Here is a 57,671-nt window from a genome sequence, read left to right on the forward strand (position 1 = left end):
TGCAAACCGGCGGGCCGGTGACCATGCCGTGGCTCAGTAAGGTGCCCGCCGTGCTTCAGGCGTGGTATTCGGGATCTCAGGGCGGTGAGGTCATCGCCGATATCCTGTTCGGCGAGGTCAATCCGTCCGGCCACCTGCCGATGACCTTCCCGGTCAGTCTGACCCAGACCCCACGTCCAGACCTGCCCGGCATCGACCTGGCAGAAAAGGTCCAGTTCGACGTCGTCTATCATGAAGGCGCGGATATCGGTTACCGCTGGTTCAAACGCACGCAACAAACACCGCTATTCCCGTTCGGCTTCGGCCTCAGCTATACGACGTTCGACTACAGCGACCTGAAACTCAGCGGTGGCGATCAATTGCGCTTCAGCTTCAAGGTGACCAATACGGGTCAGCGCCCCGGCAAGGCCGTGCCGCAGGTATATCTGACTCAGACGCCCGACGGGGACACCCAACGCCTGATCGGCTTCGACAAGGTCGATTTGAAACCGGGTGAGACGCGCACCGTAACCCTCAGCGCCGACCCGCGCCTGATCGGCCAATTCGATACGCAGACACCCGGCTGGGTGGTCAAAAGCGGCACCTATGGCGTGTCGCTGGGGGCCTCGGCCACCGACCTTATCGAGACCGGGACGGTCAAGCTAAAGGCCAAACGCCTCAAACCGTAGATTTTTTCTGGTCGCGATATCGTAGCCAAAAACCGCTTCACACTTTTTGGCATATCGCTCTGATCATCTGCCGACAAGTTTCAAAACGCGGTGAGACAAGACCCGATTGGCGGCTCCGGCTACATCGGAAGCCAAACCTTTTCAAACGGATATAAAATGCCCGATTCAGCGCAACCCCTTACCCCGGCGACCCAGCCGACCCTGTTCATCCCGCACGGTGGCGGGCCCTGCTTCTTCATGGACTGGTCGCTGATGGGCGAACCGGCCGATACCTGGGACAAGACCGCGGACTGGCTGAAAAACCTCGCCGCGACCCTGCCGGAACGCCCCAAGGCGATCATCGTCATTTCCGGTCACTGGGAAGAAGCCGTCTTCACCGCCGCCACCGCGCCGCAGCCGGAGATGATCTTCGACTATTACGGCTTCCCCAAACACACCTATGAACTGAGCTATCCGGCGCCGGGTTCGACCGAACTGGCCAACCGCATCGTACAGCTTCTGACCGAGGCCGGGATCGCCGCGAAGACCGATGCGAAACGTGGTTTCGACCACGGCGTCTTCATTCCCTTCCTGCTCGCCTTCCCCGATGCCGACATTCCCGTCGTGCCCTTGTCGCTCAAACGCAATCTCGATCCGGCGGAGCATATGGCGGCGGGCAAGGCCCTGAAAAGCCTGCGTGACGAAGGCGTCCTGATCATAGGTTCGGGCATGAGCTACCACAATATGCACGCTTTCCGCACGCCCTCGGCAACCGCGCCGTCCAAAGCCTTCGACGACTGGCTGACCGCCTCTTTGGCGCAGGACGACCCAACCGTGCGCAGCGACGCGCTCAACCGCTGGGCCGACGGTCCGGCAGCCCGCAACGCGCACCCGCGCGAAGAACACCTCCTGCCCCTGATGATCGCCGCCGGTGCCGGTGACGACGACAAGGGCGCGCGCATCTTCTCCGACGTGGTCATGCAGGCCACCGTCTCCGCTTTCCGTTTTGGATGAAATCAATGACCTACCCGAATACACTCATTTTCGTCGATCTGGCCTCCGATGATCCCGAAGCCACCGGTCAGTTCTATGCCGAGGTCTTCGGCTGGACCAACGAAGGCCGTCCGGCGGGCGTCTATCACCGCCTCGTGCCTGGCGAGAACTTCAAGAACAAGGACGGCAGCCAGAGCCAGATCGGCAATTTGCACATCGGCATCTTCAACACCAATAATGCCCGCCCCTTCCCGACCGCCGAAGGCGCGGGCGCCAAAGCCCTGAGCCGTGGCGACCACAAGGCGCGCCTGTGGGTCTTGGTCAGCGACGACGATACGCCGGAACGCATCATTGAGGCCGCCACGTCGCGCGGTGCTAGTCTGCTATGGAAAGACCACTACTGGAAGGAATTCAACGGCTACAACTACGCCTTTGAAGATCCGTGGGGCAACGAGATCATCCTGTGGGGCAAGGCGGGCGAAAACCCTGATATTCCAGAAACCTACACCAAAGAATAAATAGAAAAGGGGCCCGCTGGGGCCCCTTTTTTATCGCTCCCGTACCGATTTGACAACGGCCGCTATATCGTCTCCGCCCCGCCCTTCGGCCACAGCCGTATTGAAGGTGTCGAGTGCGGCACGGACGGTCGGAAGATCGACGCCCAGCGGCGCGGCGGCTTTCAACGCATAGGCCATGTCCTTGGCCTGCAAGGCGAGCTGAAAATTCGGGCGGTAATCCTCAGCCAGCACGCGTCCCGCGATCATCCTGACCATCGGGCTGCCGGGCGATCCGTCGAGCAGGGTGTCGATGGCCTGTTCGAGGTTCAGGCCCGACCGGTCGATCAGGGTAAAGGCCTCGGCCAGGGCCGCGACCTGCACACCGCCCATGAAATTGTTGATCAGCTTGAACATCGCGCCGCTGCCCGACGGTCCCATATGGACGACCTTGCGGCTCATGGCGGCGAGCGCCGGACGCACGGTGTCGAGCGGCGCGGTATCGCCCCCGGCGATGAAGACTAGTTGTCCGGTTTCGGCCTGAAGCTTCGAACCCGTCACGGGGGCATCGAGCGGCACGCCGCCCGCCCCGGTCACGTGCCCGGCCCATTCGCCGATCCAGTCCGGTGTCAGGGTCGATGCCTCCAGACACACCGTGCCGGGTTTGAGCCCCGCCAGCGCGCCGTCCGTCCCCAGCCACATCCCGCGCGACCCTCTATCGTCCGTAACCATGGAGATGATGAGGTCCGCGCCCTCCGCCGCATCGCGGGCGCTTACGGCAATCCGCGCCGCTTCGGAGAAGGGCGCGGATCGTTCCGGATTGCGGTTGAAAACGCTGAGGGCAAAGCCCGCGTCGATGAGACGGCGGGCCATGGCCGAACCCATCATGCCGAGGCCTAGAAAGGCGAGGGAACGTGTCATGGGCGCTTATTAACTCACTCAGCCGTGGTCGGCCAGCAGGCGCGGCACCGGGGCGTCCTTGATGCGGAAGAAACCGAGATTGTCTTCGCTCTGGCCCTCGCGCGGCTTGTGACGGACCTGAACGACGCCGTTCTTGCCGAAGCCGTCGATGACCGGGCGGTCGCCCTGACGGCTCAACCACAGGCGCAACAGGTGACGGCGGCGCTGGGGCTCCGGATAGTCGTGATAGAGGGTGCGTGCGTGAAGGGCCGCGTAGTTCGACAGCCACTGGATGTCGCCCGGGCGGAAGTCCATCTCGATGGCCATGCCGGGTTCGTAGGTGATTTTATCGAACAGCTCCAGTACCTCTATCTGCTCCGGCGAAAGCTTCGGCACGCCCTCATATTCCTGCGCGGTGAGGATATAAAGCGAACCGGCATACATCGAAAACACGCCGTCGGTCAGGTCGATGATCGGCGAGGTATAGGTGTCGGACGGCGCGTTCTTGTCCTGACGGCGCCAGTCCCAGTGATAGGGCTGAAACAGCAGCGGCGCGAGGTCCGGACGGCGACGCAGGATCTCGTTATAGATCTCCGCCCCGGACACGAGGCATGACGCCCCGCCTTCCTTCGCCGGCCGCAGGCACATCAGCGACACGACGTCCGACGAGTCCGAATGGAACACCAGATAGTCGCGCACCTTGGACGACTTCGCCGTCGGGTCGTCCATCATCTTGTCAGACGTCGCATAGACCGAGTCGATCAAATCGCCCTTTTCGTTCTGACGGATCGGATCGCCCATATAGAGGCCGAGAATGTAATAGATCGCCGCCGACAGCGCATCGGAATAGAGATGCGTGCGCAGACCGCGCACCAGCACGAAACCGCGCCCGGAATCGACGTCGCTCCCCCATTCCCTGATCGCCTCAAGGCATTCGACCAGCGGGTATTCTTCCTTCTGCACGAAGCGCAGGTCGGGATCTGCCTCGACGAAACGCGTCCCCAGCGTTTCCAGTTCGGCGATCTGGGCCTCGGACAGAATATAGACCCACGAGTCCGATTTCGATAGCACGTCGCCGCGCCAGGCGGCAGCGGTCGTGATTTCTTCCAGCTTAAGCGCCGGTGCGTCGACAATAGCAGTAGTCATGAGACGATCCTCTGGGTGATCCAAATGGTATGTCCGGACCCTAACAGAGGGGCTGTGTCGTCTCTTGTCCCCGCGGGCATGATTAATTGACCTGAGCCGTATGAATGCGCCTACAGGCAAGATGCAGGTTCTGATGATCAAGTTATTCACTCGATCACGCATTCAATGTCCGCTTATGCCCACTGGTAATGTCTGCTAAGGGCCAAAAGGCGGCCTGCCCGTGGCGGTGCCAAAAAATTGCGTGAGACTGCGCGCCGGAGCCGAATTTACTTCCGCTTTTGCCAGGACCGTAAATGGCCCTCGAGTCGGCTAAGGGCCAGGTCCGGCTATACGCTGTAGCGCCTAATCTCGATGCTCGGGAAATGATAAAGTCGGGCGCCGTTTGATAAAAAATTAGGGAGGCGGTATGAGCAAGCACCGTGGCAAAAGCATCGACCGCTGGGAAGGCCTCCGGAAGCCAAAATTTTCAAAAGAGCTGATAGAAGAGGTTCGCGATCTATTTCAAAAACAAACAGACAAACCTCTGACAAACGAAGATGCCAAGGAGATGTTGGAAAACCTAACCGGTTACTTCATGTGTCTGCATCTTCTCGATCGAGAACAAAAAGCTCAACAAATTGCCCGCAAGAAGATTGGTACAGAGATTGCGGAAAATCCAATCTCCGTTTGCCGCGAGCAAAGTTTATTACCGACCGCAGAAACAATTTCACCGAAGCGATTAATGCGCAGGCGTCGCCCTGTATCGCGAGCCAAAGGCTAAGCCGTCCAACAAAGCCTGTGCTGCACCGTTATAATTCTCGCAAATGAGAAACAGGAAAAATTTACCATTTTTCAATCCTTGCGGGAAAAACGGCTTGAGGGCAATTAGGACCAGAACAAATATTTCACAACAATTTCAATTAGATAATAAAATTCGGCAATATGCTACCGTAAAGGAGAGCCAACTATCGAACTTTTTAAGTTGTTGAAAAGGCTAGAAAACATAGGGCAAAATTGCCCAAAAATGAAAATTGGCTGGGGAACTAGGACTCGAACCTAGAATGACGGTACCAAAAACCGGAGTGTTACCATTACACCATTCCCCAGCAAATCGGCCAAAGCCTTGGCAGCTTTTGCTGGTCTCGCCTGTGTCCGCGAGAGAGGCGCTTCACTAACCCAAGCTTTTGTGACATGCAATCCCTCCGGTGAAATTTTCCCCAGCTTCTCGCGCTTTCCGTTTATGTCACAGCCTTTATTGATCCTTTTGCCCGGAACCGATGGCACGGCAGCCTTTTTCGAAGGGCTGAAAACCGCGCTTTCGCCGCATTATGAGGTGCGCGCCCTCGCTTATCCGCAGACGGGAGATCAATCCTACCCTCATCTGGGGCGGTTTCTATTGCCGGAGATACCCACGAACCGCGACTATATACTGATCGGTGAGTCTTTCGGCGGACCATTGGCCATCTGGCTAGCCACCCACGCGCCACGTAAACCACTGAAGCTGATCCTCGGCGCGACCTTTGCAGCGTCACCCTATGGCTGGCTGGGCAAGGTCGCAGCCCCATTGGTACCGCTGGGCTGTTTTCTGCCGCTGTGGACGTGGCAGATACGCCTGATGCTATTCAATGGCAGCCATCATGAAACCGCGCAAATGATCCACGACACCGTCAGACCCGTCGATCGCCGCACCCTTCTGGCGCGGGTACAAAGTGTCCTCTCCTGCGATATGCGATCGCAACTGGCGGCGCTGACCATGCCTGTCCTCAGCCTCAATGCCGGTAAGGACCGCTTGATTCCGCCTTTCCTGTCGCGGCATTTCGGCAAGGATATCCGTCAGGTACGGCTGGATCTGCCGCACATGATCTTTCAGTGCGATCCCGACGGGATCACTAGCCACCATATCCTGCCGTTCCTGTGCGAAGCGTGACGGGCTTTAACATGCCGGGCGTTTGTGATAGCGCGTGGCCCATGTCCGATAAGTCTTATGTCATCGTCGCCTTCTACCATTTCTTCGACTTCCCTGAGTTCGAAGAAATGCAGCCCCCCCTGCTCGACCGGCTGAAAGGCCTCGGCATCAAGGGTTCTCTGCTGATCACGCGCGAAGGCGTCAACTCGACCATGGCCGGCACGCGCGAGGCCGTCGACAGCTTCCTGACCTATCTGCAAACCGAACTGATCGGTGAACCCATCGTTTGGAAAGAGTCCTTCGCCGACACCCAGCCCTTCGGCAAGACGCGTGTGCGCCTCAAAAAGGAGACTATTTCGCTGGGTGAACCGGTCAGCCTGACCAAACGCGGCGAATATGTCGAGCCGAAGGACTGGAACGCCCTGATCCGCCGGGACGACGTGGTCATCCTCGACACGCGCAACGATTACGAGGTCAATCTCGGCACGTTCCGCGGCGCCATCGACCCGCAGATCCCGACCTTCAAGTTCCTGCCGCAATGGACGCGCGATCACGCCGAACAGCTGAAGGGCAAAAAGATCGCCACCTTCTGTACCGGCGGCATTCGCTGCGAAAAATTTACCGCCTGGATGCAGGATAATGGCTTCGACGAGGTTTATCACCTCAAGGGCGGCATCCTGCAATATTTCGAGGACGTTCCGGCCAGCGAGAGCCTGTGGGACGGCGAATGCTTCGTCTTCGACGAGCGCATTGCGGTGGATCATAATCTGACGCCGTCTACAACCGCTCTGCTGTGCCTCTATTGCGACCACGCCCTGACGCCCGAAGACCAGCAAAGCCCGCTTTATGAGCGCGGCGTCTCATGCCCGCATTGCCACGGCGATCCGAAGTACCAGCACGACCGCCCCTCGACGGCGCGGCCGGCGGCAGGACGTACCAAGTTTTAACCGTACTCTGTGGATTTATTACGGTCTCTTCATTTGACCTATTCTCGTCAGCCTATATGTTAGGAAGCAGTGCGCGTGCGTCTTTGCGGGGGGCATGGTGCAATTTTTGACCGCAGCGGGGATGACGATCATCTTATGAAACAGTTTCTTATTACGGTGGGCGCCGTTCTGACCGCCTTCATCCTGTTCTTCATCGGCGTACCTTTCCTGCTGATCACGATGGTCGCAGCGTCCTCTAAGCCCACGACGCCCTCATCCGTGACCCTCCTGGTCGACCTGCGTCAGGGCCTGACCGATCAGTCCAAGGCCGACCCGTTTGCCTTCATCACCGGACGCCCGCTGTCGACCATGGACATCGTGACGTCGCTCTATCACGCCGCCGACGACAGCAAGGTCAAGTCGGTCCTGATCCGTCTGCCCGAAGGCGGTATCGCGCCCGCCGCGGCCGAAGAAATTCGCACCGCCGTGCGCTATGTACGCAGCAAGAACAAGACCGTCATCGCGCACTCGCAGGGCCTCTATCCCGATACGATGGTCGTCGCTTCCTACATGATCGGCTCCGCCGCCACGGAATTCTGGATGCAGCCGCATTCGGCGTTTCAGGTGACCGGTATCGCGACGGAAAACACTTTCTTCAAGCGCGCCTTCGACAAGTATGGCGTCACGCCGCAGTTTGAACAGCGCTACGAATTCAAGAACGCCGTAAACCCCTATCTGCAAAGCGATTTCACCCCGGCGCACCGCGAGGCGACCCTGTCGTGGATGGGCTCGATCTACGACTCGCTGCTGTCATCGGTGGTCGTGGATCGCAAAGATCTGAAAATGGACCTGCCAAAGCTCAAGGCCGTTCTGGAAGCCGGTCCTTATGGCGCCGAACAGGCCAAGGAAATGGGCCTGATCACCAAGCTGGGTCAGGTGCACGAAGCTGAAGAGGCCGCCAAGGCCAAGGGCGGCGCCGACACCGAACTGATGGATGTCGAATCCTATGCCGCCACCGTCACCTCGACGGGGGCTCAGACCATCGCCGTCATCAATGGTGAAGGCGCGATCATGACCGGCAAGGGTGGTGGCGGCTTCGGTGGTGGTGAGCCCGAAATGCTGTCGGACGACATCGCTCAGGCCTTCTACGACGCCGTCGACAACGACAAGGTCAAGGCCATCGTCTTCCGCGTCTCCTCGCCCGGCGGGTCGGACACGGCGTCCGAGCAGATCGCTCAGGCCATCAAGTATGCTCAGGATTCGGGCAAGCCGGTGGTGATCTCGATGGGGAACTATGCCGCGTCGGGCGGTTACTGGATCTCGGCAGGTGCCAATGCCATCGTCGCCAATCCGACGACTCTCACCGGCTCGATCGGCGTCTATGGCGGCAAGCTTGCCATTGGCGACGCGGCGGCGCGCTTCGGCGTCGACTTCCGTCAGATCGGTGTGGGCGGCGAATATGCCGGGGCCTATGCGTCGGGTAAGCCGTTCACCGAAAAGCAGCATGCTGCCATTTCGACCTGGATCGACGGAATCTATAACGCCTTTGTCGAACGTGTGGCCAAGGGCCGCAAGCTGCCGGTCGAACGCGTCAAGGAAATCGCCAAGGGTCGCGTCTGGACCGGCGCTCAGGCCAAGGAACGTGGTCTGGTCGACGATCTGGGCGGCTTCTACGCGGCGGTGGACAAGGCCAAGGCTCTGGCCAAGATCGACAAGGACACCAAGGTAAAGCTGGTCAGCTATCCCAACAACAAGTCGCCCTTCGCCATGTTCGGCAAGGGCGTCGAGGCCAGCGTCAAGGGCTTCGAAGCCCTGTCGTTCCTCGGCTGGGCCTCGACCGACCCGCGCGCCGAAGCGATCATGAAAGAGGCCAAACAGGCCCGCCTTCGTGAACAGGGCGCCAGCGTCTTGGCCCCTGAGCCTTACCAGCCGTCGGCGCGTTAAACACTTCAACGCATAGAAATAAAAGCGCCGTCCGGTACTCCGGGCGGCGTTTTTATTATCTATCAACCAGTCGTCCGACCCTGAAAATCGAGGCTGCAAACCTGAAGGCGGCGCTTACAACAGCGCACCACCTCAGGCGAAGCGCCATCACCTAAAGACCTTCCAGAGAACTTTCCGGAGACCTTTTTGCTCCGTATTCGGTCAAATCTGCCAGTGGCCACATTCCGTTTCCTGGCGCTTTCAAAGGGTTTTGATAATTCCCTGACACAGCGCCGGGCAGGCATCGATGCCGTTGAAACCGCGATCGACGAATAGGGCTGCGACATTGCCCACTCACTCGCCGGGCAACAAAAGAAAACGGCGGCAGGTTGTCCTGCCGCCGTTTCCGTACGCTTTATGCTACTCTGAGGAATTAGAACTCGTACTTCAGGCCCAGACGGACATAGCGCGGGTTCTGGTAGCTCGACGGCGAACCGTAGTTCGGGTTCTTGGTGCCGACACCACCCAGTTCGCCGTTTTCGTCGAACTGATCGGCGCCCTGAGCGTTGAACAGGTTGAACACGTCTGCCGAGACCTTGATCGTGCCGATCGGGATCGGCTGCGACCAGGTCAGGTTGACGTCCAGCTTCTTGATCCAGTCGCCGGAGAAGGATTCACCGCGCGGTGTCAGTTTGCCACCGCAGTACCAAGCCGTCAGAGTCGTCGTGCTGGCGCGGCCGTCATTGAACGGATAGTAACCGATACAACCGTACTTGCGCGGCGAGAGGACGCTGGCGTTGAAACCACCCCGCAGGTTTTCGCTGAACTGGTACGAACCGTACATCTTTAGGTTATAACCGTGGTGGTTCGGCAGCAGGCCGGTCGAACCGTCGGTCCAGCCGGGTTCGTCGAAGTCCTGCGTCAGGCCGGTATCGTCCTGACCGTTGTCCGACTTAACGCCGCCTTCGATATTTCCGTAGGAACGCGACAGGGTCAGCGAGCCGCCGAGATACCAGGTGCCATCCCACATACGCTCACCCGTGAAGGTCAGGGCCTGATAGGAACGCTTGGCCGCCGGGAAGCCCAGTACGTCCGCCGGAACGGTGACAGTCTTGCCAGCCGAAGCACCGAAGCTGTCGCCGAGGGTGACCACGAGGTCCTTGCCCGGATTGATCAGGACGTAGCCCGAACCGCCGAACGAGCCGCTGGCGGCCTGCGCGCTGGTGATGATGCCCTTCGACGCCAGCCAGGCGGCTGCCGGGGTGTAGTCGATGTCGGCGTCTTCCATGACAGCCGACAGGTTGCGGTACGTGAAGTCCACGCCGAACTTCCAGCCGCTGTCGAGGCGTTTTTCGTAACCGACGATATATTCGTCCTGATACTGAGGCTCGATGTTTTGCGACACGACCGAGTTGGCGTTCGGGATCAGGCCGTCCGACAGGATGTTGGTGCGGTACAGGGTGCCGAGCGTCGGAACGTAGTTCGCGTTGCGCGCCGAGTAGGAGTAGAACTTCTCGGTGAAGGTTTCACCACCGGCCAGACGGATGTTGGTATTACCTGCGATCGGCAGATAGTAACGACCATAGAAGGCCGTCAGCTTGCTCGACTTGTCGCCTTCCGGATCGAAGGTGATGCCGATACGCGGCGAGATGAGGTTTTCCTTCTTGAGGAACGGCACACCATCGGCGTTCTTGTTGGTGAACGAGTCGCTGCGCAGACCGAGGTTCAGAGCGACGCGATCGTTGAGTTCCCAGCTGTCCTGAATGTACATGGCTTCGTTCTCGATATCGAACGAGCCGCCGGAGAAGAGTTCACGGACGCGAACGCAGTTGTTGATCACGTTGCCCGACGAACCGCAGTTCGTGCCGGCCGCGTAATAACGGTAGTAGATACCGCCCGAATAGGACGTAATCGCATCGGCGTTCAGCTGTTCCTTGTCGACACCGAGCTTAAGGTGGTGTTTGCCAGCCAGGTTGAAGTAGAAGTCGGCATCGACGCGATAGTTTTCGCGCAGATCCTTGCCTTGCTCGATCGTCAGAGCCGGGTTGCCGCGGATGATGTTGCCGCCTTCGTCGACGACCGAACCGATATTGTCCACCGAGGACGAAACGGTCTGGTTATAGGACGAACGACCGTACATGGCCGAAATCGTGAACCAGTCGGTCAGCTTACCGGTATATTTGACGATACGCGTCAGACCGCCGGTGGCGTTGTTCGAGTCTTCACCCTGCAAGGTGGTCAGCGAGGACTGGTTGTCGGTGAAGTAGGTGTATTCCAGGCGGTGCTGCGGGTTGAGCACGAAATCCAGCTTGCCACCCCAGAACGGGTCTTCGCGGGCGACCGTCTGCTCGAACGCGTAGGTACCGTTGTTGTTGTAGGTCACCGAACGGTCGTGCAGATCGCGCGGGTTATAGAAGGCGAAGAAGTAGATGTGATCCTTGAGCAACGGACCCGACAGCCAGAAGTTGGCTTCGGATTCGTTCGGATACTCGGTGCGGCGCTTCGTCGAATCGACCTTGTCGTAGGTGAATTCGCCGTCCGCAGCCAGGGCTTCCGGATGATAGTAGAACGAGGCGCCGCCCTTGAAGGTATTGGAGCCCGAACGCGTCGTGGCGACGAAGGCACCACCGGTCGAACGGCCGTATTCAGCGGAGTAGCCGCCCGTCTTGACTTCGATCTGGTCGTAGAAGTCGAACGGGATGGTCGTACCGCCGAGGAAGTTACGGAAGTTCGTAACGTTCATGCCGTTGACATAATAGATGTTCTCAGCCGAGGACGAACCGGCGATCGACGGCGGGCCGAAGACGTCGTTGATCGAGATGCCCGGCACCAGATCGGCGAGCGATTCGATCGAACGGCCGACCGGCAGGCGCTCGGACAGGGTTTGCACGTCGAGGACCGAACCACGGGTCGTGCGGTCGAAGTCGAGGTTACGGCGCGCCTTGCCGCGGACGACGACGGTTTCGATCGACGAGCCGCCGGCGGTAAACTCGTAGCTCGACACGGCGCCCAGAGTAACGAGGACGGTTTCCGACGCCTTGGCGCCCGAAGCGGTGGTGATGTCGACGGTATAACGGCCCAGCGGGATCTGCGAAATCTGGAACTTACCGTCCGCGTCCGTAGTGGTCGTGCCGTTGTAACCGGTCGATTCACCGGTGATCGTGACCTTGGCGCCGGCGGCAGGTTTGCCTTCTTCCGACTTCACGGTACCGCCCAGGGTACCCGAGGTTAAGTCCTGCGCCAGTGCCGTCGTCGGCACTGCCGTCGCTACAGCGGTCACAAGTGCGGGGACGGCCAGCGACAGCAGCGCGCCGCACAGCGTCGTCGAGACCATAAGGCCTGATCGCATCGTTTTCTTGATCACTCTAAGTTCTCCGGAATTTGGTCGGTACCCCAGAGGGCCCGACCTTTGTTGCCCAGCATTACAAGCTGTTAATGTCGATTAAGACCCCCGTGTCATATTTCCGTCAATCGCATGTCACGGGTTCTTAAATATCGATTGCAACCTGTTTCAATAAAGTCACATTGGCAACATTACGGTAGGTAAATGTTACGCCCAGACTGAAAAGCCGAACGTTCAGAAACACCTCTCACTTGTAAGTCTGGTTTATAATTAAATAAATTCAATTTATTATTTAAAATTCACGGTAGCATGTAACTTTCAAATTTGAATCAGATCAGACTGTAATTTGGCATTTCCAGCGCGGTGCTTGCTTTCCAAGAATTTGTAAAATTTTGAACCAAAAAAGCGAAAACCGTATAATTTACCTGTCAAATTGCGATTTCGACCCTTTGCAAGCCTTTAAACAGGTGAATTGCAACACATAGTTAATAATTCAACCTTATCCCCAGCCCCAACAACTTCTCATGTTGCAATGCAGCATAAATATGGCCTGGTAAAGGGGCCCGCAGGGCCATTGAGCCTGTATATCAGCAAAACGCTTGTTTTAACGGGATGTTACAGTCTCGGCATGAACGGGCTGCACCGCAACACGTACCGCATAGGAAGCGGTCGGTTCCGGTGTGCAACTGGCCAGAATAATCTGTGTCAGAAAAAGACACAGCCAGCCGGTTGCTACATATAGGGCGCGTTTTGAGACAAAATATCCGGCAGAAGCGAGCATAAACGGAACCCTTGGCGTTTTAACCAAGCGTTAAGCAAGACCCGCGCCGTCAGGGACAATCAGGTGCTTCTGATCCGCGACAACAGGGTCAGTACCCGACGGCAATTCCCACCCAGATCTGCGACCTCTTCGCGGCTGACCGAGCGGATGTCGGTTTTGTCGGGCTCGATGCGTACGACGACGTCGGATTTGAGGCCCCAGAAGGGATCTTCATAAGTGGCTTCAACGCGCCATTCCGAACGACCGAAAACGACATAGCCTTCGTCCTTCAGGATTTGCGCGACCGCCTCCGCATTTTTGGGCTTACCCTGTATCGATATGGCATTCGGGCAGGTCTGGGCGTTGACGGCCGATATGCTCTGTCCCCGCCATTCGTAGGATACGGTATTGGGGACGAAGGGATCATCCTCGATCGGGTTGGCGTCAGGGCCGCGCGCCTCGACCAACTTGGTCGAAAAGGTGACGGTGCGTTCCCAGTTGGTCGAGACGTCGTGGATCGGCGGATAGGCTTTCAGCCGGGTTTCATAGGCGTAGTACCCAGCCAGTAAACCGCCGGAAATGATGACCGACGACAAGGCCCACGGGCCATAGGTTCTGGGCGCCATGAAGATCGAGATCAGCAAGGACAGCGCACAGATGATCATCGCCGTAGTAGCAATTTTCGGTACGTAGTCGAGCGCGATCTGATTGAAGCCCAGATCGTAGCTCAGATAGCCGACGCTGGTCGACAGCATGGCCGCCAGCAATGTCAGTGGCGCAATCAGGCTGATGATCAGGGCCAGATGCGCAAAAGCAAAGCCCTTTTTCCGCGTCTTGGGGGCAGGATGGGTCTCGTACTGGATTTCATCTTCAGACAATTTGCCCGAACCCCTTGAAGTTGATTGCGAAAGTTACTTCGCTTTTGAACCGCGATGCACGCCGCGGACTAATATGACAATAAGCGTCGGCCATAAGCGGGCCTTCGTCACGGTCATACCTTCCAAAGAGGGAATTTAAACGCACAAGGTGTCAAAATTTCAACCCTGGCTTAAAGGCAGCATAATAAATAGGGCTTCAATCGCGCCACGGGTTAGGTGTCAAGGTCCACAAGGCGTCGTCCAGCACCGGATCGGTCTGCGATCCGGCGATGTCCGGTGTGGCGTCGGAGACATCATTGGTGCGTTGAAGCACCCGCCGCAGACGCTCATCCGCCGGCACGTCCATCCACAAAGCGCTGAATGCGACACCCGACGTCTCGGCCAAGGCCCTGGCTTCGCGTCCGCGCGCCTGATTGCGGAAGGTGGCGTCCAAAATCACCGACTGCCCACTCTGGATCGCCGTGCGCGCCAGAGCGAACATGTGGTTATAGACGCGCTCGTTCTCCGCTGGCGTATAGGCTTCCTTCGGCAGGGTCTCGAACTCCGGAAAGGCCCACAGGCGCTTGCGCATTTCGTCGGAACGCAAAATCAGCGCGCCCGGTGCCCGGCCGGTTTCCGGCGCAATGCGGCGCGAGTGACTGCTCTTGCCCGATCCCGACAGGCCGCCGACCGCAATCAGTTCCGCCGGTTTGATATCTAGGAAACGGTGCGCCGCCGCCAGATAGACCTTGGCCTTTTCCATGGCATAGTTCGGCGTGCCGCCATAATTGGCATTGACGTGGCAGCGCACGCCCGCGCGCACCGACATATAGAGCGGTAACAGTTTCAGTCCTGCGTAGACGCTGTGAATGTCGTCTTCCAACCGCGAGGCGCGCTCGACATAGATATTGAGCACCGTATTGGCGGCGTCCTCGTGCCCCCTCACCCACAGGTCCATCAGCAGGAAGCCGAGATCATACAGCACGTCGATCTGACTAAGGCGCTCGTTGAACTCGATGCAGTCGAACAGAACCGGCTTGCCGTTCTCTATCAGGATATTGCCGAGGTGCAGGTCGCCGTGGCAGTGGCGGACATAACCCTCACTGAACCGGCGCTTCACGTCGTCTTCCAATTCCGCATAGGCCGCCTGAATGGCGACGTCGTAGGCATCGACGGCCTCGGCGCCCAGTTCGTCGCGGAAGACGTCGATATTCTTCTTGTTCGAGTCGATGACGTACTTGATGTTGAATTCGTGCTCATCGTCGCGGCAGATTTCGGACCCCGCGTGGAACTTCGCCACCGTGCTGCCCAGATCGTGCATCAGTCCCAGATCCGGCGTCCAGTCGGCCTGGGTCTGGCTCTGTTCGGCCAGCACGCCCGCCGTGTCGAAGCGGCGCATGACCAGTACGCTTTCACCTTGAATTTCCTCGACGCCGAGATAGATGTCGGACGCCATGCGCTGATTGTAGCGCAGTTCGCGCAGCAGGGCCTTGCGACGCTTTTCGACCGACGTGAAGTCGAGGAAGCCGTAATCGACGCTCTTCTTGACCTTATAGGCGCGCTTGCCTTTCAGGATCACCACCGCGCACGAGGTGGTGATGATGTCGTCGGCCCCTTCCGACAGATGGGCGATAAGCGAATCGGGTAAGGTCAGGTCTGAATCTTGAGGATCGGGCATAGGAATCTTTATTCAGAAAAGGGGTTTGACCATCAGGCCCGTTACGGCCATAGAACGGCGCATGTCTGTACCCGCTGACCTCCTCCCGCCACCCGGCGTCAAGGCGCTGATCTTCGACTGCGACGGCACCTTAGCCGATACCTTCGCCGCGCACTACCGGGCTTTAAGCGTGGCCCTGGAGGTTTACAACATAAATCTTGAGCCGCAGTTTTACGCCGACCGGCTGGGTCTGTCGCGGTCGGTGTTTCTCGATGAATTCGCCGATCAGTCCCCCCTGCCCTTCGATGCCGACGACATCGCCAGCCGCAATGCACCGCTGTTCATGGACCATATCGACCGCGTGGCCGCTATTCCGGTCACCGAGGCACTGGTGCGTGAATATCATGGCCGGTTACGGCTGGGCGTAGCGTCGGGCGGGCAAAAGTCGATTGTCAAGGCGACGCTGAAAGCCATTGGCCTGATTGACTATTTCGAGACGGTGACGACCTTCGAGGACACCGGCATCGGCAAGCCAGCGCCGGACCTCTATCTCACCGCCTGCGCACGGCTCGGAGTCGCGCCGCAAGAGGCCCATGCCTATGAAGACACAGATGAAGGCATGGAAGCGGCGCACGCGGCAGGCCTGACCGTCAGCGACATTCGTCCGTTCTACACCACAAACCCAGCCCTTTGGTAGTCACGCGCGTTTACGCACAGGCACGGCGCTCGCCTCTTCTTCGTGGTCCTGCGCCTCGCCGACGATCTGCCGCACGGTGAGCCCGGCGGGTTTCGCGTGATCCTGGGTCAGAAAGCGCCATATCTCACGGAACCAGACGCGTTTACCCATGCGGTAGTACCAACGGATAGCATGATGTATCTTGCGATCCGGGTGATGGATCAGCCGCAGCAGCGCTTTCGGCCGCGCCTGCGCGACGATCTCCATGAACTTTACCCATAGCAACACCCGCCACGGCGGCATATGGCGCATGTCGAGCACCTGATGCTTGTAGTCCCACAGGGTCAAGTCGGTCTGAACCACTTCGCGATCCTCGGCCAGCCGGTAATAAGGCGTCCAGCGGTGCGGTGTGACGTAGAGTAACTGAATCTGGTCAGGATCGTAGGAAACGATCTGTTTCAGGCCGTGCCAGAAATCCCTGTCGGTCTGCTCGTCGAAGCCGGCCACCCAGGTCATCATCGACAATATGCCGTGCTGACGCATCAACTGGATCGCCTCACGGTCAACGCTTTCGGTCGCGCCCTTTTTGATCAGCTTAAGCGTAGCGGCATCCGTTGTTTCCATCCCCATCAGGAAGCGCTCGAACCCGGCCTTCTTATAAAGGTGCAGCACATCCTTATCGCGAACAATGTCGCCGGCCCGCGTCGAGCCCACCAGAGTCACCTCTATATTTTCGGCGATGAGGGCTTCCAGAAAGGCGATCCACGGCTTGCGCCCGGCGCTGGGATTTTCGTCGGCGAAATTGAACACCTCGACGCCCTCTTCGCGGTGCAGACGCGCGATTTCCGCCGCCAGTTTCTGCGGATCGCGGTGGCGCCAGCGCGTCCAGAACCCGCGCTGGCCGCAATAGTTGCACAGGTGCGGGCAGCCACGCGAAAACTGGATGACGACGGCACGCTTGCCGCCCCAATAGCCGTAGTTCTTGTGCTCGATCAGCTCCCAGCCGATGCGGTGGGCATCGAGATCGGGGATGACCGCTGCGGCCGGATTGCCGACGATCTGGCCCTCGCGCCGATAACTCAGACCGAGAATGGCATGAACCGGACGCTGTTCGCTCAGAGCTGTGATCAGTTCCAGGCAGATCGCCTCGCCTTCGCCGCGCACGATATAGTCGACGTGCGGCTCGTTATGCAGGATTTCGCGCCAGAAGTAGCTGGGGTGAACGCCACCATAGATAACGGTGACCGAGGGCATAAGGCGTTTCACCTCGGCCGCCATACCCGCGATGATCGGATGGCCCGACGACGAGCCCGAATGGCCGAACAGCACAGCGTCCGGCGCGAACCCGACCGCCTGACGTAACACCTCCGCGTCCGGCACAGGCCCACGTTCGGCATCGATCAGCTTGACCTCATGTCCGGCATCGATCAGCGGACCGCCGACCCACAGCAGACCGAGCGGCGGCAGTTGTTCCTTCGGTATCCGGCTGCCGATCGCCGGATGCGCGATATTGATAAGCAGGATGCGCACGCGCTCCCCCCATTTTAGTCGTGTGACTGTCCCTGTGGGTAGAGGACTGCCGTCGCATGACTTTTATAAGGCGGGTTTGCGGCATTAGGCTCGCGTTCCAAAAGTGTACAGCGGTTTTTGGAATCAAACCTGCGGCAAGACCTAAGGGTAGAGCTTAGAGGTCATCCAACCCTCACCCGCGCGTTCGAATTTCAGGCGGTCGTGCAGGCGGAAGGGCTTGTCGCGCCAGAACTCGATCTGTTGCGGTACGATGCGGAACCCCGTCCAGTGCGGCGGACGCGGCACCGCACCGAGGCCGAATTTCAGACCGTATTCCGCCACACGCTTTTCCAGTGCGAAACGGCTTTCCAGCGGTTGCGACTGCGCCGATGCCCAGGCCCCGATCTGCGAATTGCGGGCGCGCGAGGCGAAGTAGTCGTCGGCCTCGGCGTCCGTGACGATCTCGACCGTACCGCGGATACGGACCTGACGGCGCAGGGATTTCCAATGAAACAGCAGTGCGGCCTTGCGCGCCGACAGGAGCTGTTGCCCCTTATTGCTGTGGGTATTGGTATAGAAAACAAAGCCTTGCGCGTCGAAATCCTTTAGCAGGACCATACGCGCATCAGGCATACCGTCTTCGTCCACCGTCGCGACCGTCATGGCATTGGCGTCGTTCGGTTCTTTGGCGCGCGCGTCTATCAACCATTGACCAAACAGGGTGAACGGCTCGGCGCCGTCGATGTCGGCCTCATGCGCCGCATGGGCGTCGGCGTAATCGGGACTGGGGGGGATCAGGTCGGAACGGGACATGCAGGAACCTCTACAACGAACGATTTCACTCCCTCCTCCCTGTCGCATAGCGATGGGGTATAGCGCAGCGAAAGTATAGCTTTCGCCAGCGGTGGCCGAAACGCAAAGCGTTGAGGCGAAGGGGGATAACGCCGATCTGTTCAGCTTGCTGAGAATTTCGGTGTCATCCCCCTCCGTCACGCCTTAGGCGCGCCACCTCCCCAAGCCAATGGCTTAGGGAGGAGGGTGTTTATGAAAACAGGCCCGCCGTTTAGCAGAAACCGCCCTGAAACCCAACCTCAACCGCAGAATTAACGCCCTGTTGACCATGTTGACTCCATAGTTGCGTATCTTTCCCTTCAGCGGTTCTTTCAGAATGAACAGATCCTCGGCCCTGACCCTGCTCGACCTTGGCGACGACGCCAACCTCGACCACATTCAGACCGCGTTCCGCAAACGCGCCAAACAGGCCCATCCGGACCTCAGCGGCGGCACAGACGCGCATCTGCGTCGCCTTATTCTGGCGCGTGACTTGCTGCTTCGGCAGTTGAAGACCGGCATAGATATCACTGAAACTATTGATGAACTGGCCGATCCGGCTGAGGTCCTGCGCATCACGCCGGAACAAGCGATTACCGGCGGCATCCTCATGCAAAATGTCCCTCTGCCGCTGGAACTCATCCGCGACAATGGCCCCAACCGCAGCCTGATGCACACCAAATCCCTGCGTATCGCCCTGCCCAAGGGCCTGCGTCATGGCGACCGCCTGCGCCTGAAAGCCTCGCGAGCCGGAACCGCCGAGCACCTGTTCCGCATCGAAATTACCCGCTGCGAGCGGATGCACGTTGCGGGCAACGATCTGTGGATGACCGCCGAGGTCGACGCCCGGCGCGTGGCCTTCGGCGGGCCGGTGACACTCGACACACCGCATGGGCCGCAGGAGTTGTTTCTGGGCCGCACGTCCGACGGTGCCTGTCTGTGCCTCAAAGGACTGGGTTTGCCCGCCACGGCAAAACACGCCGCTGGCGATCTCTATATCCGATTGGCGGCACGCGCCCTGCCCGCGCGCCCGGCGTCCGACCTGCTGTCGGACTTTCATAAGCGCTGGGCCTAAAGCGCTGCTATAAGTGCATAAACCATCATGCTGGAAAATATCAGCAAAATTGCACCCGCTAGTTTATAGAAAAGGCAAGCGAGCCCACCATCCAGCGTCCATCTGAGCCAAGGCGGCAACTTGATACGTCCATTTATGCCGAAGCTCCGAACCACATAGTTCATGTAAGTTCGCGTATAGAAAAGAAAGACAACGCCCAGTCCTGCAAACAGGACTGAGGCCATTATCGTCACTATTACATCCATTTCGAACTCTCTGAATACCTGATTATTCAGGCAATTGCGCCGCGCGTCAAACTGGTCTATTCGGGCACGAATTATTCGAATATCAGGCCCGCTTTTCATGTCGCACAACAGCTTCGGTCACCTTTTCCGCATCACCACCTGGGGCGAAAGCCACGGTCCGGCGCTCGGCTGCGTGATCGACGGCTGCCCTCCGGGGATCGCCCTTACCGAAGCCGACCTGCAATGGGCGCTCGACCGACGCAAGCCCGGCGGTTCGCGTTTCGTGACCCAGCGCCGCGAAGCCGATGAAGCGAAAATCCTGTCGGGCGTCTTCGAAGGCGTCACCACCGGGACGCCGATCTCGATCATGATCGAAAACACCGATCAACGCTCGAAGGACTACGGTGAAATCGCCCATCAGTTCCGTCCCGGCCACGCCGACTATACCTATTTCGCCAAGTACGGCGTACGCGACCACCGCGGCGGTGGACGTTCCTCGGCGCGTGAAACCGCCGCCCGTGTGGCCGCCGGCGCGGTGGCGCTCAAGGTGCTGCAAACCCTGATCGGGCCTCAGATCAAGGTGCGCGGCGCGATGGTACAACTGGGCGTCCACCATATCGACCGGACGCAGTGGGACTGGGCGCAGGTCGATCAGAACCCGTTCTTCTCGCCCGATGCCACGCACTTGCCCCTCTTCGAGGAATATCTCGACAGCATCCGTAAAGCCGGCTCCTCCATCGGCGCGGTCGTCGAAGTGCAGGCCGAAGGCGTGCCCGCCGGTTGGGGCGCACCGATCTACGGCAAGCTCGACTCGGATCTGGCGGCCAATCTGATGTCGATCAACGCCGTCAAGGGCGTCGAAATCGGCGAAGGCTTCCATTCGGCGACGCTGTCGGGCGAGGAAAATGCTGACGAGATGCGCATGGGACCGGACGGCGTCGAGTTTCTGTCGAACCACGCGGGCGGCATCCTGGGCGGCATTTCGACGGGACAGACCATCGTCGCGCGCATCGCCCTGAAGCCCACCTCCTCGATCCTGACCGAGCGTCAGTCGGTCGATATAAAAGGGCAGGACGTCGATATCCGCACCAAGGGCCGTCATGACCCCTGCGTCGGCCTGCGCGCCGTGCCCGTGGCCGAAGCCATGCTGGCCTGCACCCTCCTCGACGCTTTCCTCCGCCATCGCGGTCAGACCGGCGGGATAGCCTTTACACCCGGCGTGCTTCAAGGTTAGGCTGCGGCCACAACTTCGAGGGGAAATGCCATGACTATCAAGACCGCGCTTCTGGCGGCACTCGCGCTTGTCTGCGCCACAAGCACCGCCGCGCAAACCGAAAAATCAGCACCGCAAAAGGTCGATATCGAGAAGCTTTGCGCCACGACGACCTGCCGCACCGGCGGTATCGACATCGTGTTACGCGTTGACGAGCAAAGCTTTACCGTCATTCCGGTCGGGCGTTCGCCCTATATCATGGAGGATGGCGCCATCCTCATCTATCCCGGCGAAACCATCGCTATTCAGTATACGGTGGCGGAAGGCAAGCTTACGGCCCCCAAGGTTCAGACCATATATGCTCCCCTCTATCCGATGAAGCTTACCAAGGATGACAAGGTCGTCGCCAATGGGGCGGACAAGACCTTGCCACCGGTGATCCGCGAAAAGGAAAAGGCAATACTGCCGCCAAATACCGTCCTATTTTCCTACGGCCAGGTGGACGGAAGCCGCGACATGATGCTGAAAATAGAATCCGGCCTGCCCGAAACGCTCAAGTTCGATCTGATCATGGCTACGGTCGCAAAGGGAGGCGGCTATCGGTTTCAACCGACCTCGTCCTGCCCGGTTCAAAAGGTTCCGCTGTATGAACACTGGCCGCATCCGATCGGGCCGATTATCCTGAAGAACGCGCGCCTGTTGGCCTCGAATGCCGACATGGTATGTAAGTAGTCTTGCGTTCCGGGTGCAGGGGCCGAGCCCCTGCCCGCCGGAGGCTTTTTTAACTACATCCCGAAGCGGAAATTGGCGACCAGACGTACCGAATGGGCATCCAGCTTGTCTTCGCTGCGGCGCATGTCGGTCCCCTGCGCGTTAGTGATCAGGAACGGATTGGTCGCCGGTGCCGTACCCGGTCCGACGCGGACGGTGTAGTCCTCGTCCTTGAAGCTGGTGTAGAGATATTCGACGCCCAGCGACCAGTTGTCATTGACCTTGCGCTCGATACCGGCCCCGGCCTGGTAACCCATGACGCGGTCGTCGGCTCCGCGCGGCGTAAAGCTGTTGGCGGTGTTGGTCGTATTATAGGCGTAGTCGAGTTCGGTCCACGCCACACCCGCCGTACCATAGGCCAGCCAGTTGTCCGTGCCGTAGCCCAGACGGCCGCGCAATGAGGTCACCAGATCGGGCGAACGCTCGAAATGATAGCTGGCCGGGGTCGTCGAAAAGCCGGTGACGCTGTCTTTCAGGTCGATCTTGTGCCAGTCGGCCAGAACGCCATAGACGATATTGCCCATCTGCCAGTCGTAACCGAGGCGCAGGCCGATGTCGTAGGCGCTGTCTTCGTCGGTCGTGCAGCCCGCGGCGGCATTATTGCCCTTGGGCGTACCGTCGCAGAAACCCGGCGAAAAGGCATTGGCCCCCGTCGTCGTACTGACGGTGTTGTTATAGTTACCATCGAGATTGGTATCGAAGATCAGGGTCTCATTATCGCCCTTGGCGGGCTTGGCACCGCCGATATGGACGCCGCCATAGGGCCCGTTCCAGGTTTGTGCTGCGGCCGGCAGGGCCAGGGTGCAGGCGGTGACGGCGAAAAGGCCGCACCGTAAGGGGTTCAGTTTCATGATGTGCTCCGTTCGTGTTGAGGTGGACCTTTGTCAGGTCTCTTACCCGGAACGCTTTTGACGCGGGAACAGTTCACTTCGCCGTATGGATTTTGGCTAAATAACTCAATAAGCTATACGGTGTTCTTAATCGGCCACGCATGGCTCGCTTACAATATCGTTTGCATAAAGCCTTCGTTGCAAAAATAGCAACGAGTAGTTTTTCATTCGACGACTTCTGGCAACACCGGATCGGGTTATATTCTCCTCAACATCCACTGTTTTGTCGCGATATTATTGCCAAAAACCGCTCAAACTTTTTGGCATATCGCTTAACACCGAGGAGATCGTCATGATCCAGCATCGCCCCTTTGAAAAGCTCTACAACGCCAAGCATGGCTGGCTTAACGCCCGTCATCACTTCTCCTTCGCCGACTATTACGATCCGAAAAATATGGGATGGGGCTCGATCCGCGTGTGGAACGACGACGAAATCGATTCGAAGTCAGGCTTTCCGCCGCACCCCCACGCCGATATGGAAATTATCACCTATGTCCGCGAAGGCGCTATCACCCACGAAGACAACCTCGGCAACAAAGGCCGCACCGAGGCCGGCGACGTTCAGGTCATGTCGGCCGGGACCGGCATTCGCCACGCCGAATATAATGTCGAGGACGTCCTGACCAAGATCTTCCAGATCTGGGTCATGCCGGACAAGCGCGGCCACGCCCCGCACTGGGGTGCCAAGCCCTTCCCCAAGACCGACCGTTCGGGCACTTTCGTCGCCCTGGCGTCCGGCTTCGAGGCCGACGCCGAGGCGCTGAAGATCAACAGCCCGGCCCGTCTTCTGGGCGCGACGCTGCTCAGCGGGCAAACGGAAACCTACGCGCCCGAAAAAGGCCGTCATGTTTACGTAGTTTTAGCCGCAGGACGTGTTAAGCTTAACGGTGTGGACCTTAAGGCGCGCGATGGGGCGGCGATCATCGACGAGGATATCCTGACCTTCGAAGCGACCGAAGACGCGGAAATCCTCCTGCTCGACGCCCAATAATGCACAGGATGTAAAGAGAGTTATTATGCGATTGAAGCCCCTGATCACCCTGACGGCCCTGCTGGGCCTGCCGCTCATGTTGCAAGGCTGTCTGGCTGCCGCCGTTACCGGCGCGGCGGTCGGCACCGCCGTAGGGGTGACGGGGGCCGTTATCGGCACGACCGGTAAGGTCATCGGCGCCGCCATCCCCGATGGCGACGACGAAAAAAAGGACAAGAAAGACAAGAAAAAGAAGTCGAAGGACGAGGACGACAACTGATGCGCGGCCTGCTGTGCCTAATGGCCGCGGCGCTCACGCTTTCGGCCTGTAGCCAAAAGACTGAAAAGCCGCCGGAGCCGGAACTTCCGCGCGTCGATAAACTGAACGGCGTCGATATCAATGCGCCCTTGTCGGTGATCGGCACGGAACCCTTCTGGTCTTTGATGCTCAAAGAGACCGACATGACGCTTGAACGTCCAGATCATCCGGATCAGGTCGTTCCCCGTCATCCGTTCGAAATCAACAAGGACAAGGACGGCGCAGCGCGGGCCGAACTGATTAGCGACGAAATCAGCCTGACCCTGATCGCGCAGAATTGCAGCGACGGGATGAGCGATCGCATCTATCCTCTGACCGCCGAAGCTACTGTCGGGGACGAAGTGTTCAAGGGCTGCGCTTTGCCGACGGACGCCCTGGACAAGACAAAGCCCTGACATAGAAAAGGCCTCCCTGCGGAGGCCTTTTCATAAACTTACGGCAGAACCTTTACCGGCACCGCAATGTCGCAACCGGTAATTTCGCCACGGCCCTCTTTCTTCTTGGCCTCGACGAGGGCCTTGAATTCGGAGGACCCTGTGTCCATCACCTCGATCTTGGGGCGTTCGGCAGCCGGAATATCGGCCATGACCTGCACCTTGACCATCGTGTCCGGATCGACCGGCGGTTCGCCCAGCTTCAGCTTGCGCACCACATCGAGCCCGACCAGCGTCATGCCGAAGGCCGTATATTTCTTTTCCAGTACGTTATTGTAGTTACGCATCAGGAAGAACTGGCTGTTGGCCGAGTTGACGTCGCCCGCGCGCGCCATGCCCAGCGCGCCAGAGCAATAAAGCCCCCAGGCGCCGACCTTGCTGTCCTTGGTGATCGCCGTCAGGGCGTTCGGCTGGGTCTGAACCGGCATGGCCTTGACATAGCCGGTGATGACGCCACGCGTTTCATCGATTACGTTGATCGGGAAGGCCGTATCGCGGCGGATGGTGAATTCGGCCGGCACATTGGCCAGATCGGAATTGCCTTCACCGGTACCTTTGGGGTCGCCGGTCTGAGCCATGAAGCCTTCGATGACGCGGTGGAACTTCAACCCGTTATAGAAACCCTTGCGCGTCAGCGTCTTCATGCGCTCGACGTGCTGAGGTGCCAGTTCCGGGTACATTTCAACGATGACACGGCCCTTGCTGGTGTCGATCACCAGCGTGTTTTCGGCATCGACGTCGCGATAGCCGGGCGATGCGGCGAACGCACTGCCAGCAAAAAAAGTTGCGGCGCAAGCGAGTCCGATGGCACCCATAGCCCCCATTTTAGACGTCATATTACTTTCCAACCTTAGACAAGAGCCGCTCGGCGACGCTTTGAGAGACGAACGGCGCGATATTGCCGCCCAATTGGGCTATTTCTTTGACCAGCCGTGACGCAATCGCCTGATGCCTGGGATCGGCCATCAGAAACACCGTTTCGATATCACGGTTCAACTGCTGATTCATCGCCGTCATCTGAAATTCGTATTCGAAGTCGGCAACGGCGCGGAGGCCCCGAATGATGACCGAGGCCTTAACCTCCTCGGCAAAGTGCATCAAAAGGCTGTCGAAAGGCAAGACCTCGATGCGATCGGCAAAGGGGGCGCAGCTTTCGCGCAACATCTCTACGCGCTCATCCAGCGTAAAGATCGGCGCCTTGCCGGTGTTGCGTGCCACCCCGATCACCAGATGATCGACCAGCTTGACGGCCCGACCGATGATGTCGGAATGACCGTTGGTGACCGGATCGAACGTCCCCGGATAAAGCCCGATACGCATGGTGTCTTTCCTCAGAGCACTTTTATTATAGAGCGCTATTATCCGGCATCCGGCGCGGTTTCAACCGTCGTATCGTTTGGATCCTCGTCGGCATCTTCGCCGCTTTCGGCCAGACGTTCGACCGAGACGACCTTTTCACCCGAAGTGCGGAAGATCGTCACGCCCTGCGTATTGCGGCTGGCGATGCGCACCTGCGCCACGCGCGTGCGGGTCAGTTGCCCACCGTCGGTGACCAGCAGCAACTGATCGGTGTCCTCGACCGGGAAGGAGGCGACCAGCTTGCCGCCGCGCTTCGACAAATCGATGGCAACGATGCCCTGCCCGCCCCGGCCTGTGCGCCGATAGTCGTAGGACGAGGTGCGCTTGCCGAAGCCCGTATCGGCGATGGTCAGGATGAACTCTTCGGCGGCCCCCAGTTCGGCGATACGCTCTACCGATAGAGCGGTTTCGCCCTCAACCTCTTCGGTTTCGTCCTCGACCACCGGAGTTTCGGCGGCATCTTCCCCCTCACCCGACACGGCGGCGCGCAGGGCGGCCGCGTGCTTGAGGTAGGCGGCGCGTTCGGCGGGGGTCGCCCCCACGCGGCGCAGAATGGCCATCGAAATTACGCTGTCGTCGCCATTGAGGCGCACGCCACGCACACCGGTCGAGTCACGGCCCTTGAACACACGGACCTCATCGACGGCGAAGCGGATCGAGCGGCCCGACGCGGTCGACAGCAGCACGTCCTGATCTTCGGTACAGACCGCTACGCCGACGATGGCGTCGCCGTCTTCCAGCTTCATGGCGATCTTGCCGGCGCGGTTGACGTTGACGAAATCGCTCAGCTTGTTACGGCGGACATCACCAGACCGCGTGGCGAAGATGATGTCCAGTTTGTCCCAGCCGGCTTCGTCTTCCGGCAGGGTCAGGATATTGGTGACGGTCTCGGCTTTTTCGAGCGGCAGGAGATTGACGAAGGCCTTGCCCTTGGACTGTGGATTGCCGAGCGGCAGACGCCATACCTTGAGCTTATAAACCTTGCCCACCGACGAGAAGAACAGCATCGGCTGGTGCGTCGAAGCGGCGTAGATGCCGGTGATGGCGTCCTCGTCCTTCATTGCCATGCCCGAACGACCCTTGCCGCCGCGATGCTGGGTGCGATAGGCCGACAAGGCCGTCCGCTTGACGTAGCCGGAATGGGTCACGGTGACAACCATGTCCTCGCGCGGGATGAGGTCTTCGTCTTCGATATCGCCTTCGCCATCGACGATCAGCGTCCGGCGCGGCACGGCGAACTGGTCCTTCACCTCGATCAGCTCGTCGCGGACGATGCCGATGATGCGGTCGCGCGACGACAGGATTTCGAGGAACCCGGCGATGGCGGCGGCCAGCGTGCGAGCTTCACCGAAGATTTCGTCCTGCCCCAGGCCAGTCAGGCGCGACAGGGTCAGGGCCAGAATGGCGCGGGCCTGCTCTTCGGTCAGGCGCACTTCGGCGCCTTCCAGCACGATCGAGCGCGGATCGGCGATCAGGTCGATCAGCGGCTTCATATCTCCGGCGGGCCAGTTGCGCGCCGTCAGGCGTTCGCGGGCTTCAGACGGATCGGCGGACGAACGGATGATGTGGATCACCTCGTCGATATTGGCCACCGCGATGGCCAGACCGACCAAGACATGGCCGCGATCGCGCGCCTTGTTCAGTTCGAACTTGGTGCGGCGGATGACGACTTCTTCGCGGAATTCGAGGAACAGTTCGAGCAGCTTGCGCAGGCCCATCTGCTGCGGACGACCATGGTTCAGCGCCAGCATATTGACGCCGAAGCTCGTTTGCAGGGCCGAATAGCGGTAAAGCTGGTTGAGGATCACGTCGCCAGACGCGTCGCGCTTCAACTCGACGACGACGCGCATGCCCTGACGGTCGGATTCGTCGCGGATGTCGGAAATGCCTTCGATACGCTTATCGCGGACCATTTCGGCGATGTGTTCGATCATGGTCGCCTTGTTCACCTGGAAAGGCAGTTCGGTGACGATGATGGCTTCGCGGTCTTTGCGGATCGTCTCGACCGAGGCCTTGCCGCGCATGATGACCGAGCCGCGCCCCGTCATCAGGGCCTGACGCGCGCCCGAACGACCGAGGATTTCGGCACCCGTTGGGAAGTCCGGACCCGGCACGATGTCGAGCAATTCTTCGAGCGAAATCTGAGGATTATCGAGAAGAGCTAAACAGGCGTCTATGACTTCGCCGAGATTGTGCGGCGGGATATTGGTCGCCATGCCGACCGCGATGCCACCCGCGCCATTGACCAGCAGGTTCGGGATACGGGCCGGCAGGACGGTCGGTTCTTCTTCCTTACCGTCATAGTTGGGCTGAAAATCGACCGTGTCGTTTTCGATATCGGCCAGCAGCGCCGTGGCGGCGGTCGACATCCGGCATTCGGTGTACCGCATCGAAGCGGGCATATCGCCGTCGACCGAACCGAAATTACCCTGACCGTCGACCAGCATCAACCCCATCGAAAAGGGCTGCGCCATACGCACCAGCGCGTGATAGACCGACAGGTCGCCGTGCGGGTGGAAACGGCCCAGCACGTCGCCGACGACGCGGGCGCACTTGAAATAGGATTTATTCGGCGTCATGCCCGCCTGATGCATCGAAAACAGAATGCGGCGATGCACGGGTTTCAGACCGTCGCGGGCGTCCGGCAGGGCGCGCGAGACGATGACGCTCATGGCGTAATCGAGATAGGACCGCTTGAGTTCATCCTCGATGGTAATGTGGGCAATACCTTGAGGCGTCAGGCCGGAAGCAGGCGTATCGGTCATGAATTCGGTTCTTTATCGTGGAATGTGCGGGCTGACGGGAATCAGCCCGCAAATGATCCCGTACCTTAGCATTTTTATGTTTAATCCCCAAACGCAGCGGGGCTTTTCGGGCCTTAAATGACCGCCTGTTAACAACTATTTTGTGTCAACGAACGCCTTGAACGCGTCGGCATAGTCGGTGTGCCAGCGCGACAGCGGCGGGCGGTTTTCGATCAGGTCGCCCATGGCCCACTGCATGCGCTTTTCGTCCAGTTCGCGCGTCACATCATTATCCGGACAGAGGATATAGAAGTCGCCGGAATTTATGCTTTCCAGCATGAAATCAATCAGTTGGTCTGAGGTCCATGCGCCGGAAGGTTTTTCCTCAGGTTTGGCACCGCCCTCGCCTGTCATGCCGGTAAAGACGAAACCGGGGATCAGCAGATGCGCCCTGATCTGACAGTCCGGTGTGTTACGAAGTTGATGTTCCAGCGACTCGCTAAAGGCCTTAACGGCGGCTTTCGAGACATTATAGGCCGGATTGCCCGGCGGCAGGGTAATGCCTTGTTTCGAGCCGGTATTGATGATCAGGCCAGGCGTGCCCTGAGCGATCATGTTTGGCGCAAAAACCTGCGTGCCGTGGATGACGCCCCACAGATTGACACCCAGCACGTTCTGCCAGTTGTCGAGCAGACCGAACGCATCGCTTTTGCCGCCGACCCCGGCATTGTTCATCAGGATGTCCACCTGCCCGAAGGTCGCGCGCGCCTCCTGTTCCAGACGTTCGACGGCGTCACGCTGGCTGACATCGGTAACGACAGCAAGAATGTCAGCCTCGGGCGTCTCGGTCCAGATCGCCGCCTTGGCGACTTCGAGCCGCGCCGTGCCGATATCGGCAATGACGACTTTCAGGCCCAGCGTCGCGAACCGTTGCGCGGCTGCCAGACCAATGCCCGACGCGCCGCCGGTGATAACGGCGACATTTCCTGATGCGATGGATGGATGCATCATCGGTACTCCTGAAATGCAAAAGGCCTGCGTTACCGCAGGCCCCTATTGATATATAAACCGAACTCTAGAAAGGGATTTCGTCGTCGAGATCGAAGTTCTGCTTCGGGCCGGAACCCTGCGCCTTCGGACCCGACGAGGCCGGTGCGCCGTAACCGTTGTCGTCGCCGTAACCGCCGCCCTGATCGTAACCGCCCGACGACTGACCGCCGCCGCTGTCGTTACGGCCGCCCAGAAGCGTCAGATTGCCGTTGAAGCGTTGCAGCACGATTTCGGTCGTGTACTTTTCAACGCCCTGCTGATCGGTCCACTTGCGCGTTTGCAGCGAGCCTTCGAGATAGACAGTCGAGCCCTTGCGCAGATACTGCTCGGCGATCTTGGCCAGGTTGTCGTTGAAGATGACTACGCGGTGCCATTCGGTCTTTTCCTTGCGCTCGCCCGACATCTTGTCGCGCCATTGCTCGGACGTGGCCACCGTCAGGTTGGCGACGCGTTCACCCGAATTGAGCGTACGGATTTCCGGGTCCTTGCCCAGATTGCCGATGATGATGACCTTGTTGACTGAACCCGCCATTGTGCTTCCTGTTCTGCCCGCTGCGTGCGGACACACTAAACCTTATTACAAAAGCATAGGTCGCAAAAACGAGTCCGGCAAGGCATGTTAACGCTTTGTTCACATCTTTTGACGCGAACGCAGCGACCCGATTTACTTCTTTTGCGGCAGGTTGTCCGGCAGGGTCTGCACGTCCGAGAAGTCCGGCTTTTCCTGCTCGAAGGCGCCCGGCACCAGCAGGCGCCCGTCCGGGGCCTTGGCCAGCAACTGGAAGCGCGGTCCCTCGAAGGTCTGGCCGATCTTTACGCCGCGGGCATCGACGAACAGGAACGTACCCTGAAACGAGCCCACCAGCTCCTTGCGCGGCGAGCCCAGTTTCATGAAGTCGATCCGCACCTTATCCAGATGTGCCGCGCAGTATTCGATCGACGGCAGATCCCGCTTGACGACATTGAACTTCGGCTTCTGATCCTTCGGAAAGGCGACCTGATAGCAGACGCCTCGGTCCTTCGGCGCGACCACACGATTCGAGTCACAGGCGGCCAGTGACAGGACGGCGAGACCCGTCACCGTAATGATCTTCGCGTTCATGAAGGGCTCCCTATTTTACCGAACAACCCTGGCCCTGTTCGATCAGGGTGCGGAAGCTCTTATTATCGTCCGAGATTTCGACCCTTTTGGGCACAAGACGCAGGGTCTGCGTCCCCCAGCGCGCATATTGCGCCTGACCCGGCGACACGCACCGCCCGTCATAGAGGAGCGTCACGCAGGCATTGAGCGAAATGGCGTCGGACAGGCGGTTCCATTCGTTCCCGGCGAAGCGCAGGCAGGCGGCCACCGGACCCGAAGAGGCCTTGGGTTCCGGCACGGTCTCGCTGGGCTCAATCTTGACGGGGGTAGCGGCCGGATCGACCTTGACCGGGGGCGGCGGGGCCAGAGACGCCGTCGGCGCGGCGGTCATTTCACCGCTTTCATCGACACCGACATCCAGCGCATTGGCGGCGACGCCGTTCTTTTTGGCGCATTCGGCGATGGTGAGCATGCCGACAAAGCTGCCGTCCACGAAGCAGCGCAGAGTCTTCTGATTGTCGAGGACCGGCGCGTCGTCGATATCCAGCACCAGACCGGGGCCTTCGGTATTCATGCGAGGGGTTTCTTTTTGCGACGATGAAATCGCCCAGGCCACCAGAATCGCCAGCAACAATGCTGCGCCGCCACCCGCCAGCCAGATGGTTTGCTTTCGACCCATAAATCTTCCCCTCGGAGGCGTAAGTCCAATCCCTCCTAAAGGCCTTTTTATGCGCCGCCTGTCAAGCGGGACAACGCCGCCGCATAGTTGGAAGATTGCGCCGTCCAGTAAGCCGTCGACGAGGCCGAAGAGGTTTTCTTGCTCGCTGCGTCGTCCGATGTATCCTCTTCGCCATAGCGCAGATAGCGGTAGGCGGCGCGAACGTTTTTCAGCGCGTCATCGAGCGTCTTGATCGCCGCGACGATGCTTTCTTCAGATGTCAGATTGATATCCGAGTTGAAATTCAGGCCGATCAGCTTCTCGTCGGTCGAGGTCTTTTTCTTGCTGCTCGAAGACGACGAGGTGTCCGCCGTCGTGGTGATCAGGCCTTCGCTGATCCCCAGCCCTTCCAACGCGTCCTTGCCCGCCGGTCCCTTGACGATTTCCATCGACGAATTCTTGTTGGCCGGTTCGATGACCAGTTGAGATTCCGCCTTGCCGGTCACCTTGGCGACCGTGACTTTCAAGGTATAGCCCGCCGCACGCTGGATTTTCTTGGCCAGGGTCTCCAGCGTGTCATTGGCCTCGATGGTGATCTTCTTGTCGCTGCCGCGCGAGTCGCGCAGGTAAAAGCTGTCCCCTGCCCGCGTCGAGGTTGCCGAGGTGATCAGGGTCGAGTCGGTATATTTGATCGTGCCCTGCGGCAGGCCCAGCTTGTCGAGCACGGACGCCCCGCCGGTCGAGACGGCCATGGCGTTTGGATTGACCTCGCCTTCCTTGCCCGTATAGCGCTGCGACCATTCCACCGTGCCGGAGGCCACATCCATGCGCGCGATATAGGCATCGGCTTCGCCGATCTTGGTCGTGCCGGCGATTTCGCCCTCGGTCTGGCCGCTGAAATAGACCTTGCCGCTGGAGAACTGAACCTTGACGTCATCCTCGACATCGGTGCCGCCGTAATAGACGACCTTATCGCCGCTGGTGTCGGCAAAATTAACATTGACGGTCGCCGCGAAGGCATCCTGACCGCCGTGGAAAGCCGTCGCCCCCGTGCCGCCGCCCAGAATATTGGCATTGCCGGATGAACCGCCGACATAGACCTGACCGTTATAGACGTCGATGGCCCCGATCTGACCGCCGCCCAGCCCGCCGAGATTACGCGTGCCGGTCAGGGTCGCCTTGCCCGCCACCGACAGATCGTAGGCCTTGAGGACCATGCTGCTGTCTTCGATGCCCGCCACATACATGGTGTTGCCGACGACCTTGATGGCGCTGGCCTGATCGGTCCCCGCCGTACCGGACTGCGTCGTAAAGGTCGACTTGCCCGTGGCGTCGAAACCCATAACGTAGGAGTCCCAGCCGCCGGCCGAACCGCCACCGCCCGCCATGACGCCCCGCGCCTTGCCTGCCACATAGACCGAACCGTCGGCACCGAAGGTCACGCCCAGCGCCATGTCTTCCTCGGTCGAGCCGCGGCGCTTGGTCCACTGCTCGACGCCATCGGCGTTGAACACGGTCACGAAGCTGTCGGCGACCGTGGCATTGGTGCCCGACGTACCGGTGTCTTCCTTGGTCTGGTTGATCGTGTAGGTCTGGCCTTCGACCGTATAGCTGGTCGAGGTCGTGGTTACGGTCGGCAGGCTGCCCGTCACCGAGCCCGCGATGGCCACCTTGCCGTCGTCGGACACGGCCAGCGCATAGCCGGTCGCGGTGTCTGCCGCACCGAGCGTCCGCGTATAGACGACCTTGCCCGCCGAATCGTACTTGATCAGAGCGACGTCCTGCGTGCCCTTGATCGTCTGACCGTCGATCGTGCCATTGACGTCGGCCAGCACATAGACCGAACCATCCGGGCCAGACACCGTCTGATGCACCTTGGTGATGGAGTCCGCCAGGTCTTCCTGCACGCTGCGCCCGGCGGTCCAGTAGGTATCGCCCGGAGTCGACGTCGTGCTGGTCGCCGTCGCATCGGCCTGAAACTTGACCAGTTCCATGGTCTGTTCCGGCGTCACTTCCTCGAATTTCTTGGTCGTCTTATTGTATTCGGTCGTCTTGTCGGTATTGCCGACGCTCTGAACCATAAAGATCGAATCGGAAGTTGTGGGGGCCGAAAACGTCAGGGCTTCGGTCGTGTCGCCCTTGATCTTGAGCGAGAAGGTGTCGGGATTGGTGCCGACCTTGGTCGTCTTGCCGCTGACCGTCACCGTCTTATCGGTCCCCGGTGTGCGCTGAACTTCGAACTTGGTCGTGGCACCGGCGTCTTTCAGCTTGCCGTTGATGTAGTTGACGACATTCGACATCGAGCGCGTGTCGTTGCCCATCTCGCCGAGATCGATACTGACGTTTTTGGGGGTCGCCGAGCCGGTCGTCTTGATCGAGATATTGAACTTCACATCGCCCTGGAAAGCTTCGACCGCCTCGGTCGCCGTTCCCTGATGGATGTCCTTGGCAAAATAGTTCGTGTCGGTCTTGGCGACTCCCACCGTCGATTTCAGCTTTTCGGTAATCTGGCCCTGAATGAGGTCGAGATACTCGTACTGGGCGTCCTTCACGTAGCCGCTGACCTCGGTCAGACCCTTGCTGAAATTGCGCCGCAAGGTGTTGAGCGTCGTCGTGTTGGTGATCGAATCGGCGTTCGACCCGGTCAGAATGCTTTGCGCCTTGGACGCCACGGCGCGCAAGGAACTGAGACCGGTGTAGAGGGTATAGAGCTTCTTGTAGTCCGCCGCCGAACCGGCCACGTCGATCTTGGTCGAGGATTCGCGGACGAAACTTTTACCGGCAAGGATGTTTTTGACCAGTTCGTCGTCGTTGGTGCCGCCGCGTTCCCACGGGGCAGTCGGCGCCTTGCTCGTCCCTGTCGGAGAGGTCGCCGTCGTGGCAGCCGCCTTCGCCGCCGCCGAACCGCTATTGGCGGTGGCGAGCTTCGAGTTGAAATAACTCGTCAGCAGGCTGGAGTCGAACGAGACGGTCATAAGCGCTTTCAGCACATGAGATTCGCACTCAGTTTGGCGCAACAAAGCTTAAGAGTCGTTAACCCGCCATTGCAAAGACGCAAAAAAGCCCGCCAGAACAATCCGGCGGGCTTTTTTGTATGGTAAATAGATGCCGAATTACCCTTGGAACAGCGACAGGATGGCTTGCGGCGCCTGGTTGGCGATCGACAGAGCCTGTGTACCGAGCTGTTGCTGGACCTGAAGGGCCTGCAAGCGGGCGCTTTCCTTAGCCAGATCGGCGTCAACAAGGTTGCCGATCCCCACTTCGATCACGTCCGACAGCTTGGAGACGAAGCCAAGGTGGCCTTCGATCTGCTTGGCCTGCGAGCCCAGCGCCGCGAGGTTGGCGTTGACCTTTTCTATCGACGAGTCGAGCTTGGCCAGCGCTGAACCGGCCAGGGTCAGGCTGAGGACGTTCGAAGTCGAGGCCAGCGAGATGATCGAACCGCCCAGCGAGAAGTTGCGCGACGACAGGGTGATGACCGATGACCCGTCAGCATTGTCGATGAAGGCGATGCCGTTGGTGATCGTATTGTTGAGCAGGTTGGTGCCGTCGAAGGTCGCGTTGTCGGTCGCGTGCTTGACCTGCTTGAGCAGTTCCTTGAAATCGCCGTTAAGCGCATTGCGCGATGCCGTCGAGATCGAGGGATCCATGGCCGAAACGACCTTGTCGCGCATCTGCACCAGAAGGTCCGACACCGATTCCCCGGCCGCCAGCGTCACATCCGCCACCGACGTCGCCCGGTTCAACGAGGTCTTCACCGCGTTCAATGAAGAAAGGTCCGCCCGTTGCCCCTGCGCGATGGAATAGAGCGACGCATTGTCCTTGGCGCTTGATACCTCAAGGCCCGTCGAGATCTTGGTTTGCGTGTGCTCTAGTTTCCGGGTCGTTGCATTCAGGTTCTGCAACGCCGTCATGGCTGTCTTGTTCGTGTTGACACTGACGGTAGGCATTGGGATTCTCCATGTACTTTCGACTCATAAGTCTTAACGAACATGGTAAGCAAAAGGTTAACAAACGCAAACGACTTTATCCGCACCCTTTGCAGGATACGGTTAGCGTGGCCTATATTACCTCTGAGTGCAAGCGCTCAAATGGATCAGATGTCGGTCTTGAGCAGCGTACCGGCTTGATAAGCCTTGGATTCCCGCATACCCATCAGTTCCTTTTGCGGAAACTGACGCACCACTTCGCCGGTATAGCGATCGATGGCGCGGTAGATGAATTCGCCGCTGTCCGGGTCCTGTTCGATCGTCAGCTTGAGCATATAGGCCGGCTGCGATTCGGATTTCGCCTTGTTGGACAGGTCGGATTCGGTTCCGGTCTTGTTGCCGGTGTCCGCGGGAGCGACTTCCTTGACAGGCTTTACCGATTCGATCGGAGCCACCTGAGACAGGTCGGTTGCCGGCGGAAAACTTACGACATTATTGATCATCTCCAAAAATACGCCCGCCACGGGGAGGTGGAACGGACGCCCCTCTGTTTAAGAACAGAGCCTCTAAGGTTCGGATAAAAGAAAAGAGGGACGGAAGGCGTGAGCCCCCGCCCCTCTCAATCCATTAACGGAACAGGCTCAGGACAGTCGAAGTCGACTGGTTGGCGATCGAGAGCGCCTGCACGCCGAGCTGTTGCTTCGTTTGCAACGCTTGCAGCTTGGCACTTTCCTTCGCCAGGTCGGCGTCGACGATGTTACCCACACCGGCTTCCAGCGAGTCCTGCAGCTTCCCGATGAAGGAAGAGTGGCTCGACAGAGACTTCGACGACGTGCCCAGCTTCGCAAGCGAGGCCGAAACGTTGGCGATCGAAGTGTTCAGGGTGGAGATTGCCGCGGTCGCTTTGGTGATCGTGTCAATCTCGCCCGCCGCCGACAGGGTGATGGCCGAACCCGTGCCACCGACCGTCAGCTTTTGAGCCGACACGGTCAGGCCGCCGCCCGAGGCGTTAGCCAGAGCCGCGATGGTCGTCTTAGAACCGTCCAGCAGGTTCACGCCGTTGAACGAAGCGTTATCAATGGTCTTCTTGATCTGATCGCGAATGGCCTTGAAGTCTTCGTTCAGCGCGTTACGGCTGGTGGTGTTCAGCGTGGTGTCCGAAGCGGCAAGGGCCTTTTCCTTCAGCTGCGAGAGCATGTCGGAAACGCCTTCGCCGGCCGAAACGGCCACGTCGACGACAGATTGGTTACGGGAGAGCGAGTCCTGAACCGCGTTCAGCGAGGAAATTTCCGAACGTTGCGATTGCGCGATGGCGTAAGCCGCACCGTTGTCCTTAGCGCTGGCGACCTTCAGACCGGTGTTGATGCGGTTCTGGGTCGTTTGCAGGTCAGAGTTGGTCTTGTTCAGGTTTTGCAGGGCAACCATAGCCCCGAAATTGGTATTCACGCTGTTGAGCGCCATGATTCTAGTCCTTCTTCTAGATGAACCGAAGACATTTTGTCGTTCGGCGGCATTTTGCCTGACCTCAAGGCTGCAAGGGGCGGGCCACAGCAGCCATTTTCAAATTTACATATAAATATTTGAAATTATTGCGTTATACATGCATTAAGCACGTCTTTGACTGGGCATTTTTTGCCCGCATGCGGCAATTTTTGCCCAGCCGGGTACAATTTGCCTAGTGCGCTTTGGGCAAAAAGAGACCGGAGGCCCAGTCCCGCAAAAATTGCAGGCGAGCACTCCGGTTTACGCTTACTGGAACAGGCTGGTGACGATGCCCGGCGCCTGATTGGCGATGGACAGGGCCTGCACCCCAAGTTGCTGCTTGGTCTGCAAGGCTTGCAGCTTGGCGCTTTCCTTCGCCAGGTCCGCATCCACCAGATTGCCGATACCGGCTTCCAGCGAGTCAGACAGTTTGCCTATGAAGACCGTATGGGCTTCCAGCGACTTCGCCGCCGTACCCAGACGCCCCAGAGCGGCGGAGACGTTCTCGATCGACGCCGCTACCGCGTCGGCAATCGTCTTGGCCTGCGTCGCCGACGTGAACACCGAACCTGCCGACAGCGTGATATTGCTGCCCGTCAGGCTAAGGTCCTGTGCCGCTACCGTCAGCTTCGAAGAAGCATCGGCGTTGGCCAGGGGCGCGATGTTCGCCGCGCCGCTCTTGATCAGGTTAACGCCGTTGAACGTCGCATTAGACACTGTTTTCGAGATCTGATCCCGCAGGGCCTTGAAGTCTTCGTTCAGCGCGTTGCGACTGATGGTCGAGAGCGTGGTATCGGAAGCCGCGAGGGCCTTCTCCTTCATCTGGATCAACATGTCCGAGACGCTCTCACCGGCCGAAAGGGCCACATCGACCGCCGATTTGGCGCGATCGAGCGAGTCGGTGACCGCCCCTAAGGACGCCACATCCGAGCGCTGCTTGGTGGCAATGGCATAGATGGCGCCATTGTCCTTCGCGCTCGCTACTCTGAGGCCCGTATTGATACGGTTTTGAGTCGTCTGCAGTTCCGTGTTGGTCTTGTTGAGGTTTTGCAGCGCCACCATGGCGCCGGCATTGGTGTTGATCGATACATTCGACATCGACGTAGCGTCCTTTCCATTCTGGTCGGGTTTCAAACGGCAGTTTTGCCGCATAGCCATTTTGGCTTGAACCTCAGCATTGCAACGGCAATGCCAGAACGAAAGACTTTGTTAAATATTTAAATTATTGATTTTATAGATAATTTTATAATTGAAAATGGCGAGAATCAGAGATCCTCGCCATCCAAAACCGGAGCAACCCGGCAAATATTGCTTAAGGGAAAAATTAACCTAACGTGCCGCGTACCGTGCCTGCAAAGGCCGCGTCCTGCGCCGGCGAGGCCGAGGCATCACGCGGCACAAGGCCTTGCATGATCAGGCGATTGACTTCGATCAGGGGCTGAATGTCTTCCTGAGAGCGCATCACCATCGAGGTATGGCGGTTGACCCAGATCGACAGCGAAATGATCTGCGCGCGCAGGCCTTCGGGCAGGCCGTTGCCCGCCAGAGCGCAGTCCGACCCCAGCACCGACCACAGGCGGCGATTCCAGTCCAGCGCGTCCATGCGCTTGGCGATTTCACTCTTGTCCAGACGATCGGCCTCCATCAGAGCCCGCGTCACCTGTCCGAAAAGGCGGTATTCCGTCTGACGCGGATCTTCAGACCGCAGCGTCGCCTTCTGGTAGGCTTGTAGAGACATTCGATAATCTTTCGTCTTCGTATTCGATAAGCTTACGGGCACCCATCAGGGCCTTGTAGTATTCGCGGCCCATGATGGCCTTGGACACCAGAACGCATTCGGCCAGGGTCGCCGGGTTGGCGATGACGCTCATGAATTCGGTCATGCGCGTCAAAAACTCGTCGTAATATTTCTCGGCACCCGCTTCATCCAGATACATCATCATGACCGGGAAGTAGATATGACGGGCGGGCGAGGTGACCTCCGCCGCCTGCATGATATCTTTTTCGCGGAGCACCGACGCCTTGTTTTGCAGCACCAGCGAGCAGCGGCGATCGCCGTTTTGCACGACCGCACCATTAAGGACGAATTTTTCACCCGGCTTGAGCGAGAGTTTAAGCGGCATAGATATCCCCTTGGCCACGGACCTGAAATAGTCGCTTCAGGACGCAGCCTGAGACGAACTTAACCCTTACACAGTTAACACCAGGTTTCGGGCGACGCGGTCGGCAGCAAGTTTATGGCCTGAGCTTTGGGGTCGCGTCCGTTACCGGAGTCTTATCGAATCAAGCCATAAGAATGACATGACTATCGCAATATGTCGCTTTTTTGATGTATCTGCCGCAAATTGCTTTTAATACAAGGGCTTGCCGCCATGCCTAAGAAAACCTGGTCTGTGAAGACCGGTCAAAAGCCCGCTTCTATCCCTTTCGACCTCCCCGAAGACATCGCACGGCACCTGTCACCACCGGCCTCGGATGCTCCAGCGGTAGTCTTCGATCCGGCAAAAATCAAGGCCGCGGGCGACGCTGCCCTGCCCGCGCCCATCGGCAATCCTGAGGACCAATCGATCATTCTCGGCGACTCCTTGTCGAACGAAGCCCTGCGCGTTTTGCTCGAAACCACAGCGCATATCAAACAACTGGAGTTGCTCAACCGGCTGAAGGACGCCCTCGTTTACCTTCAGGACAGCGAATTCAAGGCCGCCGGCGATGCGGCGCTCAAGGCGCTGGATGTCGACGAAAAATGCGCCACCGCGTGGCACATTCTGGCCATCAGCCGCGAAAAATCCGGCGACCTGAGCGGCGCCTTTTCTTGCTACGAAGCGGCGATGCGGCTTGAGCCGGAAAATATCGGCATCGCCAACGATATCGGGCGTCTGGCTTTCTTCATGGGCCTTCACGAAAACGCCGAGCAGTTTTACCGCTATGTGCTGAAGCGCGAACCGTTCCACCCGGAAGCGACCAATAACTACGCCTCAAGCTTGCGCGAAATGAGCCGCCTTGAAGAGGCGATCGATATCCTGCGTCCGGCGTTGGAACAAACGCCGGGCAATGCCGCCCTGTGGAATACGCTCGGTACTATCCTCAACGCGCAGGGCGATCTCGACACGGCTCTGATTTTCTTCGATGAAGCGCTCAAATACGACAAGGTTAACGGCAAGATCTGGCACAATCGCGGCCTGATCCTCGGCAATCTGGGCCGCGTCGACGAGGCGATCGAAAGCCTCGACGAGGCGTTGAAACTGTTCGAAGACCCCAATCACGTCGAAGCCGCCCAACTGGCGCAGGCCTTCAACTATTTCCTCAAGAGCGACCTTAAGCACGGCTGGACCTATTACGAGGCGCGCAAGCAGACCCACGGTCACGACGGGATGAAGTATCTGACCGACATCCCGCAACTGGATGTCATGGCCGATCTGCGCGGTCAGTCGGTGTTCATTTCGACCGAACAGGGGCTGGGCGACGAGATCCTGTTCTCCACCCTCCTGCCCGATCTGCTGGAAGAACTCGGCCCCGACGGCAAGCTGACACTTGCGGTCGAAAAGCGTCTTGTGTCGCTGTTCCAGCGGTCCTATCCGCAGGCGCATGTCACGCCGCACCTGACCGCCAAACACAGCACCTATCAGGTGAGGTTCTATCCGGAAATCACTGATCCTGCACCTTATTCCGGCTTTGCGGTTCTGGGCGATTTCCTGCCGAAATACCGCCCGACGGTGGCCGACTTCCCGAAGCTGGGGGCATTTCTCAGCCCCGATCCGGACCGCGTCGCCTACTGGAAGGGCGAACTCGACAAGCTGGGGCCGTTCCCGAAAATCGGCCTGTTGTGGAAGAGCCTCGTCAAACATTCCCGCCGCGACCGCTATTATTCGCCGTTCGAGTCGTGGAAGCCGATCCTGCGCACACCGGGCCTGATATTCATCAATCTGCAATATGGCGACGCCAGCGCCGAACTGGCCGAAGCCGCGCGCGAAGGCCTGACCATCTGGAACCCGCCGGGGATTGACCTCAAGCAGGACCTCGACGACCTCAGCGCGCTCTGTGCCGCCGTCGATCTGGTGCTCGGGCCATCGAACGCCACCAGCAATATCGCCGCCGCCGTCGGCACGCCGATCTGGCTGCTCACCCCGCCCAGTTCGTGGCCGATGCTGGGGACCGACTACTATCCGTGGTACGCCGTGGCGCGCATGTTCGTGAACCCGGATCTCAGCGACTGGACCCCGGCCCTGACCGCCATGCACGAGGCCTTGATTACTGAAATTGCCGCGCCGGTCGTGACGCCGCCCGCCGCCGATATCGCCCGCGCGTTTCAGCAGGTGCAACGCGCCCTGCTCATGCGCGACTGGGACGATGCCGAAGCACAGGCCCGTATCTTGACGCAGGTAGCCCCGACCCATTCGGGGGCGTGGCAGGCCTTGGCGACGGCGCTGGATCGTCTGAACCGCCTGCCCGAAGCGCTCGATGCCTATCAGCGCGCCCTGGGGCTTGAGCCGGATTCGCTCGATATCGCCGCCGATCTGGCGCAACTGGCCTTCCGCATCGGTCAGTACGATAAGGCCGAGCGCTTCTATGCCCACGTCATCGCGCGCGATCCGACGCACCTGACCGCCGTCAACTACTATGCGGCGGCCCTGCGCGAGCAGTCCAAATACGATGTGGCCATCGCGACCCTGCAAACCTATCTCGGCGAATATCCGAAACAGAGCGAGCTATGGGACACGCTGGGGACCATCCTGATGGCGCAGGGCGATCTCGATACGGCCCTGATCTTCTTCAATGAAGCGGTAAACCTCGACAACAGTCTGGCGGCGCGTTTCAACCGCGCCTGTGCGTGGATGGAACAGGGTCTGGCCGAACAGGCCCTGCCCGATATCGAGGTCTGCCTCGACCGGTTCAGCGAGCCGTCGAACCTGCGCTCTGCCGAACTGACCCTCGCCTATGCCTATCTGGCGCTGGGGCGCGTCGCCGAAGGCTGGAAGGCCTATGAGGCGCGGCATATGCAGGGCACGCCACAGGCGGTGGCGTACGATCTCGACCTGCCGCGGCACGAGACAAAATCAACGATTGATGAAAAATGTCTGCTGATCATCGCCGAACAGGGGCTGGGTGATGAGATTATGTTCGCCACGCTTCTGCCTGATGTGGTGCGCGATCTGGGTAAGGGCCATGTGACGCTTGCCGTAGAACCGCGTCTGGTACCGCTGTTCAAACGCGCGGCCCCGAAAGCGACGGTGTTGGCGCACCATACGCGCTTTGAAGACGGCCTGCGGCATCGTAGCGTGCCGGAACTCGATACATCAACGATTGATGAATGGGCTCTGCTAGGGGATTTCCTGCCGGTCTATCGCAATGATGTGGCGGCATTTGCCGCATCCGGCCCGATATTGAGCCCAGATCCGGCGCGAATCGCCTACTGGCGCGAAGAAGTAGCCAAGCTCGGCAATGGCCCGAAGGTCGGTCTGCTGTGGAAGAGCCTCAAGAACGACAGCCGCCGCGCGCGCTTCTATTCGGCACTTGATCAGTGGACGCCGATCCTGTCGCAATCCGGGCCGGTCTTCGTCAATCTGCAATACGGCGATGTCGAGACCGAGTTGGCCGAAGCCAAGGCGGCAGGTTACCACATCTATAATCCGCCGATCGACCTGATGAACGATCTCGACGAACTGAGCGCCCTTTGCGCCGCGCTCGACCTGATCATCGGACCGTCGAATGCGACGACGCAGATTGCAGCGGCGACGGGCGCGGCGGTGTGGATGCTGCTGCCGACCGGCACCTGGACGACCTTAGGGACGGAGCATTATCCGTGGTATCCTAAGGTCCGCCTGTTCCAGCCGCACAACAACGACTGGGCCGCTCTGCTCTCGCATGTGGCCATAAGCCTCAACGAGTTTAATGCGCCATATAGAGGTTGAGGTTGGTATTGTGCAGCAGGGCGCGCGTCGTGCCGCCGAAGGCGAATTCGCGCAGGCGTGAGCGCCCGAAGGCCCCGGCGACCATATATTGCGCGCCGTGGCGCTTGTTGGCTTCGACCAGAGTCCCGATCAGGTCGCTGGTTTTTGGCAATAGGTCGATTTCGACGGTCAGGCCATGCAGCATATAATAACGCGCTAGTTTACCCAGGTCGGCGGGGCTTTCACCCACCGGCGCACCGACGATGACGACCTTCGAAGCCTTTTTCAGCAAGGGAATGGCGCGGCGCGCGGCGCGCGATGACGGCTCCTTGCCATCCCACGCCACGACAGCCGGACCCGACAGGTCGAATGGCTGACGGGCGATGAACACCCCGGCGCGTTCTTCCATCAGCACTTGCTGAAAAGCTTCGGACAACAGACCGCGCCCGCGCGCGCTCTCGTCTCCGAACACGACCAGATCGGACAGGCGCGTCTCGACCGCCAGACACTGCCAGACGGGGGATTTCAGCGGCAGGAAGACCTTGCCGTCGTAGTCCAACCCGTCGAAGGTTTCGCGCGCAATGGCTTCGGCCTCTTCGGCGGCGGATTTCAGGCCGTCCATGGCGGCGACCTGCACCGTGCCCATGAAACCTTCGCCCAGCCAAGGGGCAAGCTCCGCCGGATCGGGCGGCGCGAACAGGAAGTTCAGTTGCGCCCCGAAACCCTCGGCGACGCTGGCGGCAATGCCGACGCTGACCTCTTCGGAGGCCGAACCCGACACCGGTATGGATATACGAGCCCAGCTTTGAGCGGATGCGGTTGCAGGGGTATCGGTCATGGCGGGCCTCCGGTTTTTGTGCATAGGTGCAATTGACGCATGGGCGGCGGCGATTGTGTTGCTATGATCGGGCCGCCGATACGCGTCAACATTGCCTGAATATAGACCCTGCCGCGCGTTTTCGGTACGCGGCATATGGCCCCAAGCCATAAGTTTTCCGTCAATCCTTCGTGAGTTCCGATGTCCCCGCGCCCTCGTCCCTCTAAATCCGTCATGCCACCGCGCGCGTGGCAGCGCATGTTGTCGGGTCGGCGTCTCGATCTACTCGATCCGTCGGCCATGGATATCGAGATCGACGATATTGCGCTGGGCCTGTCGCGCGTGGCGCGCTGGAACGGGCAGACGACCGGCGAGCACGGCTTTTCGGTCGCCCAACATAGCCTGATCGTTGAGGATATCTGCGTCCATATCGAGCCGGAGTTGAACACCCAATGGCGTCTGGTGGCGCTGCTGCACGACGCGCCGGAATACGTCATCGGCGACATGATCTCGCCGTTCAAGGCGGCGCTGGGCTTCGATTACCGCCGTTTCGAGGACCATCTGGAACAGGCGATCCATATCCGCTTCGGCCTGCCCGCCAAGATGCCCGCCGCGATCAAGACCCTGATCAAGCGCGCCGATCACGCCTGCGCCTATTTCGAAGCCACGCAGCTGGTCGGATTTACCGATGGCGAGGCGCGACAATTCTTCGGCGAACCACCGGAGGACTATCACCTCATCATCGATCCCCTGCCCGCGCGCGAGGCCTGCGTGCAATTCGTTGACAGGTTCACGGCTTTAAGCGAACGCTTAAGCGTATCCCAAAAAGTGTGAAACGGTTTTTGGAATCAGATGCGCGCCAAAGATGGCCGCCTCGACGTAAGGAGCCCGCGTGTCTGTCAGCCTGACCATCGAACTGTCCGCCGTCGTTGTCACCATCAAGGACAACGAAGCGATGGTCCTGTGCCTTAACCTGCCCGACCGGCGGGTGGCCCTGCCGTCGGGGCCGTTCATGCCCGAAGCGCACCGGACCTTCGACCTCGCCGTACGGGCGTTTGTGACGGAACAGACCGGATTTTCGCCCGGCTATGTCGAACAGCTCTACTCCTTCGGTGACGAAGGCCGCCAAGGCCTCAGTTCGCTGGCTCCGGAAGGTCCTGACGAACAGCAACGCGTCATTTCGCTCGGCTATCTGGCCCTGACCTCTGACAGCGCGTTTCAGTCGGCCCTGTCGGCATCGTGGCGGCCCTATTCAGCGTTTTTCCCTTGGGAAGACTGGCGCAAGGGCGAGCCCGCAACCCTGTCAGGCTTGCGTCAAGCCCTGCGTCAGTGGTGCGACGACGCGCCGGACCGGCCGTCAACCGCCGACCGTCGGGGCCGGATCGAAACGCTGTTTCCGGCCGATGCGGATCACTGGAACGAAGAGCGTGTACTGGACCGCTATGAACTGCTCTACAGCGCCGGGCTGATCGGCGAGTCCGCGCGACCGTCGCAACAAACCGTCGCCAGCGGCTGCGAGATGATGTCGGATCACCGTCGCATCCTCGCCACCGGTCTGTCGCGGTTACGAGGCAAGCTGAAATACCGCCCGGTGATTTTCGAGCTGATGCCCGAGCGCTTTACGCTGCTGGAATTGCAGAAATCGCTGGAAGCGGTGTCAGGCTTCGGCCTGCACAAGCAGAACTTTCGCCGCGCGCTGGAACGGACGGGGTTCGTTACCCCTACGGCTGCCTATCGCGACGATACCGGCGGACGTCCGGCGGAACTCTACGCCTATAATCGCGATCAGTTCCGCTTTAGTCCGTCGTTGGGTCTAAGCTTGCCGCGTGCATAATTAGGCAGCGCGGGCGGCCATTTTTGCCGCCTGAGCCATCCAGTTTTCACGCATGATGCGCTTGGCCGAATGGATGCGCGCCGACAGCCACGCCACGTGTTCTGGCGTCCAGCTCGCCACCTGCCAGTAATGGAAGATGCCGAGATCGTTCAGTTCTTTCTGATTCAGCGTCCCGATGCCCGAAATAAGCGTCAGGTCGTCGGCCTTGCCGTCCGCAGCGCGCAGACGATGCGGCTCAAGACCGGTGCCCGCCTGTTCGACGGCGGCTTCAACACTTTCGGGCGTCATGGCCGACAGCATCGACGCCTTGGGGCGCGAGGTGCGGTCGAGCGTTTCGAGAACAGGTTCCGCCACAACCGGCGTCTCAACCACAGGCGCTTCGATATGCGCCATGATGGCGGGTTCCAGTTCGGTCGAAACCCCCACCGGTGCAGCAACCGGGGCCGTCGGCGCGACCGGACGCAGCGGGATAATTTCGGCCGAGGTCATCTGACGCGCGGCGGCGACCATCGGATCAGGCTCGACCTGACGGACGGGTTCAGGATCGGCCAGAAACACCGGTGCGTCATCGAAGACCGAAACCCGGCGCGCCTTACGCTTCGGTTTGGGTGACAGAAGCCAACCGACCGAACCGCTGATCAAAAACACCCCCAGCAGCAGCGCCGCCGATTGCAGGATAAGCAATAACATAAATCCCCCTTAACCGGCGCGGCGCGCGAGGAAACCCGTCGCCAGCCCCAGCACCGCCACTCCCAGAAGCAACCAGCGCAATTCAAAGATCAGATAGAGCATGATCGACCTTTCCTACGGCAATGCTGACGGGCTTTTGCGTTGTATCGGTCACGACGTCGAGTACCGGACCGTAAAGATAGCCTTCGCCGCGCGGCGCATAGGCCTTGATATTATCCGGCAATTCCGGTTGCAGCGCCCGCACGGCGGCGGCGGCCTGCGCCAGACGCGCGGTGGCGTTCGGCGGCGTCGCCCCGGCCTTGAGGCTCAAATGCACATTGAGGCCGTCGATCCGGGCCGAAACATCGTCGATGCCTTCGGATTTGAGCGCCGTATCGACGCGCTGAGTCAGCGACGCTTCCAGCGGCGGCAGCATCTTGTACAGACTTACCGCACCACCGCCCGCCAGCAGCAATAATCCCAATCCCCATACCGTCTTCGACGACATGTCCTACCCCTCGAAAATACCGCCGATGAAAATCGTTAACGAGTTAACCCCAAATCCCGGCGACTGACAATAGCACGCGGGACACAGTTATTGCCTTGCACCCTATCGGCTCTGCATGACAGCGCCAAGACATACCCCTGACGGGGGAAATTGACGAAAAAGGATTGGCCACGGAAAACACGGAAAACACGGAAATTCATTGTGCCGGAAATAAGCGCGAAGCGTCGAACAATTAAGCCATGACATGCATAAAGGCCCTTCGGGCAGGAAGGAGCGAGTACCTTTCCGTGCTTTCCGTGCTTTCCGTGCTTTCCGTGCTTTCCGTGGTCAAATAAAAAACGTCCGATGCCAAGGACACCGGACGTTCATTTATATCCTCAAATCAAACGCTTATTTACCCGCGTTAATCGCCGCCTGAGCCGCCGCCAGACGCGCCACGGGGACGCGGTACGGCGAACAGGAGACGTAGTCGAGGCCGACCTTCTGGCAGAAGGCGATCGACGCCGGGTCGCCGCCGTGCTCGCCGCAGATGCCCAGCTTGATGTCCGGACGGGTCGCGCGGCCCTTGGTGCGGGCGATGTCGATCAGCGCGCCGACGCCATCGGGATCGAGCGTGACGAACGGGTCCTTCTCGAAAATCCCCTTTTCGATATAGGGGTTGAGGAAGCGGCCCGAGTCGTCGCGGCTGATGCCGTAGGTCGTCTGCGTCAGGTCGTTGGTGCCGAACGAGAAGAACTCCGCCGTCTCGGCCAGCTTGTCGGCCAGCAAAGCCGCGCGCGGCAATTCGATCATGGTGCCGACCTTGTAGTCGACCGACGCACCGCGCTTGGACAATACGCCATCGGCGATGCGACGGGTGAGCGCGACCAGATTGGCCATTTCTTCCTTGGTCGCGACCAGCGGGTGCATGATGTCGGGTTTCGGGTCGAAACCCTCGGCCTTGACGTCGGCGGCGGCCTCGAAGATCGCCTCGACCTGCATCTCGTAGATTTCCGGGAAGGTGATCCCCAGACGACAACCGCGCCAGCCCAGCATCGGGTTGGTTTCCGACAGTTCCTTGGTCCGCTTGAGCAGCTTTTCCTCAGACACTTCCGTGGCTTCGGCGACGGCCTTGATGTCCTCAGACGTGTGAGGCAGGAACTCGTGCAGCGGCGGATCGAGCAGACGGATGGTCACCGGCAGGCCGTTCATGATCTTGAACAGCTCGGCAAAGTCCGACTTCTGGTGCGGCAGCAGCTTGGCCAGAGCCTTGCGGCGACCGGCCTCGTCGTCGGCGAGGATCATTTCGCGGACGGCAGTGATGCGCTCTTCGTCGAAGAACATGTGCTCGGTGCGGCACAGACCGATGCCTTCGGCGCCGAAGCCGACGGCGGTTTTCGCATCGGTCGGGGTTTCGGCGTTGGTCAGCACCTTGAGCGTGCGGAACTCGTCAGCCCACGTCATGATCTGATGGAAGTCGTCGGAGAATTCCGGCTCGATCATGCGAACCGCGCCCTTGAGGATCTCACCGGTCGAACCGTCCAGCGTCACGATGTCGCCGAAGCGGAACACCTGACCGCGGGCCGAAAACTCGCCGCGCTCGGTCGAGATGACCAGCTCCCCGGCCCCCGACACACAGGGACGACCCATGCCGCGCGCCACGACGGCAGCGTGCGAGGTCATGCCGCCGCGCGCCGTGACGATGGCCTTGGCGGCGTGCATGCCGTGGATGTCTTCGGGCGAGGTTTCGTCGCGGACGAGGATGACGTCTTCGCCCGCTGCGGCCAGACGCACCGCGTCGTCAGCGGTGAAGACGATCTTGCCGCAGGCCGCGCCCGGCGAGGCCGGAAGCCCGCGCGCGATCAGGACGCGCTCGGCCTTGGGGTCCAGCATCGGGTGCAGCAACTGATCCAGCGCCGACGGATCGAGGCGCATCAGGGCTTCCTGCGGCGTGATCAGGCCTTCCCTGGCCATATCGACGGCGATTTTCAGCGCCGCGCGCGATGTGCGCTTGGCGTTGCGGGTTTGCAGCATGAACAGCTTGCCCTGCTCGACCGTGAACTCCACGTCCTGCACGTCGCGATAGTGGTTTTCGAGCTTTTCGACGGTCGATTTGAACTGCGCGAAGACGTCCGGCAGCGCCTCTTCCATCGAGGGATTGCGCTCGCCCATTTCTTCGCGCGCCTTCACCGTCAGGGTCTGCGGCGTGCGGATACCCGCCACCACGTCTTCGCCCTGAGCGTTCAGCAGGAACTCGCCGTACAGCGACGCATCGCCCGTCGACGGGTTGCGCGTGAACGCCACGCCGGTCGCCGAGGTGTCGCCCATATTGCCAAAAACCATCGACTGGATATTGACGGCGGTGCCCCAGTCTTCGGGGATGTCGTGCATCTTGCGGTAAAACTTGGCCCGGTCGTTCATCCACGAACCGAACACGGCCTTGACCGCACCCCACAACTGATCCTGCGGGTCCTGCGGGAAGTCGTGACCCAGTTCGCGCTTCACCAGCGCCTTGTAGTCGACGATGATGCGTTCCCAGTCCTTGGCCGTGATGTCGGTGTCGATCGACACGCCCAAACGATCCTTGTGATCGTCGAGCACGTCTTCAAAATTGTGGTGGCTGAGGTCCAGCACGACGTTGGAATACATGGTGATGAAGCGGCGGTAGCAGTCGAGCGCGAAGCGGCGGTCGCCGGTAAGGCTGGCCAGACCTTCGACGGTCGCGTCGTTCAGACCCAGATTGAGGACCGTGTCCATCATGCCCGGCATCGAGGCCCGCGCGCCCGAACGGACCGAGACCAGCAGCGGATTTTCGACCGAGCCGAAACCCTTGCCCGTCGAGGTTTCGAGGTTTTTCAGCGCGGTGGCGACCTGTTCGACCAGATCGTCCGGCAGGGATTTGTCGTTCTTATAATAATGGACACAGGCTTCGGTAGTGATGGTGAAGCCCGCCGGCACCGGCAACCCCAGAGATGACATCTCAGCCAGATTGGCGCCCTTGCCGCCCAGCAGGTTTTTCATCGTCGCATCGCCGTCCGCCGCGCCCGCCTTGAAGGCGTATACCCAGTGTTTCGACATCGAATATCCCTCTTTCATTTGTCTGATATATTATTGTTTTTACATGAAAATATTTCATGCGGCTTTTTATGAGCCATATAAGCACGCTGGCGATCACGCCTAAATAGATTATTGTAAAAATTCTTTACTGACACCCCAGTCAGGTTGCAGTGCAATATGTACACCATTGGGTGCCTGCCGCTCAAGGGGTGCCGCACGGGCAAGGTGATCACAACGCCTTTACTGTGACTGTAAAGGCCCGAATTCCCGTTACAAATGAAAAAGACGCGGAAGCTGTAAGCCGCCGCGCCTTTTTCATTATGCCCCCTGACCTAAGCCAGTTTCGACAGATCGGCCACGCTATCCATCAGACGGCGGAGCGCGTTCAGCAGGGCCAGACGGTTTTCGCGTTCGGCGGGCACCTCCGAATTGACCAGCACGCCGTCGAGGAAGGCGTCGATATCCGGACGCAGGGCCGCAAGCGCCGCCAAAGCCTCGGCAAAGCGTTCGTCATCGATCTGCTTGTCGATGGTGGGGGCCAGCGACAGGGCCTTGTGAACCAGAGTCACCTCGACCTCCGGCGCGCCCGGCAGAACCTTCGGCGCATGGTCGGGCACGGCGCCTTTTTTCGTTTCGGCGTTGAGGATATTGGCGATGCGCTTGAACCCGGCTTCCAAAGCCTCACCGTCTTTGCCGCTTAGAACTTCTTCCAGAGCCCGGATGCGGGCGATGGTGCGGACCAGATCGTCGTCTTTCGCCGCAAAAGCCGCTTCGATGACGTCGAAGCGCACGCCCTCGTCCTTCAGCATGACCTTGAGGCGGTCGGCGAAAAAGTCGGCGAATTCGGCGCTCACCGTGCGGTAGTCGCGGAAGCTCAGGCGGGCATTGTCCACCTTCGGCGCGTTGGTGACGTGCTCGAATTTGATATCGAGATCGTAATCGCGGTCGGTCGGGATGACCCAGACCGGGCTTTCGAGCAGACCGGCGCGGAAATCGCGCAGATAGTTCTCGTAGACCTCGGTCTCGCCTTCGGCCCAGCGCGGACCGGCCGACCCGCGCCAGTTCTCGGTATCGACATAGACCGCCTGATTTGGCCCCGCATAGATCAGCAGGGTCTGATACCAGAGCGCCACCAGATCGGCCAAGGAGGCGCGGACATTATGCTGACGCAGGATACGCAGCACGCCGAGCGCCGCACGACGCAGGGCGAACGGATCTTTCGAACCCGTCGGCTTTTCGTCGATGGCAAAGAAACCGACCAGCGTGTCGATCTTGTCGGCCAGAGCCACCGCCGCCGACACCGCGCCTTCGGGCACCGAATCGGACGGGCCCTGCGGCTTATAGTGTTCGCGGATGGCTTCGGAAACGTCCCCGGCCAGCTTGGCGGCTTCGGCGTAGTAGCCGCCCATGATCCCTTGCAGTTCGGGGAATTCGCCGACCATGTAAGACGCCAGATCGGCCTTGGCCAGACGCGCGGCCTCGCTGGCCATCCCCGCATCCGCACGCAGCAGCGGGGCCAGTTGTCCGGCCAGCGCCTCGATGCGCGCGACGCGCTGCGCCATCGTCCCCAATTTCGCATGGAAAGTGACGCCGTTCAGCTTGGCCAGCCACTGATCGAAATTGCCCTTACGGTTGTCTTCTGACCAGAAAAATACCCCGTCCGACAGACGCGCCGATAGCACCTTGGCATTGCCGCGCTTGATTTCCGCACCCTTGTCGGCGGCCTTCATGTTCGACACGATGAGGAACTTCGCGGCCATCTTCTGCGTCGACAGATCGCGGACGGCGAAATATTTCTGGTGCGTGCGCATCGAGGTCTTGATGACCTCCGGCGGCAGGGTCAGGAACTTAGGGTCCATGTCACCGAGCAGCGGCGTCGGCCATTCGTTGAGACCGGCGACCTCTTCGAGCAGGCCGTGGTCTTCCATCAGGGCGCAACCGGCCTCGGCGGTGACCTTGTAAGCCTTTTCGATAATGATCGACTGACGCTCGGCGTGGTCGAGGACGACGAAGGCGTCTTTCAGGCCCTGCTTGTACGACTTGAAATCGCTGACAGCGAAGGGCTCGCCCGACGACAGGAAGCGGTGGCCCTGAGTCAGGTTACCCGACGCGACGCCGCCGATTTCGAACGGGATCACCGCGCCATCGAACAGGAAGATGATGCGCTTCAGCGGACGCACCCAGCGGAAGCTCGACGTGCCCGAGCGCATCGACTTCGGCCACGGGAACACAAGAATGACCTCTTCGAGGATGCCCGGCAGGACTTCGGCGGTCTGTTTGGCGGGCTTTTCGATCCGCGCCAGCCAGACGCCGTTTTCCAGAACCAGTTGATCCTGAGTCAGGCCAACCTTGCGCAGGAACCCGGCCATGGCCTGTTCCGGCGCGCCCTCTTTCGGGCCCTTGACCTCTTCGGATACGGCAGCCTGTTCCAGCGGCAGGCCTTCGACGTGCAGGGCCAGACGGCGCGGCCCGACATAGGCCTTCAATGTCTCCCAGCTCAGGCCCTGCGCCTTGAGTTTGTCGCCGAACAGACGTTCGAAATCGCGCGCAGCCTGAAGCTGCATGCGCGCCGGGATTTCTTCGGAGAAAAGTTCGATAAGTAAGTGTGCCATCAGAATTAACGCGCCTCTTCCTGAGCCGCCCATTCGAGCGCGCAGGCCTTACACAGATCACGGATGCGGCCGATATAGGATTGCCGTTCGGCCACCGCGATAGCCCCGCGGGCGTCCATCAAATTGAACAGGTGCGAGGCCTTGAGCACGTGGTCATAGGCCGGCAGGACCAGCTTGTAGCCTAAGCTGTTCTCGGTGTTCAGGATCTTGGTGACCTGACGTTCCATGTCCTCGAACTGACGCTTCAGGGTCGGCACGTCCGAAGCTTCGAAGTTAAAGGCCGAAAACTGGCGCTCCTGCTCTTTGAACACGTCGCCGTATTTGACACCGTCATTGTTGAATTTCAGGTCGTAGACGTTATCCACGTTCTGCAAATACATGGCCAGACGCTCAAGCCCGTAGGTCAGTTCGCCCGACACCACATCGACCTCGATGCCGCCGACGCCCTGAAAATAGGTGTATTGCGTGACTTCCATGCCGTCGCACCACACTTCCCAGCCAAGGCCCCAGGCCCCGACCGTCGGGTTTTCCCAGTCGTCCTCGACGAAGCGGATATCGTGGACATCGGTATCGAGCCCGATGGCCTTAAGCGACCCCAGATACAGATCCTGAAGATTGTCCGGGTTCGGTTTCAGGATGACCTGATACTGATAATAGTGCTGGAGGCGGTTGGGGTTTTCGCCATAACGCCCGTCGACCGGACGGCGCGACGGCTGCACGTAGGCGGCTTTCCACGGCTTCTTGCCGAGTGCCCGCAGGACGGTGGCCGGATGCAGGGTGCCCGCGCCGACCTCGACGTCATAGGGTTGCAGCACGACGCAACCCTGCGCGCTCCAGTAATGGTGCAGGGTCAGGATCAGGTCCTGAAATGAAAGGGGCGCTTTGGTGTCTTTAGCCATATGTTTTAAAGCCATAACTTGATTTCGCGCGAACATAGAGAGGTGCGGCGGGACGGGCAAGCTTTGGCCGCAAAGAAAACCTGTTCAGATGGCGGAGAATCGCACAGATTTCCTTCGCCCCTGTGGGGAGAAGGTGGCGCGAAGCGCCGGATGAGGGGGAACCCCTAACTTCTACACGCCCCCTCACCCCTGCCCTCTCCCCACAGGGAGAGGGGGAGACGCACCGATGGCTTCAACCAAACACCATTTCCGCGACGTCCTTATCGCCCTCAGACAGCCCGCCTCGTGGCTGTTGCTGGCGCTCGGGTTTTCGGCAGGCCTGCCGTTCCTGCTGACCGGGGCGACGATGGGCTTCTGGATGCGCGAGGAAGGTCTGAGCCTGACCGCCATTAGCTACATGTCGTGGGTCAGCCTGCTTTACGGGATGAAGGTTCTGTGGGCGCCTTATATGGATAAGTGGCGTCTGCCCCTGCTCTACACATGGCTGGGTCAGCGCCGCTCGTTCATGCTGGTGTCGCAGGTCGCCATCGCGGCGGGCCTGATCGTCATGGCCTCCATCGGCCCCAGGGGCGACCTGTTCGCCTTCACCATGGCCGCGCTGTTCGTCGCGTTTGCCTCGGCGTCGCAGGAAATCGCCATCGACGCATGGCGCGTCGAGCAGACCGCGACGCGAGCGGACGAAGCGCTCAACCCGACCTTCTACGCCTTCGGTTTCCGCATCGCCGTGCTGGTCAGCGGGACGTGGATACTGATACCGGCGGAGCATATCGGCTGGCCGATGTCGTTCGCGATTCTGGCCGCGACCATGGCCGTCGGGGTCGTGGCGACATTGTTCGCCCATCGTTCAGAGGCCGAAATTGCGATCCAGCCCAAGCCTTACAGCTTCAAGACCCTGATCGCCGATCCGTTCAACAGTTTCTTTCAGCAGCACGGTAATTTGACGTGGCTAATCCTGCTGGCGCTGGCCTTTTACCGCCTGCCCGACTACCTGATCGGGCCCATCGCCGGACCGCTCTACGAAGACACCGGCCTCAGCAATTCGACCATCGTCTATGTCCGCACCACGGTCGGTCTGGCGGCGTCGTTCGCGGGCGTGGCGCTGGGCGGGGCCTGCGTCCTGTGGCTCGGGATCGAGCGCTCGTTCTGGATCGGTGCCCTCACCGGCCCGTTGTCGAATATCTGTTTCGCGCTGATGGCGGCCTATCCGGGCGACGTCGGCGTCTTCGGCGGCACCCTGATCGTCGACAATATCGCCAACGGCATCGCCGAAACGGCCTTCGTCGCCTTCATGACGCGGCTGGTGGTCAAGGAGTTTTCGCTGACCCACTACGCGCTGATGTATTCGGTCGCGGCCATGACCGGCAAGCTGCTGAAAGGCTTTTCAGGGCAGGTCGTCGATTCGATGATACCCGATCTGGGGCTGTTCGGCGCCTATCAGGCCTTCTTCATAGGCACAGCGATCGCCGGGATTCCCGCATTGATTTTTTGCCTCATGCTGCGGCATCGTGGGCTATTCAAAAGCGCCTGAAACGGGTGTATCTTCGTTCGGTGCGTATTAAAAAGTATGCAGGGCCAAACGATGAAAATCACCAATACCTTCATTATGATAGCCGAAGATTCTAAAACCCGTCAGGGCACCGTACCACTACAAAAGGACGGCCCAAAGACGCTGGCGCGGATGCATTTCGATCTGCTGGATGCGCATCCTTACGAATACACGATCGACGATCTGAACTTCACGGTCCATGCGCTGAAAAACGGCATCGACCGCGACGATGTGGCGGCGCGCGACGCCTTCCTGTCGAAAGGACATCCGTGCATGCGGGCATCGCCCCTGACCAAGACCTATGGCTTCGGCGCGCACTATAACCATGCGGGCAAGATCGCCATTTATCCCGCCGATTCCGTGGCCTATCACAAGTTCCTGAAAGACCCTGAGGTCAAGGTCGAGAAAGCCATGCGCAATAAGCGCGCGACCGAAGCCGCTTGATTTGGAACCACAGATTACACAGATTTCACAGAATTAGGTAGGAAGGTGCGTTAAACGGGGCGAAGCGCTAATCTGTGAAATCTGTGGTTCCCCTACTTCAACATACAGGCCCGCACCCACGCCCTCGGCCAGTTCTGACGCAGTTTGGCGGCCAACTTCTCGGCATCCTCCCGCGTATCGCACAAAGCAAAACAGGTCGCGCCCGACCCCGACATGCGGGCAAATCGCGTTTCATCATACGCTTCAAGTGAGCGGAAAACCTCACCGATGACCGAATGCAAGGCAATGGCGGGACTTTCAAGATCGTTACGAGTCGTACGTAAAAACGCGACGACATCCCCCGATATATCCGCGCCTATCGGTTCAAACCGCCCTACGGCATCATAGGCTTTGAACACCGCAGGCGTCGAACACTCCACACCCGGATTGATCAGCACGGCCGCCAGCGACGGCACCTCGACCGGCGTCAGCACCTCGCCGTAACCTTCGGCAATCGCGGATTTCGACCACAGACACATCACGCCATCGGCCCCGGTTTGCGCTGCCACGGCCTCCAGCGCCGCATCAGGCATATCCGGCGCATAGGCTTCGCGTAGCAAATGCAGCACCGCGCCTGCGTCGGCGCTACCGCCGCCAATTCCGGACGCCACCGGCAGGTTCTTGGTGAGGTGGATGTCATGCCGGTTGACCGTCACGCCCGCAGCGGCCTCGAACCGCCGCACGGCTTTCAGGATCAGATTGTCCTCGCCGGTACTGAGCCCCTCAGCGAAGGGCCCGTCGATGGTCAGCCGCCCCTGCCCCGGCGACAGGCTGACCTCGTCGCCATAATCTGCGAATACGACCAGACTGCGCAAGGGGTGATACCCCCGCACATCGGGGGCGGCGACGTGGAGGTACAGATTGACCTTGGCCGGGGCCAACCGGGATATTTTGGACATCAGACTATTTGGTTTTGATGACCGGTTTCGCCACGGGCTTCGGCGTCGGTTTCACCGCATCGGCCTCGGCCAGCTTCTGCGCCTCAAGCTTGTCCGCCGCCGAAATCTTCGCGGTCACGCTGGCTTTTTGCTTGTCGTCGGCCTCGAGCGTCAGGACGCGCGCCCACTGGAATTTTGCCTCGATATCGCGGCCCATAGCCTTATAGACGTCGCCCAGATGCTCGTTGATTTCCGGATCGGCCGGTTGCAAGGCAATGGCGCGCTCGATCCACAACAGCGCCTGATCGTTATCGCCCTGCTTGAAATAGCCCCAGCCGAGCGAGTCCATGATCGCCCCTGAGCGCGGGCTCTTGTCGAGCGCCTTGCGCACCATGGCTACGCCTTCGGGCAGGTTCTCGTTGCGGTCGATCATGCCGTAGCCGAGCAGGTTTAACAGTTCCGGGCTGTCCGGTTGCAACTCCAGCCCCTTCTTCGCCGCGACCTTGGTCTTTTCCCAGTCGCCAGACGCCTGATGCAGCACGGCCAGCGTGAACCACGATTGCCACGTAAAGGCGCCGTCGCCGTATTGCGCGACATAATCGTCCATCAGCCTGATCGCCCCGGCGGTGTCGTCCTTTTCCCACAGGATGCGGGCGCGCTCTACCGCGATGTCGGCGTCTTTCGGATTGGCGGCGTTGAGACGCGTGAAAATCTCGAACGCCCCGTCGAGGTCTTCGGCCTCCTTGAGGCTCCACGCCGCGCGTAGTTGCGCCTCCTGATAAAACGGCGAATCGGGCTCGATGGCCGCCCATTCTTCCTGCGCCGCCTGCGTGTCGCGCATGCGCACCAGCACCTGCCCGGCCAGAAGGTGCGACCGATCCTGGGTCGGCGTCGCGTCCGGCGTCTCCGGCGACGAAAACTGCGACAGGCGCAGGGTCGCCAGCGCCATTTCCGGCTGCTGCTCCGACGCATAGAGTGTCGCCGACAGGAACAGGCTGTCGGCCATAATCAGCCGCACGGTTGGTTTCTTCGGCTTGCGATAACCCCTGGCATCGAGCGTCTCAAGCTGATGGCGGACCAGACGATCTTCCGACACGCTGAGGATATCCGTGTAGATCTTGCGCGCCTCGTCCTTGCGTCCCCGACGCTCCAAAAACGAAGCATAGTACGGCCCGAACAGGACATTGGCCGGTCCGGGCTGACAGATCAACTTATAGACCGACTCGGCGTCGGCATTGCGCCCCTTTAGTTCGAGCAGACGCGCCTGATTGGCGGCTTGCAGGAAGACGACCAGTCGATCGCGTTTGCTGGCCGATTCGGGGCTCAGTTCGGCGATCAGGCCGTTATCGATGGCCTTGTCCCACTGCTTCGCCTCGGCATAGATCAGCGGCTTGAGCAACAGCGTCGTTCGGTCATTGGCGTCCAGCTTCGCCGAGGCCTCAATGGCTGTCACAGCGTCTTTTACCCGTCCCGTACGGACGAGATCGAGCGCCTTAACCTGAGCACCGAGATTGCGCGAAAAACGGCTGCCGGACTCAGGTAAATGCTTCGCGGCGAAGTCCATGTCACCGCCCAGTACCGCTGCCAGAAACGCCCGTTCGCGCAGACCGGCATTCGCCGGATCAGCGTCGGCGGCGGCCATCAGCGCACGTGCCGCCGTTTCCGTGTCGCCCTGCGACGCGGCAAATTTCCCGATCAGATAGTCGCCGTAAGGGTTGTCGGTGAATCGCGTGTCGCGCGCCACAGCGGGCGCAG

49 protein-coding genes and 1 tRNA gene (2 of these 50 running past the window's edge) are annotated in these 57,671 nt (G+C 59.8%); 19 read left to right on the plus strand and 31 right to left on the minus strand.

Annotation, left to right across the window (positions count from 1 at the left end; all coding sequences use genetic code 11):
- The 3 genes from AEYBE204_RS40810 to AEYBE204_RS24610 all read left to right on the plus strand — a co-directional run.
- On the plus strand, positions 1-668 hold the 3' portion of the coding sequence (locus tag AEYBE204_RS40810) for a glycoside hydrolase family 3 C-terminal domain-containing protein (protein WP_235068073.1). Its footprint begins 433 nt before the window's first position; only the last 668 of its 1,101 coding nucleotides appear in the window; the start codon falls outside the window, past its left edge; the stop codon is at positions 666-668.
- Positions 669-824: 156 nt separating this feature from the next.
- The gene (locus AEYBE204_RS24605; RefSeq protein ID WP_023461071.1) at positions 825-1,661 is read left to right on the plus strand and encodes a class III extradiol ring-cleavage dioxygenase; all 837 of its coding nucleotides are present in this window, start codon (positions 825-827) and stop codon (positions 1,659-1,661) included.
- Between the two features lie 5 nt (positions 1,662-1,666).
- Complete coding sequence (locus AEYBE204_RS24610; RefSeq protein WP_031229832.1) at positions 1,667-2,158, plus strand: VOC family protein; 492 nt, start codon at positions 1,667-1,669, stop codon at positions 2,156-2,158.
- A gap of 30 nt (positions 2,159-2,188) precedes the next feature.
- Here the strand turns inward: AEYBE204_RS24610 and AEYBE204_RS24615 are convergent, their stop codons facing one another.
- Both AEYBE204_RS24615 and AEYBE204_RS24620 read right to left on the minus strand, forming a co-directional pair.
- Positions 2,189-3,055 (minus strand): NAD(P)-dependent oxidoreductase, encoded by an 867-nt coding sequence (locus AEYBE204_RS24615; RefSeq protein ID WP_023461073.1) that lies wholly within the window; start codon positions 3,053-3,055, stop codon positions 2,189-2,191.
- Positions 3,056-3,073: 18 nt separating this feature from the next.
- A complete protein-coding gene (locus AEYBE204_RS24620) occupies positions 3,074-4,180 on the minus strand; it encodes a TauD/TfdA family dioxygenase (RefSeq protein WP_023461074.1) in 1,107 nt (368 codons plus the stop codon).
- A 406-nt stretch (positions 4,181-4,586) separates the two neighbouring features.
- Between AEYBE204_RS24620 and AEYBE204_RS40660 the strand changes: the two genes are divergently transcribed.
- On the plus strand, positions 4,587-4,940 hold the full coding sequence (locus tag AEYBE204_RS40660; protein ID WP_023461075.1) for a hypothetical protein: 354 nt from the start codon (positions 4,587-4,589) through the stop codon (positions 4,938-4,940).
- Between the two features lie 251 nt (positions 4,941-5,191).
- Here the strand turns inward: AEYBE204_RS40660 and AEYBE204_RS24625 are convergent.
- Positions 5,192-5,265 (minus strand) — tRNA-Gln (locus tag AEYBE204_RS24625).
- A gap of 134 nt (positions 5,266-5,399) precedes the next feature.
- Between AEYBE204_RS24625 and AEYBE204_RS24630 the strand changes: the two genes are divergently transcribed.
- From AEYBE204_RS24630 to sppA, 3 genes are all read left to right on the plus strand, one after another.
- Entirely contained in the window at positions 5,400-6,086 is a 687-nt protein-coding gene (locus AEYBE204_RS24630) for an alpha/beta fold hydrolase (protein ID WP_023461076.1), read from the plus strand.
- Positions 6,087-6,127: 41 nt separating this feature from the next.
- Entirely contained in the window at positions 6,128-7,012 is an 885-nt protein-coding gene (locus AEYBE204_RS24635; RefSeq protein ID WP_023461077.1) for a rhodanese-related sulfurtransferase, read from the plus strand.
- A 135-nt stretch (positions 7,013-7,147) separates the two neighbouring features.
- Positions 7,148-8,935, plus strand: coding sequence for a signal peptide peptidase SppA (gene sppA / locus AEYBE204_RS24640; RefSeq protein ID WP_023461078.1), 1,788 nt, complete (start codon positions 7,148-7,150; stop codon positions 8,933-8,935).
- A 412-nt stretch (positions 8,936-9,347) separates the two neighbouring features.
- On the opposite strand, the gene AEYBE204_RS24645 is transcribed toward sppA, so the two are convergent.
- The 3 genes from AEYBE204_RS24645 to AEYBE204_RS24655 form a co-directional block, all read right to left on the minus strand.
- The gene (locus AEYBE204_RS24645; RefSeq protein ID WP_081724572.1) at positions 9,348-12,278 is read right to left on the minus strand and encodes a TonB-dependent receptor; all 2,931 of its coding nucleotides are present in this window, start codon (positions 12,276-12,278) and stop codon (positions 9,348-9,350) included.
- 819 nt (positions 12,279-13,097) lie between these two features.
- A complete protein-coding gene (locus tag AEYBE204_RS24650) occupies positions 13,098-13,895 on the minus strand; it encodes a DUF1499 domain-containing protein (RefSeq protein WP_023461081.1) in 798 nt (265 codons plus the stop codon).
- A gap of 196 nt (positions 13,896-14,091) precedes the next feature.
- Positions 14,092-15,552 (minus strand): bifunctional aminoglycoside phosphotransferase/ATP-binding protein, encoded by a 1,461-nt coding sequence (locus AEYBE204_RS24655; RefSeq protein WP_023461082.1) that lies wholly within the window; start codon positions 15,550-15,552, stop codon positions 14,092-14,094.
- 61 nt (positions 15,553-15,613) lie between these two features.
- On the opposite strand from AEYBE204_RS24655, the gene AEYBE204_RS24660 reads away from it, so the two are divergent.
- Positions 15,614-16,228 (plus strand): HAD family phosphatase, encoded by a 615-nt coding sequence (locus tag AEYBE204_RS24660; RefSeq protein ID WP_023461083.1) that lies wholly within the window; start codon positions 15,614-15,616, stop codon positions 16,226-16,228.
- Here AEYBE204_RS24660 and bchE read toward each other — a convergent pair whose 3' ends face one another.
- A complete protein-coding gene (bchE, locus tag AEYBE204_RS24665) occupies positions 16,229-17,737 on the minus strand; it encodes a magnesium-protoporphyrin IX monomethyl ester anaerobic oxidative cyclase (RefSeq protein WP_023461084.1) in 1,509 nt (502 codons plus the stop codon).
- 141 nt (positions 17,738-17,878) lie between these two features.
- A complete protein-coding gene (gene pdxH, locus AEYBE204_RS24670) occupies positions 17,879-18,529 on the minus strand; it encodes a pyridoxamine 5'-phosphate oxidase (RefSeq protein ID WP_023461085.1) in 651 nt (216 codons plus the stop codon).
- Between the two features lie 355 nt (positions 18,530-18,884).
- On the opposite strand from pdxH, the gene AEYBE204_RS24675 reads away from it, so the two are divergent.
- The 3 genes from AEYBE204_RS24675 (at position 18,885) to AEYBE204_RS24690 (ending at position 21,791) form a co-directional block, all read left to right on the plus strand.
- On the plus strand, positions 18,885-19,622 hold the full coding sequence (locus AEYBE204_RS24675; RefSeq protein ID WP_023461086.1) for a DnaJ C-terminal domain-containing protein: 738 nt from the start codon (positions 18,885-18,887) through the stop codon (positions 19,620-19,622).
- Between the two features lie 342 nt (positions 19,623-19,964).
- Positions 19,965-21,080 (plus strand): chorismate synthase, encoded by a 1,116-nt coding sequence (gene aroC / locus AEYBE204_RS24685; RefSeq protein WP_023461088.1) that lies wholly within the window; start codon positions 19,965-19,967, stop codon positions 21,078-21,080.
- Between the two features lie 30 nt (positions 21,081-21,110).
- Positions 21,111-21,791, plus strand: a complete 681-nt coding sequence (locus tag AEYBE204_RS24690) for a hypothetical protein (protein WP_023461089.1) — start codon at positions 21,111-21,113, stop codon at positions 21,789-21,791.
- 53 nt (positions 21,792-21,844) lie between these two features.
- Here the strand turns inward: AEYBE204_RS24690 and AEYBE204_RS24695 are convergent, their stop codons facing one another.
- On the minus strand, positions 21,845-22,681 hold the full coding sequence (locus AEYBE204_RS24695; protein ID WP_023461090.1) for an outer membrane protein: 837 nt from the start codon (positions 22,679-22,681) through the stop codon (positions 21,845-21,847).
- A gap of 331 nt (positions 22,682-23,012) precedes the next feature.
- Between AEYBE204_RS24695 and AEYBE204_RS24700 the strand changes: the two genes are divergently transcribed.
- From AEYBE204_RS24700 to AEYBE204_RS24710, 3 genes are read left to right on the plus strand one after another with little or no spacing between them, the layout of a single operon-like run.
- Positions 23,013-23,711 (plus strand): pirin family protein, encoded by a 699-nt coding sequence (locus tag AEYBE204_RS24700; protein ID WP_023461091.1) that lies wholly within the window; start codon positions 23,013-23,015, stop codon positions 23,709-23,711.
- A 25-nt stretch (positions 23,712-23,736) separates the two neighbouring features.
- Positions 23,737-23,970: an NF038104 family lipoprotein gene (locus AEYBE204_RS24705; RefSeq protein WP_023461092.1), complete on the plus strand. Its 234-nt coding sequence runs from the start codon at positions 23,737-23,739 to the stop codon at positions 23,968-23,970.
- A complete protein-coding gene (locus tag AEYBE204_RS24710) occupies positions 23,970-24,404 on the plus strand; it encodes a COG3650 family protein (RefSeq protein ID WP_023461093.1) in 435 nt (144 codons plus the stop codon). Before AEYBE204_RS24705 ends, AEYBE204_RS24710 begins: the two co-directional genes overlap by 1 nt.
- A gap of 38 nt (positions 24,405-24,442) precedes the next feature.
- Here AEYBE204_RS24710 and AEYBE204_RS24715 read toward each other — a convergent pair whose 3' ends face one another.
- The 14 genes from AEYBE204_RS24715 to flbT all read right to left on the minus strand — a co-directional run bounded on the left by AEYBE204_RS24715 (position 24,443) and on the right by flbT (position 38,869).
- Complete coding sequence (locus AEYBE204_RS24715; RefSeq protein ID WP_052019276.1) at positions 24,443-25,279, minus strand: peptidylprolyl isomerase; 837 nt, start codon at positions 25,277-25,279, stop codon at positions 24,443-24,445.
- 1 nt (position 25,280) lies between these two features.
- Positions 25,281-25,763, minus strand: coding sequence for a pantetheine-phosphate adenylyltransferase (gene coaD / locus AEYBE204_RS24720; protein WP_023461095.1), 483 nt, complete (start codon positions 25,761-25,763; stop codon positions 25,281-25,283).
- A 38-nt stretch (positions 25,764-25,801) separates the two neighbouring features.
- On the minus strand, positions 25,802-28,567 hold the full coding sequence (gene gyrA / locus AEYBE204_RS24725; protein WP_023461096.1) for a DNA gyrase subunit A: 2,766 nt from the start codon (positions 28,565-28,567) through the stop codon (positions 25,802-25,804).
- A gap of 135 nt (positions 28,568-28,702) precedes the next feature.
- Positions 28,703-29,557, minus strand: coding sequence for an SDR family NAD(P)-dependent oxidoreductase (locus AEYBE204_RS24730; protein WP_023461097.1), 855 nt, complete (start codon positions 29,555-29,557; stop codon positions 28,703-28,705).
- Positions 29,558-29,621: 64 nt separating this feature from the next.
- Positions 29,622-30,128, minus strand: coding sequence for a single-stranded DNA-binding protein (ssb, locus tag AEYBE204_RS24735; RefSeq protein ID WP_023461098.1), 507 nt, complete (start codon positions 30,126-30,128; stop codon positions 29,622-29,624).
- A 132-nt stretch (positions 30,129-30,260) separates the two neighbouring features.
- Positions 30,261-30,698: a hypothetical protein gene (locus AEYBE204_RS24740; RefSeq protein ID WP_023461099.1), complete on the minus strand. Its 438-nt coding sequence runs from the start codon at positions 30,696-30,698 to the stop codon at positions 30,261-30,263.
- Positions 30,699-30,708: 10 nt separating this feature from the next.
- A complete protein-coding gene (locus AEYBE204_RS24745; RefSeq protein ID WP_023461100.1) occupies positions 30,709-31,356 on the minus strand; it encodes a hypothetical protein in 648 nt (215 codons plus the stop codon).
- Positions 31,357-31,403: 47 nt separating this feature from the next.
- On the minus strand, positions 31,404-34,325 hold the full coding sequence (locus AEYBE204_RS24750) for a hypothetical protein (protein ID WP_052019279.1): 2,922 nt from the start codon (positions 34,323-34,325) through the stop codon (positions 31,404-31,406).
- Between the two features lie 123 nt (positions 34,326-34,448).
- Positions 34,449-35,285: a flagellin gene (locus AEYBE204_RS24755; protein WP_023461102.1), complete on the minus strand. Its 837-nt coding sequence runs from the start codon at positions 35,283-35,285 to the stop codon at positions 34,449-34,451.
- A 146-nt stretch (positions 35,286-35,431) separates the two neighbouring features.
- The gene (locus tag AEYBE204_RS24760) at positions 35,432-35,767 is read right to left on the minus strand and encodes a flagellar protein FlaG (RefSeq protein ID WP_031229846.1); all 336 of its coding nucleotides are present in this window, start codon (positions 35,765-35,767) and stop codon (positions 35,432-35,434) included.
- Positions 35,768-35,891: 124 nt separating this feature from the next.
- On the minus strand, positions 35,892-36,725 hold the full coding sequence (locus AEYBE204_RS24765) for a flagellin (RefSeq protein ID WP_023461104.1): 834 nt from the start codon (positions 36,723-36,725) through the stop codon (positions 35,892-35,894).
- A 288-nt stretch (positions 36,726-37,013) separates the two neighbouring features.
- Complete coding sequence (locus tag AEYBE204_RS24770; RefSeq protein ID WP_023461105.1) at positions 37,014-37,844, minus strand: flagellin; 831 nt, start codon at positions 37,842-37,844, stop codon at positions 37,014-37,016.
- A gap of 226 nt (positions 37,845-38,070) precedes the next feature.
- Complete coding sequence (gene flaF / locus AEYBE204_RS24775; protein ID WP_023461106.1) at positions 38,071-38,484, minus strand: flagellar biosynthesis regulator FlaF; 414 nt, start codon at positions 38,482-38,484, stop codon at positions 38,071-38,073.
- Positions 38,444-38,869, minus strand: coding sequence for a flagellar biosynthesis repressor FlbT (flbT, locus tag AEYBE204_RS24780; protein ID WP_023461107.1), 426 nt, complete (start codon positions 38,867-38,869; stop codon positions 38,444-38,446). Before flbT ends, flaF begins: the two co-directional genes overlap by 41 nt.
- Before the next feature lie 249 nt (positions 38,870-39,118).
- Between flbT and AEYBE204_RS39340 the strand changes: the two genes are divergently transcribed.
- Positions 39,119-42,655: a tetratricopeptide repeat protein gene (locus AEYBE204_RS39340; RefSeq protein WP_023461108.1), complete on the plus strand. Its 3,537-nt coding sequence runs from the start codon at positions 39,119-39,121 to the stop codon at positions 42,653-42,655.
- Here AEYBE204_RS39340 and AEYBE204_RS24785 read toward each other — a convergent pair.
- Positions 42,633-43,472, minus strand: coding sequence for a universal stress protein (locus tag AEYBE204_RS24785; RefSeq protein WP_023461109.1), 840 nt, complete (start codon positions 43,470-43,472; stop codon positions 42,633-42,635). The two genes, AEYBE204_RS39340 and AEYBE204_RS24785, sit on opposite strands and share 23 nt — an antisense overlap.
- A 180-nt stretch (positions 43,473-43,652) precedes the next feature.
- Between AEYBE204_RS24785 and AEYBE204_RS24790 the strand changes: the two genes are divergently transcribed.
- Both AEYBE204_RS24790 and AEYBE204_RS24795 read left to right on the plus strand, forming a co-directional pair.
- The gene (locus AEYBE204_RS24790; RefSeq protein ID WP_031229850.1) at positions 43,653-44,285 is read left to right on the plus strand and encodes an HD family hydrolase; all 633 of its coding nucleotides are present in this window, start codon (positions 43,653-43,655) and stop codon (positions 44,283-44,285) included.
- A gap of 58 nt (positions 44,286-44,343) precedes the next feature.
- Positions 44,344-45,285 (plus strand): NAD regulator, encoded by a 942-nt coding sequence (locus AEYBE204_RS24795; protein WP_023461111.1) that lies wholly within the window; start codon positions 44,344-44,346, stop codon positions 45,283-45,285.
- On the opposite strand, the gene AEYBE204_RS24800 is transcribed toward AEYBE204_RS24795, so the two are convergent.
- The 5 genes from AEYBE204_RS24800 to AEYBE204_RS24820 all read right to left on the minus strand — a co-directional run bounded on the left by AEYBE204_RS24800 (position 45,286) and on the right by AEYBE204_RS24820 (position 53,009).
- The gene (locus AEYBE204_RS24800) at positions 45,286-45,975 is read right to left on the minus strand and encodes a hypothetical protein (RefSeq protein WP_023461112.1); all 690 of its coding nucleotides are present in this window, start codon (positions 45,973-45,975) and stop codon (positions 45,286-45,288) included.
- An 82-nt stretch (positions 45,976-46,057) separates the two neighbouring features.
- On the minus strand, positions 46,058-46,462 hold the full coding sequence (locus tag AEYBE204_RS24805; RefSeq protein WP_023461113.1) for a hypothetical protein: 405 nt from the start codon (positions 46,460-46,462) through the stop codon (positions 46,058-46,060).
- A gap of 390 nt (positions 46,463-46,852) precedes the next feature.
- Positions 46,853-49,519 carry a pyruvate, phosphate dikinase gene (gene ppdK / locus AEYBE204_RS24810; protein WP_023461114.1) on the minus strand — a complete coding sequence of 889 codons (2,667 nt, stop codon included), beginning with the start codon at positions 49,517-49,519 and terminating at the stop codon, positions 46,853-46,855.
- Between the two features lie 311 nt (positions 49,520-49,830).
- The gene (gene glyS, locus AEYBE204_RS24815) at positions 49,831-52,110 is read right to left on the minus strand and encodes a glycine--tRNA ligase subunit beta (RefSeq protein ID WP_023461115.1); all 2,280 of its coding nucleotides are present in this window, start codon (positions 52,108-52,110) and stop codon (positions 49,831-49,833) included.
- A 5-nt stretch (positions 52,111-52,115) separates the two neighbouring features.
- A complete protein-coding gene (locus AEYBE204_RS24820) occupies positions 52,116-53,009 on the minus strand; it encodes a glycine--tRNA ligase subunit alpha (RefSeq protein WP_023461116.1) in 894 nt (297 codons plus the stop codon).
- A gap of 226 nt (positions 53,010-53,235) precedes the next feature.
- Here AEYBE204_RS24820 and AEYBE204_RS24825 point away from each other — a divergent pair, with 226 nt between their 5' ends.
- Together AEYBE204_RS24825 and AEYBE204_RS24830 are read left to right on the plus strand one after the other, a co-directional pair.
- The gene (locus tag AEYBE204_RS24825; RefSeq protein WP_023461117.1) at positions 53,236-54,537 is read left to right on the plus strand and encodes a hypothetical protein; all 1,302 of its coding nucleotides are present in this window, start codon (positions 53,236-53,238) and stop codon (positions 54,535-54,537) included.
- Between the two features lie 51 nt (positions 54,538-54,588).
- Entirely contained in the window at positions 54,589-54,999 is a 411-nt protein-coding gene (locus tag AEYBE204_RS24830; RefSeq protein ID WP_023461118.1) for a DUF6157 family protein, read from the plus strand.
- A 92-nt stretch (positions 55,000-55,091) separates the two neighbouring features.
- On the opposite strand, the gene AEYBE204_RS24835 is transcribed toward AEYBE204_RS24830, so the two are convergent.
- On the minus strand, positions 55,092-55,937 hold the full coding sequence (locus tag AEYBE204_RS24835; protein WP_023461119.1) for a 4-(cytidine 5'-diphospho)-2-C-methyl-D-erythritol kinase: 846 nt from the start codon (positions 55,935-55,937) through the stop codon (positions 55,092-55,094).
- A gap of 4 nt (positions 55,938-55,941) precedes the next feature.
- Positions 55,942-57,671 carry the 3' portion of a tetratricopeptide repeat protein gene (locus AEYBE204_RS24840; protein ID WP_023461120.1) on the minus strand. 52 nt of this gene lie beyond the right edge of the window, so only the last 1,730 of its 1,782 coding nucleotides appear in the window; its start codon lies beyond the right edge, outside the window — the gene reads right to left on this strand; it ends in the stop codon at positions 55,942-55,944.

The organism is Asticcacaulis sp. YBE204 (genome assembly GCF_000495855.1).
Taxonomy (GTDB): domain Bacteria; phylum Pseudomonadota; class Alphaproteobacteria; order Caulobacterales; family Caulobacteraceae; genus Asticcacaulis.

What these genes read in the sequence shown, in the direction of transcription:
- AEYBE204_RS24835 (WP_023461119.1), bottom strand. Translation starts at nt 55,937, where the DNA reads ATGTCCAAAATATCCCGGTTGGCCCCGGCCAAGGTCAATCTGTACCTC.
- ppdK (WP_023461114.1), bottom strand. Translation starts at nt 49,519, where the DNA reads ATGTCGAAACACTGGGTATACGCCTTCAAGGCGGGCGCGGCGGACGGC.
- AEYBE204_RS24620 (WP_023461074.1), bottom strand. Translation starts at nt 4,180, where the DNA reads ATGACTACTGCTATTGTCGACGCACCGGCGCTTAAGCTGGAAGAAATC.
- AEYBE204_RS24605 (WP_023461071.1), top strand. Translation starts at nt 825, where the DNA reads ATGCCCGATTCAGCGCAACCCCTTACCCCGGCGACCCAGCCGACCCTG.
- AEYBE204_RS24705 (WP_023461092.1), top strand. Translation starts at nt 23,737, where the DNA reads ATGCGATTGAAGCCCCTGATCACCCTGACGGCCCTGCTGGGCCTGCCG.
- AEYBE204_RS24710 (WP_023461093.1), top strand. Translation starts at nt 23,970, where the DNA reads ATGCGCGGCCTGCTGTGCCTAATGGCCGCGGCGCTCACGCTTTCGGCC.
- coaD (WP_023461095.1), bottom strand. Translation starts at nt 25,763, where the DNA reads ATGCGTATCGGGCTTTATCCGGGGACGTTCGATCCGGTCACCAACGGT.
- sppA (WP_023461078.1), top strand. Translation starts at nt 7,148, where the DNA reads ATGAAACAGTTTCTTATTACGGTGGGCGCCGTTCTGACCGCCTTCATC.
- AEYBE204_RS40660 (WP_023461075.1), top strand. Translation starts at nt 4,587, where the DNA reads ATGAGCAAGCACCGTGGCAAAAGCATCGACCGCTGGGAAGGCCTCCGG.
- AEYBE204_RS24785 (WP_023461109.1), bottom strand. Translation starts at nt 43,472, where the DNA reads ATGACCGATACCCCTGCAACCGCATCCGCTCAAAGCTGGGCTCGTATA.
- aroC (WP_023461088.1), top strand. Translation starts at nt 19,965, where the DNA reads ATGTCGCACAACAGCTTCGGTCACCTTTTCCGCATCACCACCTGGGGC.
- AEYBE204_RS24695 (WP_023461090.1), bottom strand. Translation starts at nt 22,681, where the DNA reads ATGAAACTGAACCCCTTACGGTGCGGCCTTTTCGCCGTCACCGCCTGC.
- AEYBE204_RS24770 (WP_023461105.1), bottom strand. Translation starts at nt 37,844, where the DNA reads ATGTCGAATGTATCGATCAACACCAATGCCGGCGCCATGGTGGCGCTG.
- AEYBE204_RS39340 (WP_023461108.1), top strand. Translation starts at nt 39,119, where the DNA reads ATGCCTAAGAAAACCTGGTCTGTGAAGACCGGTCAAAAGCCCGCTTCT.
- AEYBE204_RS24765 (WP_023461104.1), bottom strand. Translation starts at nt 36,725, where the DNA reads ATGGCGCTCAACAGCGTGAATACCAATTTCGGGGCTATGGTTGCCCTG.
- AEYBE204_RS24690 (WP_023461089.1), top strand. Translation starts at nt 21,111, where the DNA reads ATGACTATCAAGACCGCGCTTCTGGCGGCACTCGCGCTTGTCTGCGCC.
- ssb (WP_023461098.1), bottom strand. Translation starts at nt 30,128, where the DNA reads ATGGCGGGTTCAGTCAACAAGGTCATCATCATCGGCAATCTGGGCAAG.
- pdxH (WP_023461085.1), bottom strand. Translation starts at nt 18,529, where the DNA reads ATGTCCCGTTCCGACCTGATCCCCCCCAGTCCCGATTACGCCGACGCC.
- AEYBE204_RS24610 (WP_031229832.1), top strand. Translation starts at nt 1,667, where the DNA reads ATGACCTACCCGAATACACTCATTTTCGTCGATCTGGCCTCCGATGAT.
- AEYBE204_RS24800 (WP_023461112.1), bottom strand. Translation starts at nt 45,975, where the DNA reads ATGTTATTGCTTATCCTGCAATCGGCGGCGCTGCTGCTGGGGGTGTTT.
- AEYBE204_RS24755 (WP_023461102.1), bottom strand. Translation starts at nt 35,285, where the DNA reads ATGCCTACCGTCAGTGTCAACACGAACAAGACAGCCATGACGGCGTTG.
- AEYBE204_RS24660 (WP_023461083.1), top strand. Translation starts at nt 15,614, where the DNA reads ATGTCTGTACCCGCTGACCTCCTCCCGCCACCCGGCGTCAAGGCGCTG.
- AEYBE204_RS24715 (WP_052019276.1), bottom strand. Translation starts at nt 25,279, where the DNA reads ATGACGTCTAAAATGGGGGCTATGGGTGCCATCGGACTCGCTTGCGCC.
- AEYBE204_RS24700 (WP_023461091.1), top strand. Translation starts at nt 23,013, where the DNA reads ATGATCCAGCATCGCCCCTTTGAAAAGCTCTACAACGCCAAGCATGGC.
- AEYBE204_RS24760 (WP_031229846.1), bottom strand. Translation starts at nt 35,767, where the DNA reads ATGATCAATAATGTCGTAAGTTTTCCGCCGGCAACCGACCTGTCTCAG.
- AEYBE204_RS24655 (WP_023461082.1), bottom strand. Translation starts at nt 15,552, where the DNA reads ATGCCCGATCCTCAAGATTCAGACCTGACCTTACCCGATTCGCTTATC.
- AEYBE204_RS24615 (WP_023461073.1), bottom strand. Translation starts at nt 3,055, where the DNA reads ATGACACGTTCCCTCGCCTTTCTAGGCCTCGGCATGATGGGTTCGGCC.
- gyrA (WP_023461096.1), bottom strand. Translation starts at nt 28,567, where the DNA reads ATGACCGATACGCCTGCTTCCGGCCTGACGCCTCAAGGTATTGCCCAC.
- AEYBE204_RS24635 (WP_023461077.1), top strand. Translation starts at nt 6,128, where the DNA reads ATGTCCGATAAGTCTTATGTCATCGTCGCCTTCTACCATTTCTTCGAC.
- AEYBE204_RS24630 (WP_023461076.1), top strand. Translation starts at nt 5,400, where the DNA reads ATGTCACAGCCTTTATTGATCCTTTTGCCCGGAACCGATGGCACGGCA.
- AEYBE204_RS24730 (WP_023461097.1), bottom strand. Translation starts at nt 29,557, where the DNA reads ATGATGCATCCATCCATCGCATCAGGAAATGTCGCCGTTATCACCGGC.
- AEYBE204_RS24805 (WP_023461113.1), bottom strand. Translation starts at nt 46,462, where the DNA reads ATGTCGTCGAAGACGGTATGGGGATTGGGATTATTGCTGCTGGCGGGC.
- flaF (WP_023461106.1), bottom strand. Translation starts at nt 38,484, where the DNA reads ATGTCTCTACAAGCCTACCAGAAGGCGACGCTGCGGTCTGAAGATCCG.
- AEYBE204_RS24825 (WP_023461117.1), top strand. Translation starts at nt 53,236, where the DNA reads ATGGCTTCAACCAAACACCATTTCCGCGACGTCCTTATCGCCCTCAGA.
- flbT (WP_023461107.1), bottom strand. Translation starts at nt 38,869, where the DNA reads ATGCCGCTTAAACTCTCGCTCAAGCCGGGTGAAAAATTCGTCCTTAAT.
- AEYBE204_RS24740 (WP_023461099.1), bottom strand. Translation starts at nt 30,698, where the DNA reads ATGAACGCGAAGATCATTACGGTGACGGGTCTCGCCGTCCTGTCACTG.
- glyS (WP_023461115.1), bottom strand. Translation starts at nt 52,110, where the DNA reads ATGGCACACTTACTTATCGAACTTTTCTCCGAAGAAATCCCGGCGCGC.
- AEYBE204_RS24820 (WP_023461116.1), bottom strand. Translation starts at nt 53,009, where the DNA reads ATGGCTAAAGACACCAAAGCGCCCCTTTCATTTCAGGACCTGATCCTG.
- AEYBE204_RS24675 (WP_023461086.1), top strand. Translation starts at nt 18,885, where the DNA reads ATGAACAGATCCTCGGCCCTGACCCTGCTCGACCTTGGCGACGACGCC.
- AEYBE204_RS24830 (WP_023461118.1), top strand. Translation starts at nt 54,589, where the DNA reads ATGAAAATCACCAATACCTTCATTATGATAGCCGAAGATTCTAAAACC.
- AEYBE204_RS24790 (WP_031229850.1), top strand. Translation starts at nt 43,653, where the DNA reads ATGTCCCCGCGCCCTCGTCCCTCTAAATCCGTCATGCCACCGCGCGCG.
- AEYBE204_RS24745 (WP_023461100.1), bottom strand. Translation starts at nt 31,356, where the DNA reads ATGGGTCGAAAGCAAACCATCTGGCTGGCGGGTGGCGGCGCAGCATTG.